The following is a 55073-nucleotide window of genomic DNA, read 5'->3' as shown; positions in this document are numbered from 1 at the left end:
CCCGCGGCCGCCTTCCGCCAGGCGGCCGACGAGGGGACGCAGGCCGCGACCCTCTCGGGCGACAGCGCCGCCGCCGCGTTCCGCCGCGCCCTGGAGGAGGCGGCGGTCGAACTCGACGGGCGCGCCGCACGGGCCGTCGAGGCCATCCGCGCCGCCGCCGACGCTGCGACGGGCGCGCTCGGGACCCGCACGGTCGAATCCGCGCACATCTTCCGCCGGACCCTGGAGGCGACCGGGACGGATCTCGGCACCCGCTCGGCGGAGGCCGCCGATCTTTTCCGGCAGGCCGCCGAGGCCGCGACCGGCGAGATCGGCGCGCGCGCCGCCGAGATGGCCGACGTGCTGCGCCGCGCGGCCGAGGCCGCCACCGGCGCGGTCGGCGCCCGCACCGCCGAGAGCGTCGAGCTCTTCCGGCAGAGCGCCGAGGAGGCCGGCGCGGCGCTCCAGGCCCGCAGCGACGAGGCGGCCCTGCGCTTCCTGGGCGCGGCCGACGAGAGCGTCCGCCTGATCGGCGAGCGGGTGGGTGGCACCGACGAGGCGCTGCGCACGCTGCTCACGGGCTTCGCGGCCCGGATCGAGGCGGCGACGAACACGGTGGCGCAGGTCGCCGAGGACGCGACGGGCGCCCTCGACGTGCGCACCGCCGGGGCGGCGGCGGCCTTCCTGGCGGCGACCGAGGAGGCCTGCTCCCGCATCGGCTCCCGCATGGGCGAGGCCGACGAGACGCTGCGCCTCGCGCTGGACTCCCTCGCCGCGCGGGCCGACGAGGCCTCGACGGCCATCGTGCGCTCGGCGGACACCGCGACCGGCACGCTCGACGGGCGTCTGGCGGGCCTCGCCTCCACCTTCGCGCAGGCCGCCGAGGCAGTCGCCGGCCGCATCGGGGACCAGACCGGCGCGGCCGACGAGGCGCTGCGCCGCTCGCTCGACGCCGTGGCGGCCCGGGCCGAGGCGGTGGCCGCGGCTATCGGCGAGGCCGCGGAGGCGGCGGCCGGCCGCATCGACCGGCACAGCGTCGAGGCCAGCACCGCGCTGCTCCACGCGGCCGAGGAGGCCGGCGAGCGGCTCGGTGCCCGCACGGGCGACGCGGACGCGGCCCTGCGCGCCTCCCTCGAAACCCTGGCGGCCCGGGCCGAGGAGGCATCCGCCATCCTGGCCCGCTCGGCGGAGGGCATCGAGGGGAACCTCGCCACTCGCCTGACCACGGTCGCGACCGCCTTCGAGGGGCACGGCCGCGAGCTGACCAGCCTGATCGACCAGCACGCCGACGACACCCGCACGCGCCTCGCCACGGTCGGCCGCGACATCGTCCTGGCGGTGGCCCACCAGGGCGCGCGGGTCAACGATGCCTTGATGCAGACGAGCGAGGGCCTGACCAGCGCCGCCGAGACCAGCGGCCGAACCATCGACGCGGTGCTGACGAACCGTCTCGCCGCGCTGCAGGACGCGATCGCCCGCGGCGACATCCTGGCCGAGCGGATCTCCCGCGACACCGGCGCGCTCACCGACACGGTGACGACGCAGCTCGAGGAGATCGACCGGGTCATCACGGTCCAGGGCCGCGCGGTGGCCGAGACCATCGCGGACCGCACCCGCGAGGCCCGCGAGGCGGTGGAGATCCAGCTCGGCGCCCTGGAGGACCATTCCGCCAAGCGCAGCGCCGAGATCACCGCGAGCTTCGGCACCCTGGTGGAGAGCATCGACCGCAACCTCGGCGCCCGCGCCACCGCCCTCAACGAGGCCCTGATCGTGCGCGCGGGCGAGATCGCCCGGGCCATGGCCGAGGGCGGACGCGAGGTGACGCAGGCCCTCGATGCCCGCGCCGACGAGCTCGGCCGGGCGCTCGGCGCCCAGGGCCTGGCGATGAGCGACGCGCTGACCGCCAAGGCCGGCGAGATCGGCAGCACCTTCGGCCGCCGCACCGACGAGCTCGCCGACCACCTCGACGCGAGCGCCGCCCGCTTCGACGAGCGCGTGCTGGTGCGCCTGGAGGGCGTCGCGGAGGCGCTCGCGGAGCGCAGCCGCCTGATCGAGGAGACCTTCGGGTCCCAGGCCCGGGAGATGCTCGTCCGGATCGAGGAGCGCACCCGCGCCATCGACGAGGAGCTGGCCGGCCGCACCCGCGAGCTCGTGAGCTTCGTGGAGACGCATGGCGAGGCGGCGACCCGCGACCTCGGCAGCCACGCCGAGGCGATCCGCGCCGCCTTCGAGGGCCGGGCCGACACCCTCGGCCGTCTCGTCGAGGAGCGCACCGCCGCGATGGCGGCCGAGCTCGATGCCCGCGGGCAGGCGATGTTCGTCACCGTGGGACAGCGCGTCACCGATCTCGCGCGCCTGCTCGACCGGGGCGGGACGTCCCTGGCCGAGCTCTTGGAGCGCCGGGGCGAGACCATCGTCGGGCGCCTGCAGGAGGCGACCGCGGAGGCGGACCGGGTGCTCGATGCCGGCACGGCCCGGCTCGCGGCCGGGGCCTCCGAGCGCACCACCGCCCTCACGACGCTCCTCGACGAGCGCACCGCCGCGGTCGACGGCGTGTTCGAGCAGCGGCTCAGGGCGCTCGCGGCCCTCGTGGACGAGCAGGCGGCGACGATCCACGCCCTCCTCGACGGGCAGGCCCAGACCCTGCGCGGCAGCTTCGACGACCGGGTGCAGGCGATGCACGCCCTGCTGGACGAGCGCGCCGCCGAGATGCGCGGCCTCCTCGACGGCCAGTCGACCGTGCTGCGCACGGTGCTGGACGAGCGCGTCGGCGCCCTGCAGGGCCTGCTCGCCGAGCGCGGGCGCGGCCTCGTGGAAGAGCTGGAGGCGCAGGTCGGCGGCCTCACCGGCGCGGTGGACGAGCGCACCCGCGCGCTCGGCTCGCTGTTCGACAAGCGCCTCGCCGCCCTCGACCTGCTGGTGGAGCGGCGCGGCACGGCCTTCGCCGAGATGGTGGAGGAGCGTGCGAACGCCCTCGCCGTCTTGGTGGACGGGCGCACCGACGCCTTCGCCCGCACGGTCGACGATCGGACCGAGGCGCTGGCGCAGCACCTCGCGGAGCGGATCGACGACCTCGGCACGGCGATCGAGCTGCGTGCCCAGGCCTTCGGCGGCCTCGTGGAAAATCATCGCGCGGCGCTCGTGCAGGCCCTCGACGGCGGCGCGACGCTGAAGGAGGTGCTGGAGCAGAACGAGCGGGCGATCACCGCCCTCCTCGATGCGCGCCAGACGGCGCTCGCCCGCGAGATGAGCGTGCGCACCACCGCACTCGCCGACCTCCTCGACGAGCGCACCCAGGTCCTCTCGGGCGCGCTCGACGCGCGCGGCGAGTCCCTGGCCGCCCTGCTCGCCAGCCGCGCTCAGGTGCTGGCCGACGTGATGGGCGAGGGCGATGCCGCCGCCCGGCAGATGCAGGACCGCGTCGCCGCGCTCTCGGACGCCGTCGCGCGCAGCACCGAGGCGCTGGCCGACCTGTTCGACGGCCGCGCCGCCGACTTCCTGCGCCTGATCGAGACCCGCGGCGGGGCGCTGGGCACCCAGCTCCAGGCCCGGATCGCCGAACTCGCGCAGGTGGTCGACCAGCGCAACGCCACCGTCACCGGCCTCATCGACGGCCGGATCGAGGAATTCGGTCGCACGCTCGACGCCCGCGGCCAGGATCTCGCCACGCGGCTGGAGGCGCAGATCGATGCGCTGGGCGGCACGGTCGAGGCGCGGGCGGAGGCCTTCGCGGCCCTGGTGGAGGATCGCGGCCAAGCGCTCGCGACGCTCATGCAGGAGCGCAGCGAGGCCCTGTCGGGCGCGGTGGACGAGCGAAGCGCCGCCTTCACGGCGCGGATCGACGGGCGCATGCGGGCCTTCGCGGCCCTGGTGGCGGCCCGCGGCGAAGCGCTGGCGGACGCCTTCGACGACCGCAGCGACGCCTATGCGGCGCTGGTGGATGCCCGCACCGCCGCGCTCACGGGCGCGCTCGACGAGCGCATGGCGGTGCTTCAGACCACGCTCGACGAGCGCAACGAGGTGCTCACCACCGGCTTCGACCGGCGGGCCGCCGCACTGGCCTCGGTGCTCGACCAGCGCAGCGCGACGCTGGCCCGCGACCTCGCCCAGACGGCGCGCTCGCTCGCCGGGGCGCTCGACGGGCCCGGCGCCGACCTCGCCCGCACCCTCGGGGAGCGCATGGGCGAACTGTCCCAGCTCATCGACGGACGCGGCCGCGACCTTGTCGGCTCGCTCGACGACACGGCGCGCCGCCTGAACGACGCGATCGACCAGCGTGGCACCGCCCTGGTCGCCAGCCTCGAATCCAGCGGCGGCACCGTGGTGGATGGGCTCGACCGGCAGGTGGCGTCCCTCCGGGCGGTGGTGGAGGGACCCGGCACCGCCCTCGTGACGACGCTCGGCGAGCGCTCGCAGGCCCTGGAGCAGGTCCTGAGCAACGGGGTCGGCCCGCTCATCGACGGGCTGCGCCGCAGCACCCAGGACCTCGCCGCCGTGGCGGCGCGGACCGCCGAGGAACTCGGCGCGGCGGCCGACCGGGGCGCCGCCCGGGCGGTGGCCGCCCTCACGCAGATCAACACCCAGCTCGGCGGCGACCTCGGCGTCCTGCTGGAGCGGGTCGAGCGCGCCTGCCACGGCCTGCAGGATCTGCTGGGCAGCACCGGCGACAACCTCGCGGCGATCGAGGAGGGGCTCGCGTCGCGCATCCAGCAGATCCAGGCGGCGATCGCCGAAGTGGCGGGCGAGACCGGCCGCGCCTCCGACCAGCTCGCCGGGCAGGTCGAGGCGCTGCAGGGCGCCGCGACGGGCGCGCTGCGGCAGGCCGCGAGCCTCGCCACCTCGCTCGATGCCCGCGGCCGGGCACTCTCCGACACGACGCGCCAGCACCTCGCGGTGCTGACCGATGCGGCCGGGACCCTGGAGGGCGCCGAGGGCCGGATGGCCGCCGCGCTCGCCGAGCGCCGCGGCGCGATCGAGGACCTGCTCGGGCGCATCGACGAGCGGTCCGCCGCGCTGTCGGCGGCGAGCGACGGGCTCGGCGGGCGCCTGGACGAGACCCTGCGGGGGATCGAGGCGCGTACGCAGGCGCTCAGCGGCGCGCTCGGCGAGAGCGCCCGGAAGGCCGGTGAAGCTCTGAACGAGGCCTTCGAGCGGCTGCGCGCCGGCGCCGACCAGGAGGGCGCCCGCGCCGCCGACACGGTCCGCACGGCCGTGACCGGGGCCTCGGGCGAGCTGAAGGGCGCGCTCGGCGATGCCACGGGCCGGTTCCAGGAGACGGTGGACTCGCTGCGCGGCATGGCCGCCGACATCCGCGGCACCCTCGAGGAGATCCGCGGCGACCTCCAGCGCGGGGTGGCGTCGATCCCGCAGGAGACCCAGGACGCGACCGGCGAGATGCGCCGCGTGGTGGCCGAGCAGATCAGCGCCCTCAACGAGCTGTCGGCCCTGGTGGCGCGCTCCGGCCGCAGCGTGGACGTCGCCGCCCCGAAGGCGGCGGCGGCCGGCGCGGGCGCATTCGTGGAGGCACGCCGGGCGGTTGCCCCGCCCGCGGAGGCCGCCCGGCCGGCGACTCCGGCCGCTCCGGCCGCCGCGGTGCCGCCCACGATCCCCAGCCGTCCGGCACCGCGTCCGGCCCCCGGTCCAGCGGAGCCGGCCAAGCCCGTCGCGGCGAAACCCGCCGCGCCGCGGCCCGCCATGCCGAAGGCTGGCGGGGCCGGCTGGCTGTCCGATCTCCTGAACCGCGCCTCGCAGGAGGAGCCGGGATCCGCCAGCGAGGCGGCCGACCCGCCCAGGGCGGCGCAGGCGGACGGCCTCGGGGCGATCGACACGATCACCGGCAACATCGCCCGGATGATCGATCACCCGGCGGCGGTGGAGCTGTGGGAGCGCTATCACCGCGGTGAGACCGGCGTGTTCAGCCGGCGGATCTACACGGCGCAGGGTCAGGTGACCTTCGACGAGATCCGCCGCCGCTATCAGACCGAGCCGGAGTTCCGGCGCACGGTGGACCGCTACGTGCGGGAGTTCGAGCGCCTGCTCGGGGACGTGTCGCGCGCCGACAAGGATCCCAAGCGCGCGAACGCCTACCTGACCTCGGAGACCGGCAAGGTCTACACGATGCTCGCCCACGCGAGCGGGCGGTTCGAGGGCGCGTGAGCCCAGGTTGAGGACGGCCCGGCGAGGGCTGTCCGCAGAAGCGCTCCGCTTCGCGGCCTCCCCGACCGGGGGCGGATGGCCCCGGCCGCTGCCCCGATCAGGGGCGCAGCGTCACCTCACCGGATGATGCGCGGGGAACCCCTTCCCCGTGCGACAGGCCTGTCCGGGGAAAAATCCCCGACCAGGATGGCGCGGGATCCCCTCTCCCGTGCGGGGAGGGGTAGGGGTGAGGGTCCAGGTGGTGCCGCAGTAAGAAACGGAATGTAGTGAGGGGAGCATAACGGGTCAGGCTCAAGCTCGGAGCGTGGTGCTGGTAGCGGCAGCGTCGCGTCATCTTGCGGCACCCTCCCGGGACCCTCACCCCTGCCCCTCTCCCGCACGGGAGAGGGGTTCCCGCGCCATCGATTTTCCCCGGACAGCCGTGCCCGTGCGGGCAGGGCTACGGCACAGGGGTTGGTGGATGGCTTGGCGGTGTAGCCGGAGCTCCGGAAGGGATCTGGTCGGCCTCCGGAGACCTGCCGATATCGGACTTCGCCACCCTGTTTGCGGTGCTGCCTGATCCCCGCGCCAGCAACGTCCGCCATCAGCTGACCGACGTGCAGCTGAACGCACGGGCCGCCAGCCTGTGCGGCGCGCAGGCGTGCAGCGACATGGCCGCGATCGCCCAGGACAAGTGGCGACGCTGCGCCAGATCCTGCCGCTGCACCACAGCCCGCCCAGTCCCGACACCGTCAGCCGTTCCCCTCACCCCGCGGAGGGCGGTCCTTCGCCCACGCGGGAAGCGTCGCCGGCGGTCCGGGCGGCGGCCTCGCGCCGCCGGTCACGGCGCAGGATCCAGAGCTGCCAGAAGCCGAGACCCAGCACCGCGCCGAAGAAGAGGGCAATGTCGAAGAAGGCGAACAGGGCCTCGCTCATGAGGGGGCCGGATCCCGCCAGCTCTCGCGCTCGCGCAGGATCTCGATGAGGTCGAGGAACCGTCCCGCGCGCGTGGACAGATCCCACCAGGGCAGGAGAGGTGCCGCGGCGGGAATCGGCAGGGCCGTGACGGCCTCGACGAGGAACGCCGCCTCGGGCAGCGGCGGCCAGGGCACCCCACCGGCGGCGAGAGGCAGGCCGGCGCGGGCGAGGAGTGCTGCCTTGCGGGACCCCGTGACCCGGGCGCGCTGCGACACGGGATCGAGGTCCTGGCGCGCCAGCGACCGGCCGATTTCGGCGTAGATCAGCCGCGCCGCCCGCACGGCCGGGCGGCAGCCGGCCGGCAGCAGGGCGATGCCGGGCTCCGAGCGCCGGTAGAGCATATCTGCCGCGCGCAGGAGCCGCGCCACCACGGCGGCGAGCGCCGGACTCGGACGGGGGTGGGCCAGGAACGCGTCGGGGTCGAGGCCCGCCTCGCGCATCCAGCTCTCGGGCAGGTAGAGGCGCCCGGCCCGCGCATCCTCGCCGACGTCCCGGGCGATGTTGGTGAGCTGCATCGCCATGCCGAGGTCGCAGGCCCGCGCCAGGGCCTCGGGCGAGCGCTGCCCCATCACGACCGTCATCATGGCGCCGACCGAGCCGGCGACGCGGGCCGCGTAGGCGAGCAGCGCCGGCAGGTCGGGGTAGCGCCGGCCCTCGGTGTCCCAGGCGAGGCCGTCGAGGAGGGCGGCCGGGAGGGCCAGGGGCAGGCCCACGCGGGCCACGACTTCGGCCAGCGCCCGGTCGGCGGGAGCGTCCCAGGGCCGGCCCGCATAGGCGCGGGCGAGCCGCTCGCGCAGGATCGGCACCGCGTCCGCCCGCCGGGCGCCGGTGTCCACCGCGTCGTCCGAGAGGCGGCAGAAGGCGTAGAGGGCGTAGGCGTCGCGCCGCACGGGCGCGGGCAGCAGCCAGGAGGCGGCGTAGAAACTGCGCGAGCCGGCCCGGATCGCCGCCCGGCAGGCGGCGTGGTCGGCGGCGTCGGCGAGCGGCAGGTCAGACGAAGAGCGCAGCATCCGGCACCACCCGATCGAGGATCTTCGAGGAGGAGAGCACGCCGGGCAGACCGGCCCCCGGATGGGTGCCGGCCCCGACGAGGTAGAGGTGGCGCACCGGGCTGCGGTTGTGCGGCCGGAAGTACGCGCTCTGGGTGAGAATCGGTTCGAGGCCGAACCCCGAACCGCGATAGGCGAGGAAGTCGTCGCGGAAGTCGTTGGGCGTGGTGACCCGCGAGGTCACGACCGCCTCGGACAGCCCCGGCAGCAGCGTCTCCTCCAGCGCCGCAGCGATCCGGCGTCGGTAGGGCTCGGCCAAGGCCGCCCAGTCCTGCCCGCCGTCGAGGTTCGGCACGGGGCTCAGCACGTAGAAGGCGTCGCAACCCGGCGGCGCGAGGCCCGGGTCGGTGGCAGTGGGGCGGTGAAGGTAGAGGCTGAAATCCTCGGACAGCACCTTGCGGCCGAAGATGTCGGCCAGCAGCCCGCGGTAGCGCGGGCCGAGCAGGATCGTGTGGTGCGCCACCGCCGGGTAGGTCCGGCGCGTGCCGAAGTACCAGACGAACAGGCCCATCGAGGAATGAGCCCGCCGCATCCGCCAGTCGCTCCAGGGCGGCTTCGCCTCGGGGGGCAGAAGATGCAGCGCCGTCCAGGCGGAATCGGCGTTCGAGACCACGATGTCGGCCGGGATGGACTCGCCGTCCGCCAGGACCACCCCGCGGGCGGTGCCGTTCGCGACCGTGATGCGCGCCACCTCGGCGTTCAATCGCAGGTGCCCGCCCTGCCCCTCGATCAGGTCCACCAGCCCGCGCACGAGTGCGCCGGTGCCGCCCATGGCGAAATGCACGCCCCAGCGCCGTTCGAGGGCGGCGATCAGGCAGTAGATCGCGCTCGCCCGAAAGGGCGAGCCGCCGATCAGCAGGGGATGGAAGCTGAAGGCCGTGCGCAGCCGCTCGTCGCAGAAGAAGCGCGAGACGAGCCCGTAGACGCTGCGATGGCCGCCGAGGCGCAGCAGGTCGGGGGCGATGCGCAGCATGTCGGAGGGGGCGCTGAACGGCACGTGGCCGAGCTGCTCGAAGCCGACGCGGCAGATCTCGGCCGAGGCGGCCATGAAGCGGCGGTAGCCCTCCACCTCGTCGGGCGCGATGCGGGCGACTTGCGCCAGCATGGCCGCCTCGTCGTCGCTCACGTCGAGGGTGGCGCCGTCGTGGAAGCGGATGCGGTAGAAGGGCCGCATCGGCACGAGCGCGACGTCGTCGGCGAGGCGCCGGCCGCAGAGGTCCCACAATTCCTCGAACAGGAACGGCGCGGTGACGATGGTCGGACCGGCATCGAAGGTGAAGCCGTCCTGCCGGTGCACCCGGGCGCGCCCGCCCGGCTGGTCGAGGCGTTCCAGCACCGTGACGCGGTAGCCCCGGGCGCCGAGCCGCACGGCCGCCGCGAGGCCGCCGAAGCCGCTGCCGATCACCACCGCGTGGGGCCTGCGGCGGGCCCGGGAGGTCCGAGGCCGCACATCGTCGAGTGTCAACATAAGTTGACACTATCATCGCAGACCCGCCGGGTGGCAAGGGGCGTCGGCAGGAGCCTTCAGACGGTTTCGTCCCGCAGCGCCCGGATCCGCTCGGCCGCGAAGGCCTCGATGGAGAAATCGTCGGTGGGCACCCGGGCCATGAAGCGCTCGGCGATCTCGAACAGGACGAGGTCCGGCCGCACCGCCTCGACATAGGCCCAGTCGATGTTGGCCGACCAGACGAAGTGCAGCTCGCGAAAGGTCTCGGCCAGCGCCCCGCTCAGCATGCCGTGGACGTGGCCCGAGCAGGAGGAGCCGAACAGCACCACCCGGCGCGGGTCGGCCTGCGGGCTCGGATTGCGAAAGACGACGTGCGCGCCAACATGCAGGTCGAGGCCCCGCCCGGCGGCCTCGTAGGCGCGCACCAGCGTGCCCGGCTCGCGCACCGCATCCTGCTGCAGGACGTGGCGCCGCGCCCGTTCGGGCTCCGGGAAGGGCAGCTTGGCTTCGATGTCCATCACCTCGGCCGAGAGGTAGGAGGGGCGCAGGGTGAAGTTTTCCCGCGCGGCGCCGCCGCAGGCCCGGCAGATCTCCCGGTAGGCGAGGAAGTAGCCCGGGAAGGCCCAGTGCGTGTCGGTGCGGTAGTAGAGGTCGGCCGCGTCGCGCTGCGCCCGCATCGGCGCGACGAGGTCGACCACGATGGCGCGGCCGGCCGGGGTCAGCGAGAGCAGGCGCGCGAGGCGCCGGGCGGGTGAGCGGCGGACGTCCACCCGCAGGCCCGCGAACTTGTGGTCGTAGACCGTGATCTTTTCCGGCACGACGACGTGCAGATAGCGCGCGCCCAGAGCCTCCGCCCGCGCCGCCCGGGCGAGGGCGAGGCGGCGCCACGCCAGGAGCCGCGCCCAGATCGCGCGGCCGTTGCCGTACTGGGCGACGACGTCGTTCGAGCCGCCGGTGAGAAAGAGCCAGCCGTCCTGGCCGATATGGAACATCGCGCGTCCGGCGGAGCTAGCGCGCGTCGCGCCGCGGGCCCGAGGCTTCCGGCCAGCTCGCGGCATGTGATCCGCGCGGGCGCCCTGCCCGCAGGCGCTCGGCGGCCCAGGTCCCGCCGCTGCGGGCCGGCGTGAGGGCGAGCGCCAGGGCGAGGCGGGCTTGCATCCGCGGATCGTAGAGCTCCGCGCGGCGCATCTCGCCGAGGAAGCGGCCCATCTCGCCGATCGTGCGCCAGGGCCAGCGGTGGCCGCGCCGGCCCTGCTTGACCTGCAGGTAGACCAGGGCGTTGCGGTCGATCTCGTCGCGGTAGTCGCCCGTCGCGGAGGCGTCGACCGCCAGATCGCTGCGCAGCAGGTAGAACAGCGGCGGCTCCGCGGCCCGGCCGCCGAACCCGGCCGCCAGCATCCGCTCGGAATGGTCGCAATGCTCGTAGCCGTAGCGGCCGAAGCGGGTGTCCATGTAGCCGACCGCCCGCAGCGCGGCCCGGCTGAAGGACACGCATTGCCCGGAGATGTCGGGGCTGAGCACCGGGTCTTCCGGCGTGCCCGTGCCCGAGACGAAGCGGTCCGCGAACCAGTCGCCCGCGAAGTTCGCGTGGCCCCAGCGCCGGGCGGCCTCGATCCAGGGCGCTTCCCAGCCGTCGCGGGCCGGCGCGGTGTCGTCCTCCAGCAGGACGGCGACGTCGCAGCGGGCGACCTCGTGCAGGTGGAAGAGCACCCGGTTCTTGTTCCAGGCCACGCCCCGGTTCGACGCGCTCACGTGCGGCACCCGGAGGCGGCGGAGGAGGTCCGCGGTGGCGTCGCGCGACCCGTCGTCGGCGACGAACAGCGCGTGGGGCGCGGCCGTGTGCCGGGCCACGCTCTCCAGCGTCCGCGCCAGCGACTCGGCGCGGTTGTAGGTCGTGATCCCGATTCCGAGACGCGGCAAACCGATCAGACTCCGGCGAGGATCACCGAACGGCCCGCCGGCCTCGCGGCGGCACCATAGGCGAAGGCGTCCCGGGCGCAAAGCGGGCCGGGCTCAGGCCGCCGTCACGCCCTCGCGGGCGGCCGCCGCCAGGATCAGGGCGGCGACGGTCTCGGGTTTCTCCTCGTGGGCGAGATGGCCGAGGCCGCGCAGCAGCTCCAGCCGCGCGCGCGCTCCCAGGCGCTCGGCCACGCGGAACGAGATCTCTGGCGCGATGGTTCGGTCCTCTCCGCCGACGACGAGCAGCACCGGGGCGGCGAGGCGCGGCAGGTCGCGGTCGAGGTCGACGAGGTCCCAGTTCGCCATCATGCCGAGCGCGCCGGCGATGTGGCCGGGCTTCTGAAACAGGCGCCGGTAGAGATCGAGCCCCTGGCGGTCGAGGGTGGAGCCGGTGCCGCGGATCAGCCGCTCGACGGCGCTGCGGTCGGCCGACCACGCGAAGACCCGGGGCGTGACCGGGTTGAGGAAGAGCGCCCGGGCCATCGCCGGAAAGATCAGCCCGGCCATGCCGGGAAAGGGCTTGAGCGCGGCGTTGAGGCCGACGAGGAGGCGGGGCGACAGCGTGCCGTCGAGGCAGAGCCGGACCAAGATCGCTGCCCCAGCGGAATGGCCGACGACGACCTGCGGGGCGGTGCCGAGGGCGCCGAGGAGGGCGGCCAGGGCGCTGGCTATGCGCGGCAGCGAGGGGGTCCGCAGCGGATCACTGAAGCCGTGGCCCGGCAGATCGGGGGCGATGACGCGGAAGCGCGCGGCGAGGTGCGGCAGCAGCCCGCGCCAGGAATGCGTCGCCGCACCGGTGCCGTGCACGAGCAGCAGCGCCGGCCCCTCGCCCGCCTCCTGCACGTGCCACGTCAGGCCGCCCGCCGCGACGAAGCGGCTGGCGGCGCGGTTCGGCCAGTCGCGGCCCTCGCGCTCGAAGGCGGGCCTGTCGTCTTGCAGGAACATCGGGTGGGCATCAGCCTCGCGCGGCGGTCTCGCGCCGCACCGCCCGGGAGAGCCGCGCGGCATCGGCCTGAGGCATCGGGAGGTAGTGCGCCGCCATCGCGGCGGCGAGACGGCCGGCCGCCTCCTGCGGCAGGAAGGCGGTGTCGATCAGGAGCGCGCGGGTGCCGCGCGCCGCCAGCGCCCAGGCGGCCTCCAGCGCGTCGGCGGCCGCCGCGGCCCGGCCCGGCGCGCCCGAACGCGCGATGTTCGCCCGCCCGTCGGTGAGCAGCACCACGACCGGCGTGCGCCCGCCGCGGCGGATGCCCTCCGCCAGGGCCGCCGCCGCGTCGATGCCGGCGGCGAGCGGCGTGCCCCCGCCCCCCGGCAGACCGGCGAGCGCGCGCTTGGCCCGCACCAGGGACCGGGTCGGCGGCAGGAGCAGGTCGGCCTCGCGCCCTCGGAAGGCGATCAGCGCCACGCGGTCGCGCCGCACGTAGCACTCGGCGAGGAGGAGTTCGACCGCGCCCTTGGCCTCCGCGAGGCGCTCCAGGGCGGCCGAGCCGGAGGCGTCCACCGCAAAGATGGTCGTGGTCTCGGTGCGCTGGACGAGGCGGCGGATACGCACGTCCTCGGGCCGCACCACCACCCGTCCGGCGGGGGAGCCGCGCAGCCGCTGCCAGGGCGCGGCGGCGCGCAGCGTCTCGACGAGGGCGAGGCGCCCGCGGCGGGGATCGCCCGGCCGCGCGCCGGCGGGCCGCCCGCGGCGCGGCTGCGCCGCCGCGGCCCCGGCCCGGCCGGCCGAGGGGGCGCGGGGGCGCGGACCCGCCCCGGTCAGCAGCCGGGCGAGGAGGCCCGGGGGGATCGCCGCCGCGGCGGCCGCGAGCACGCGGTCCTGCGCTGCGCTGCCCTCTCCCGCGGACGGCTCCGTCTCGGAGTCGGGCGGCGGTTCGGCCGGGTCGGAGTCAGGGATGTCGGGCTCGGCGGGCCGCTGCAGCGCGCGCGGCGCGAGCACCAGGGCGGCCGCGGCCGCGAGATCCTCTTGCGCGACCGCGTCGCGCCCGGCGAGCGCGGCATGCAGCCGCGCGACGCGCAGCGCGAGCAGCGGCGCGCGCAGGGAGGCGATGCCGAGCGCGAGCGCCGTCCGGCAGAGCAGGTCGACAGCCCCGGCCTCGCAGGCCACGCGGTCGAGGCGGACGCGCGCCGCAGCGGGATCGGCGGCGGGGAGCGCCGCCGTCAGGTCGGGCAGGCGCACCGCGTCGAGGTCGAGCCAGAGGGCGGCCCGGTCGGCGAGGGCGGCGGGCAGGGCCTCCTCGGCCTCCTCGCTCTCGTTGAGGAGCACGAGGCCGCAGCGCGCCGGCAGCCGGGCGGCGAGGCCGTCGCGGGCGATCCCGACCTCCCCGGTGTCGAGCGCCTGCGCGATCCGCGACGCCGTGCCGGGGGGCAGCCGCTCGGCCATCGGCACGATCACCGCGCCGCCATCCGCCTGCGCCAGCAGGCCCGGTCGCAGCACCGCCCGCCCGGTCCGCAGGGTCGCGGGCAGATCGAGGCCGCCGAGCAGGTTCTCGTCGCCGATGCCGGCGGGCAGGCGCGGCATCGGGGCGGCGGCGGGCCAGAGCGCGCGCAGCCGGGCGAGCCACGCGTCCCGGGCCGGGCCCGGCCGGGCGCGCACGACAACGCCGCCGCAGCCCGCCGGATCGAGGGCGAACAGGGCGGCGGCGAGGCAGGCGCGCGACCAGGCCGTCTCGGCCGCCGGCGCGCTCACCCCAGGATCTCATCGACGGCGCGCGCGACGCGGGCGGTGGACCCGGCCTCGTCGAGCGGGTTTCGGCGCAGGCGGTGGCGCAAGGCGGCGGGCGCGACGGCGCGCAGGTGCGCGGTGGTCACCCGCCGGTCGCCCTCCAGGCTCGCCAGCGCCCGGGCGGCGCGCATCAGGGTGAGTTCGCCCCGCAGGCCGTCGGTGCCCAGCGCGAGGCACAGGCGCGCGGCGGCCTCCAGTGCCGCATCCGGCACCGCGACGCTACCCAGCCGGTTCCGCGCCGCCAGGATCGTCTCGCGCAGGGACCGCTCCTCGCCCGCCCAGGTGCCGCCGAACCCGGCCGGGTCGCGCTCGTAGGCGTCGCGCCGGCGCACGATCTCGATCCGGGTCGGCAGATCGGTCGGCGTCGTCACCTCGACCGCGAGGCCGAACCGGTCGAGGAGCTGCGGCCGCAATTCTCCCTCCTCCGGGTTGCCGCTGCCGACGAGGACGAAGCGCGCCGGATGGCGCACGCTCAGGCCCTCGCGCTCCACCGTGTTGACGCCCGAGGCGGCGACGTCGAGCAGGAGGTCCACGAGGTGGTCCTCCAGCAGGTTGACCTCGTCGATGTAGAGGAAGCCGCGGTTGGCCCGTGCGAGCAGGCCCGGCTCGAACGCCTTCTCGCCCGCCGAGAGGGCGCGGCCGATATCTAGCGCCCCGACCACGCGGTCCTCGGTAGCGCCGAGCGGCAGGTCGACCACCGGCACCGGCACTGCCTGAACGGGCAGGCCGTGGGGCAGGCGCGCCTGGCAGGCAGCGCAGAGCCCGGCCGTCTCGGCCGGGTCGCAGGCGTAGGGGCAGCCCGCCACCGCCCGCATCGGCGGCAGCAGCGCCGCGAGCGCCCGCACGGCCGTGGACTTGCCGGTGCCGCGATCCCCGAAGACCAGCACGCCGCCCACCGACGGATCGATGGCCGCGATCAGCAAGGCGCGGCGCATCTCGTCCTGGCCGACGATGGCGGCGAACGGATACGGGCCGGCCGCGGCCAGGGGCCGGGTCTCGGGAAGCGGGTCCGGCTTCAGGGCCCGCCGGGACAGGGCCGATTGGGTGAGCGCCACGACGGGTCCTCAGCGAGCAGGGCCGGGCGTCCGGAACCGGATCACCATTCACCCGGAGGGTGGAAATGTCCAATAGAATTGACGATTGAAGTGTCCTTGTAGGCTGACATCATCGCAGGCGCAGCGGGCTGGGAATGATACGCGGACAGCACCCCCTCTCCCGTGCGGGAGAGGGGCGGGGGTGAGGGTCCAGGTGGTGCCGCAGTGAAGCTGAGGCCGTCATGTGGGGAGCGGAACGCGTCAGGTTCAGCAACCAACCTCAGAGCTGGTAGCGGGCACCATGCAGCTTTCTCCGGCTCCCTCCCGGAACCCTCACCCCTACCCCTCTCCCGCACGGGAGAGGGGATCCCACGCTTAGCAGTGCGACGTCCTTGGCGCGGCCTACGCCGCCTTCGCGAGCCCGATCCTCGCCCAGATCGCGCCCAACGCCGCCACCAGATGGTCGATGTCGGCATCGCTGTGCAGCGGCGATGGGGTGATGCGCAGGCGCTCGGTGCCGCGCGGCACGGTGGGGTAGTTGATCGGCTGGACGTAGATGCCGAACTCGTCGAGCAGCATGTCGCTGATCTGCTTGCACAGGACGGGATCGCCGACCATCACCGGGACGATGTGGCTCGGATTGTCGAGAAGCGGGATGCCGGCCGCGGCGAGACGGCGGCGGACCTGCGCGACGCGGTCTTGGTGGCGGTCGCGCTCGGCGCTGCTCTCCTTGAGATGGCGGATCGAGGCCGCCGCGCCCGCCGCCACCGCGGGCGGGAGCGAGGTGGTGAAGATGAAGCCCGACGCGAAGCTGCGCACGAAGTCGCACAGGGCCGACGAGGCCGCGATGTAGCCGCCGCAGACCGCGAAGGCCTTGCCGAGCGTGCCCTCGATCACGGTGAGGCGGTGCATCAGCCCCTCGCGCTCGGCGATGCCACCGCCGCGCGGCCCGTAGAGGCCGACCGCGTGGACCTCGTCGAGGTAGGTCATGGCGCCGTACGCCTCGGCGACGTCGCAGAGTTCGGCGATCGGCGCGATATCCCCGTCCATCGAGTAGACCGACTCGAAGGCGACGAGCTTGGGCAGCGCCGGATCGACCAGCCTCAGCTTGCGCTCCAGGTCCTCCGGATCGTTGTGGCGGAAGATGTGCCGCTCGGCGCGGCTGGCGCGGATGCCCTCGATCATCGAGGCGTGGTTGTCCTCGTCCGAAAACACCACGCAGCCCGGCAGTTTCGCGGCCAGCGTGCCCAGCGCCGCCCAGTTCGAGACGTAGCCGGAGGTGAAGAGCAGCGCCGCCTCCTTGTGGTGGAGATCGGCGAGCTCGCGCTCCAGCAGCACGTGGTAGTGGTTGGTGCCCGAGATGTTGCGGGTGCCGCCCGCCCCCGCTCCGCAGCGGTCGAGCGCCTCGTGCATCGCCCGCAGCACCGTCGGGTGCTGGCCCATGCCGAGATAGTCGTTCGAGCACCAGACCGTGACCTCGGTCCGGCCGCCGGGAGAATGGTGCGTGGCGTGGGGGAAGCGCCCGGCCTGCCGTTCGAGATCGGTGAAGACCCGGTAGCGTCCTTCGCGGTGAAGGCCCTGGAGCTGCGCGGCGAAGAACGATTCGTAGTCCATGGCGCGTCACCTTCCTGTGGTGGGGCGGGGCTCTGCGGCCCGCTCAGACGATGTCTCGGGCGGCGCAGGACGCCGCGCGGGTGGCGGTGTCGCCGGCGGGCCGGCGAGAGGGCAGACCCCAGCCCCAGAGGGCGGCGGAGGGCAGCGGCAGCATCAGGAACCCGTGTTCGAGGATGGCGAGCGCCATCAGCGTCGCCATCATGGTGTGGCCGGCGAGCGCGAAGGCGGAGGCGCTCTCGGTGACCGCCGGGTGCAGCAGCACCAGGAGCACCCCGGTCGCGAAAACCATCGCGACGGGAAAGAGCGCGTTCATCGGCGCGCGCCGGAAGAAGCTGCCGAGGTAGCGCAGGTGCTCGGGCAGGAACTCGGCGTTGAGGTTGCGCACGCCGAGGTAGAGGTTGAGCCGGGCGCTGAGGTTCATTCCCCAGAGCACGAGGTAGGTCCAGAGGGCGATCCGGTTCGGCCGCCCCTCGGTGAGCCACGCGACGGCGAGCGCCCCCAGGATGATCGCCGCCTCGTGCCAGAGGTTGGTGGCCGCCGCCTGCCCGAACCGGGCGAGGCCGCGAGCCGTGGGCAGGCCGGCGGTCCGGCGCGGGCCGGCGAGGTAGCCCATGTAGAAGGCCATCTCCTGCCAGCCCCAGACCACCAGCGCGGCCGTGAAGGCCGCGTAGGCCCCCGCCTCGCTGGGCTCCCCGGCGCTCCAGGCGATCGCCCACAGGGCGCCCCCGAGCGCGAGGCTCGTCGCCCCGAAGCTCCAGGCATGGGTGCGCCGCGGCCGGTGGTTCAGCCAGAGGATGACCCCGGTGAGGAACCACCACATCACGACGGCGTAGAGGATCGGCGCGGCGTAGTCCGACATGGGCGAGGGGCTACCAGGCGGGGCTGAGACGGATCTGAGCGGGCATCGGGTTGGCCTTGGCGGGCATCAGCATCAGCCGCCCGAAGGTCAGGGCCGCCCGCGCGGCATGGCCCGCATGGGCGAGCCGGCCCGCGAGGCCGCCGCGGGCCTTCGCCTCCTCGATGCCCCGGGCGCAGACCAGGAGCTGGTCGAGGGCGGCCTTGAAGGCCGGGTTGTCGAGATCGAGGGTGAGCGGGAAGACCTGCCGGGAGATCTCCGAGGTGATGTCGAAGACCGTGAAGTCGTAGGCGGTCGGATCGATCCCCAGTGCCTTGTGGAAGGCCGGCCGGCAATGGTCGCGCACGTACATGGTGCAAAAGACCGCGAGCAGGAAGAACTTGATCCAGTAATAATTGATCCCGGAGAGCAGCTTCGGGTTGGCGCGCATCAGGAGCGCGAACGCCTCACCGTGCCGGAACTCGTCGTTGCACCACTTCTCGAACCACTTGAAGATCGGGTGGAAGCGATTCTCGGGCTTGCGCTCCAGCTCGCGGTAGATGGTGATGTAGCGAGCGTAGCCGATCTTTTCCGACAGGTAGGTGGCGTAGAAGATGAACTTCGGCCGGAAGTAGGTGTACTTCTTGGCCTTGGTGAGGAAGCCGAGATCGACCCCGACCCCGAAATCCTTGAGCGTGTCGTTGATGAAGCCGGCGTGCCGGGCCTCGTCGCGGCTCATGAAGCCGAACAGCTCGCGGATGTCCTTGTTCTTGGCGCGCTTGCGCATCTCCGCGTAGAGCACGCAGCCCGAGAACTCGGCGGTGATCGAGGAGACGAGGAAGTCGAGGAATTCCTTGCGCAGCTCCGGGTCGAGGCCCGAGAGGTCGAGGTCGAATTCGTGGTTGCGCACGAAGTGGCGCTTGTTCGGGTCGGCGCGCATCTCGGCGATCAGCACGTCCCACTCGGCCCGCACCGGCTCGACGTTGGTGCGGTCGAGCTCGTCGAAATCGGTGGTGTAGAAGCGCGGGCTCAGGAAGGTGGTCTCCTGGGCGTAGCGGGTGCTCTCGTTCGGCGTGGGGAGGGCGGTCGCGCTCATAGCCTCGTCCTTTCCGAGAAGCTGACTTCGTAGAGTTCGGTGAGCTCGAAGTGGCCGGCGATGCGGGTCCACAGGCGCTCGACGGCGCCCGCCCGCACCACCGTGGCGGTGCGCCGGACCACGAGGCGCTCGCCGTAGGGCACCTCGGTCGGGGCATCGTGCACCGTCACCTCGTCGCCCGGCTCGATGGCGAGCCCGCCGTCGAGGGTGACGTGGGCGTGGAGCGACTCGGCGGTCTGCTCGATCTCCACCGTGCAGGGCACCTCGATGCGGCGTCGTCCGCCGAAGCTCAGGTTCCTCATGCACCCCTCCCCTGTTGGAGCAGCCGTGCGAAGGCGGCCGCGTTGGTTGGCCCGAAGGCTTCGAGGTTGATGCGCCGGCCCGACGCGAGGTCGTCGAGCGAGAGCGTGCCGTTGTCCCAGCGGGTGAGCCGGAAGGGCGGCTCGCGCGGCAGGCCCTCGCGCAGGCGCGCCTGGGCCATGACCCGCAGCGCGGCGCGCAGGAACCCGTCCTCGCCCGGCTGCACGGTGGCGACGAGGCGGCCGTCGCGGGCGTCGCTCAGCGCCACCGCGCCGTCGCTGCGGTCCTGCACCGTGAGGTCGAGCACCTGCACGGCCTGCGCCTCCGGCAGCCGGGTCGTCCCGACGTCGCTGACCCGGCCGATGGCGACGGCGACCACCGCGAACCCCGTGAGGAGCAGGATCCGGACGACCTGCGAGCGCGGCACCCTGGTGGTGTGGTCGAGCATGGCGCGTTCCTCACGATCCGGCGGCGGCGAGGTGCCCCGGCAGGGCGGCGGTCGCGGCGGCGGGCGACCATCCGGGGACCGGCTGGCCGTTGGCGGCGGCCAGCGCCGCGGCGATGCGGGCGGCGGCCTCGTCGGCGTCCGGCAGGGCCCGCAGCATCGGCTCGGGCCGCGTGAGCCGCCAGGGCCGGGCGTGGGGCCACAGGTGCAGGTAGGCGAGCCGCGTCCCGGCCTTGAGGAGCAGCGGGATCTCGCCGCTGCCATCGGCGAAGCGCCTCAGGCCGGCGGCCTCGATCTGATGCAGCGGCAGGTTCACGGTGATCGGCAGCGCGATGCCGATGCGCAGCATCAGCCGCCGGTCGGTGAGGCTGTAGTGGGTGGTGCGGGCCGAGCACCAGGCGAGCGCCAGCAGCACCGCGAGGCCGGCCGCGCCGAGGCCGAGGAGCGGCAGCGCTGCGGCGGCACGCCCGGCGCTCACCGCCTCGATGAGCGCCAGCAGCGCGAAGTAGGCCGCCACGAGGTCGAGGTGGAAGACGCGCCGGGCGAGGCCGAGCGTGCCCGGCCGCCCCTGCCAGATCAGCCGCTCGCCGGGCGGCAGCGGGGCGGGCAGGCCGCGGGGAAGGACGTCGTCGCTCACAGCAGCGGCTCCGTGCGCCCGGGCGTGGCATAGAGCGTGCCGGCGCCGTAATAGGCGATGATGCGCTCCTCTTCGAGCAGCGTGATGCTGTCGGCGTCGCGGTGCGTCGGCACGTCGGCGAATTGCCGGGCGAGCAGCGCCTCGCACACCACCGTGGCCTTGGCCCCAGAGACGTTGGCGAAGGTGACGGGCAGGAGGACGCTGCGGCCCGGCGTGCCGGCCAGCTCCAGCTCGTAGTAGCGGGGCAGGGACTCGCCCCGGTCGATCCAGATCTCCGTGACCGTGCCGGCCACCGCCCGGTCGGCGCCCACCACGCGGAAGCCGCGCGGGTCGGCATCCTGCTCGGCCACCGCGAACTCGGTGGCGACGCGCAGGGGCACGATGCGCTTGTGCCCTTCCCAGGTCAGGTCGGGCGTGTCGCTGCGCTGCGCGTAGCCGCCCGGCCCGACGCCGTCCCGCAGGCGCCCGTCATCCGGCGTGGTCGGCTGGAGCGGCGCGCCCGGCCAGGGTTCGAGCTTGGCGGCCTTCAGCTCGCCCACCGGGCCCTCGTCGGGCCGCGGCGCCAGGACGGTGCGGCCGTCCGCGAGCACGAAGGCCTTCGGCGTGGGCAGAAAGAGCCAGTCCCAGCCGGTGAGCCCGCCGCGGGTCTCGGATTCGAGGGGGTAGCCCTCCCGGCGGTCCTCCCGGCGCAGGTAGAAGATCAGCCCGGCGAAGAAGAGCCAGAACGCGTAGAGCACCAGCTGGGCGACGTCGATGTAACCGGTGATGGCACCCGTGGGCATGATAGGCCTCCCTCAGGATAGGGCCGGATGGGTGACGCGGCGGCGCGGGGAAGCGCCGCGGGACAGGGGTGTGGCCGGATCGGCGGGCCGCACCAGCGGGCCGATCGCCACCAGGGTGGCGAACAGGAGGCCGATCTCGACGTGGTAGACGATGAGGTAGCCGGTCGAGGCGTCGTTCAGCGCCTCGCCGAGATGGCCCGCGACGGCGAGCGCGGAGCCGACATCCCGCACGATGCCGCTCGCCGCGATGGCCGCCCCCGCGGCGCTCGCCTGCACGGCGCCCCAGGCGCCGAGGGCGAGGCCGGATTCCTGCGGGGCGGCGTCCTCCATCGAGGCGGTGAGCGTGCCGTGCGCGAAGAGGCCGCCGCCGAGCCCGATCAGCGCCACGCCGCCCGAGAAGAGCGGGCCGGAGGCGAGCGGCGCGGCGAAGACTACCGCCGAGAAGGCCGCGATGCCGACCACGGCGCCGCTCGCCGCAACCCGGAACGGATCGCCGCCGCGGTTGAGCCAGCGCGCGGCGGCTAGGAGCCCGAGGCCGCCGCCGAGCGCCAGCAGCGCGGTGAGCGCCGTGGTGGCGGCGACGGGCAGGTGCAGGATCTGCCCGCCATAGGGTTCGAGCAGGATGTCCTGCATGCTGAAAGCCGCGGTGCCGAGCCCGGTGGCGGCCAGCCGCCGGCGCGCCCGCGGCGCCCGCGCGTAGGCCGCCCAGGCCGTGCGGAAGTCGGGCCGGGCCTCGGCGGTGCGGGAGGGATCGCGCGCCTCCTGCTTCCACAGGGCGATGCTGTTGAGGATGAGCGTCGCCAGCGCCGCGCCCTGGATCACCTGGATCAGCCGGATCGCGGAAAAGTTCGCGAGCGCGAGCCCGAAGATCACGGCGCTGCCCATCATGCCGGCGAGCAGCATGGCGCAGAGCAGGGCCACCACCTTCGGGCGGGCATGGGCCGGCGCGAGATCGGTGGCGAGCGCGAGGCCGACCGTCTGCGTGGTGTGGAGCCCCGCGCCGACGAGCACGAAGGCGAGCGCCGCCGCCGCCTGCCCGATCACGATCGGCCCGGTCGTGTCCCCCGACAGGATCAGCAGCGCGAAGGGCATGATCGCGAGGCCGCCGAACTGCAGGAGCGTGCCGAACCACAGGTAGGGCACGCGGCGCCAGCCCAGCACCGAGCGGTGCGTGTCCGAGCGGAAGCCGATCACCGCCCGGAAGGGTGCGGCGAGCAGCGGCAGCGCGAGCATCACGGCGACGATCCAGGCCGGCACGCCGAGCTCGACGATCATCACCCGGTTGAGCGTGCCGATGAGCAGCACCGCCGCCATCCCGACCGTCACCTGAAACAGGGACAGGCGCAGGAGCCGCCCGAGCGGCAGCTCCGCCGTCGCGGCATCCGCGAAGGGGAGGAGGCGGGGCCCGAGCTGCGTCAGCGCCCGGGCGAGGCGGCTCGCATCGCTCATCGGCGCGCCAGTTCCAGGGCGTTGGAGAGGTAGAAGCCGCTGGTGATCCGGCGCGACCGCCGGAGGCCGAAGGTGGCCAGGGCCTCCTCGCGGGCGATGCGGCGGCGGAGCGTCCCCTCGGACACCGGCTCGATGGCGGGCGCCCGGTCGCCGCGCGGAAACAGCCGGCCGGCCGCGTGCATCAGCGTCAGCAGCGCGGTGCGGGGGGCGACCGTGAAGAGCAGCGAGCCGTCCGTGCGCCGGCCGAGCACCGCCAACGCCCGGACGATGTCGGCGCTGCGGTAATGGATCAGCGAGTCCATCGCCACCACGTGGTCGAAGCGGCCGAAGGAGTCGTCGAGCATGTCGCCGACCCGGAAATCGAGGCGGCCGGGCAGCGCCAGCGCGGCGCTGCGCTCGCGGGCGAGGCCGACCAGGGTCGGCGAGACGTCGATGGCCACCACGTGCGCGCCGCGTCGCGCGGCCTCCAGGCTGAGCGCGCCGGTGCCGCAGCCGGCATCGAGCAGGCGCCGCCCGGAGAGATCCGCGGGCAGCCAGGACAGGAGTTCGGCCCGCATCGCGTCGCGGCCCGCGCGCACGGTGGCGCGGATGCGGCTCACCGGCGCGTCGGAGGTGAGCCGCGCCCAGGCCTCGACGGCCGTGCGGTCGAAGTAGGTCTGGAGCTGCGAGCGGCGCTCGGCGTAGGTGGCGCTGGGCATCAGTCGAACCCCAGGAACTCGAACAGGTCGCGGTCCTTCATCGGCTGGGCCTCGAGCGGCTCGACGCCGGCCCACAGGGCTTCGGCGAGCTGCAGGTACTCGTTCTGCACCGCGAGCAGTTCCGGCGAGGGCTCCATCTCGAACAGCGTCGCCTTCTTCAGGCGCGAGCGGCGCACCACGTCGAGGTCGCGGAAATGCGCGAGGCGCTTGAGGCCGACCGCGGCGTTGAAGCGGTCGATCTCGTCGGTGTTCGCCGAGCGGTTGGCGATGACGCCGCCGAGCCGCACGCCGTAATTCTTCGACTTCGCGTGGATCGCCGCGACGATGCGGTTCATGGCGAAGATCGAGTCGAAGTCGTTCGCCGTGACGATGAGCGCCCGGTCGGCGTGCTGGAGCGGCGAGGCGAAGCCGCCGCAGACCACGTCGCCGAGCACGTCGAAGATCACGACGTCGGTGTCTTCGAGCAGGTGGTGCTCCTTGAGGAGCTTCACGGTCTGCCCGACGACGTAGCCGCCGCAGCCGGTGCCGGCCGGCGGTCCGCCCGCCTCCACGCACATCACCCCGTTGTAGCCCTCGGCCACGAAGTCCTCGACGCGCAGTTCCTCGGAATGGAACTGCACCGCCTCCAGGGCATCGATGACGGTGGGCGCGAGGCGCTTCGTCAGCGTGAAGGTCGAATCGTGCTTGGGGTCGCAGCCGATCTGCAGCACCCGCTTGCCGAGCTTCGAGAAGGCGACCGAGAGGTTCGACGAGGTGGTGCTCTTGCCGATGCCCCCCTTGCCGTAGACCGCGAAGACCTTGGCGGTCTCGATGCGGACGTCCGGGTCGAGGGCGACCTGGAGGCTGCCTTCCTCCCGTCTTGTCGGCACCGGGTTGCGAATCGCGATGTTCATGCGGCTGCCTCCGCGGTGATGCCTTCCAGCCGGTCCTCCAGGGCCTCTTCGGCCCGGTCGAGGGCGGCGCGCGTCTCGGGGTCGGGGGTCCAGAAGCCGCGCCGGTGCGCCTCGATCAGCCGATGGGCGACCTTGGCGGAGGCGGTGGGGTTCAGGGCCGCCATGCGCTCGCGCATGGCCTCGTCGAGCACGTAGGTCTCGGTGATGCGCTGGTAGATCCAGGGCGCGACCTGATCGGTGGTGGCCGACCAGCCCACCGTGTTGGTGAGGTGCTGGTCGATCTGGCGCACGCCCTCGTAGCCGTGCCCGAGCATGCCCTCGACCCATTTCGGGTTGAGCATGCGGGTGCGGGTCTCCAGCGCCACCTGCTCGGCGAGCGAGCGCACCCGGCCCTCGCCCCGCGTCTGGTCGCTGATGTAGACGGGCACGCTGGTCCCGCGCGCCTTGGCGACCGCGCGCGCCATGCCGCCGAGACCGTCGAAGTAGTGGTCGACGCTCGTGACGCCGACCTCGACGGAATCGAGGTTCTGGTAGGCGAAGTCGACCTTGGCCAGCACCGCCTGCATCAGCGTCCGCTGCGCCTGGGGGGCGCCCGAGCGGCCGTACGCGAAGCTCTTGCGCCGGGCGAAGGTCTCGCAGAGATCGGCCTCGCTCTCCCAGCGCCCGCTGTCGATCAGGTGGTTGAGGTTCGCCCCGTAGGCGCCCTCGGCGTTGCTGAACACGCGCAGGGCCGCGGTCTCGAGGTCGATGCCGTGCTCGGCCTGGTGCGCGAGGGCGTGCTTGCGCACGAAGTTGCGCTCAAGCGGCTCGTCCGCACTCGCCGCCAGGTAGGCGGCCTCGGCGAGCAGCTTCGTCTGGAGCGGCAGCAGATCGCGAAAGATGCCCGACAGCGTCGCCACCACGTCGATGCGCGGGCGGCCGAGGTCGTCGAGGGCGATGAGCTGGGCGCCGCAGAGCCGGCCGTAACCGTCGAAGCGGGGGGCCGCGCCCATCAGGGCGAGCGCCTGGGCGATGGGCGCGCCTTCGCTCTTGAGGTTGTCGCTGCCCCACAGCACCAGGGCGATGCTCTCCGGGCAGGGCGCGCCCTCGGCCGCGTGGCGGGCGAGCAGCCGCTCTACCTGGGCCCGCCCGTCCGCCAGCGCGAAGGCGCTCGGGATCCGGTAGGGGTCGAAGCCGTGCAGGTTGCGCCCGGTCGGCAGGATCGCTGGCGTGCGCAGCACGTCGCCGCCCGCGACCGGCGCGACGAAGCGGCCGTCGAGCGCCCGCAGCAGGGCCGGGATCTCGTGGTCCTCGGCGAGCAGCCGGTTGGTCTCGGCCAGCGCCCGGAAGGCGGCGCGCGTCGCCTCGTCCGCCGTCAGGTCGGACGCCGCCAGGGCCTCCTCGGCGGGCACGCCCGCCGCCAGCCGGTCGATGGCGGCGCGGGCCGGCGCCAGGCCGTGCACCGATTCGGCGAGCGCCATCAGCAGGTCGGCCCGCTCCGCTTCCGGCGTCCCCTCCCCCACCACGTGCAGCCCGTGCGGGATCAGGGTGTGTTCGAGTTCGACGAGCCGCACCGCGAGGTCGGCCACGCGGGTCTCCGCCGCCCCACCCCAGGCGGGCTCGGCCTCGGCGAGGTCGAGGCCGGCGGCCTGCCCCTGGATCAGGTCGGCGAGCCGGGCGCGCTCGGCCGCCTCCTCGGGCGCGAGCCCCCGCCAGCGCTCCACGGAGGCCTTGAGGTCGATGAGCCCCCGGTAGAGCCCGGCCTGGGCGAGGCTCGGCGTCAGGTAGCTCACTAGGGTCGCGGCCGCGCGGCGCTTGGCCAGCGTGCCCTCCGAGGGGTTGTTGGCGGCGTACAGGTAGACGTTCGGCATGGCGCCGATCAGCCGCTCGGGCCAGCAGGCGGCCGACAGCCCGGTCTGCTTGCCGGGCATGAATTCGAGCGCGCCGTGGGTGCCGAAATGCAGCAGGGCGTCGGCGCCGAAATCCTCGCGCAGGTAGCGGTAGAAGGCCGAGAAGGCGTGGGTCGGGCTGAACCCCCGCTCGAACAGCAGCCGCATCGGGTCGCCCTCGTAGCCGAAGGCGGGCTGCACCCCGACGAAGACGTTGCCGAACTCCGCGCCGAGCACGAGGAGCGCCGAGCCGTCGGTCTGGTGGCGGCCGGGAGCGGGTCCCCACTGCGCCTCGATCTCGGGGAGCCAGCGCTCGCGCCGCACGTGATCGTCGGCGGGCACCCGGTGGGCGACGTTGGCCGGGGTGCCGAAGCGGGCCGCGTTGCCCTCCTGCACCGCCTGCCGCAGCGCCTCGGGGCTGTCGGGCACCGCGACCGTGTAGCCGTCCGCCTTCAGGCCCGCGAGCACGCGGTGGAGCGAGTCCCACACCGACAGGAAGGCCGCGGTGCCGACCGCGCCGGCATTGGGCGGGAAGTTGAACAGCACGATGCCGACCCGGCGCTCGGCCTTCGGGCGTCCGCGCAGGCTCACGAGGCGCGCGACGCGCTCGCTCAGGCGCTCGGCACGCTCGGGGTGGACCGCCATGTCGCGGGCATGGTCGGTGCCGGCACGGCCGCCGAACACCATCGGGGCGGTGGCGCCGTCGAGTTCGGGGATCGCCACCATCATGGTGGCCTCGACCGGCGAGAGGCCGCGCTCGGAGGCCTCCCACTGAGCCAGGCTCTGGAACTCGACCGCGTGGGCCGCGAGGTAGGGCACGTCGAGGCGCGCCAGCACGGCCTGGGCGGCGGCCGCGTCGTTGTAGGCGGGACCGCCGACGAGGGAGAAGCCCGTGAGCGACACCAGCGCGTCGATGGCAGGACGCCCGTCGCGCAGGAAGAAGCGCTCGATCGCCGGGCGGTTGTCGAGGCCGCTCGCGAAGGCCGGCACCACGGTGAGGCCGCGCGCCTCCAGGGCGGCGATCACGCCGTCGTAATGGGCGGTGTTTCCGGCGAGCACGTAGGAGCGCATCAGCAGGAGGCCGACGCGCCCGCGCGCGCCGGGCCGCTGCGGCAGCGCCTCCATCCGCTCGCCGACCCGGCCCGGAAGACGCGGGTGGTAGAGGCCGGTCTCCGGATAGGAGAGCGGATCCTTCGGCGTCAGGCGGTCCCGCCAGCCGGCCCGCGGCCCGGCCGCGTAGCGCGAGCCGAGGAAGCGCACGAGGTTGACGACGTTCTCGTCCGACCCGGCGAGCCAGTATTGCAGGATCAGGAAGTAGGCCCGCACGTCCTGGGCCGAGCCCGGGATGAAGCGCAGGATGCGCGGGATCTGCCGGATCAGCGCCATCTGGCGCGCGCCGCTGCTGGACGACCCCCCGTCCCCGGGTCCCCTGCGCCCGCGCAGGCGCTTGAGGAAGTCGAGGGCGCCGCGCTGCGAGCCGTCCATCGCGAAGCGGTTCATCCGGGTGGTGCGCACCACCTCGGCCGCCGAGAGGCAGCCCACCATCGCGTCGCAGTCGGAGCGCCGGGCGAGGAGCGCCGGCAGGACGGCCCGCACGTGCTCGTCCATGAACAGCATCGCGGAGAGCACGATGTCGGCCCGGGCGATGTCGGCGCGGCAGGCGTCGAGCGCCGCCGGGTCGGTGTCCCATTCCGCCGCGGCATGGAAGCCGAGGGTGAGCCCCGGCGCGGTGCGGGCGAGCGTCTGGCGCGCTCGGTCCACCGCCCCGGCGAGGTGGTTGTCGAGGGTGACGATGACGACGCGCAGCTCCGGCAGCGCGCCCGCCCCCTCACCGACTGAAATGCGCCTTGGCATCGTAGAGGGTCTCGACGGTGATGAGGGGCAGCGCCCGCTCGCGGGCGAAGCGTTCGGTGTTGTGGCGGGCCTTGCCGCGCACGAAGAACGGCACCTTGCGCAGCTCGCGCTCGGCCTCGGCGGCCCAGGTGACGGCGGAGGCCGCGGCGGCGACGGGCGCCGCGACCGGGACGGCGGGCTCGGGCGCCGCATGCGGCCGGCCGCCGAGATGCGAGGGCGCGACGCCGTCGTGGAATTCCGGGTCTTCTCGGAACATCGAGAGCAGGTGTTCTTCCAGGCCCATCATCAGCGGGTGGACGAAGGTGTCGAACAGGACGTTGGCGCCCTCGAAGCCCATCTGCGGCGCGTGGCGGGCGGGCACGTCCTGCACGTGCATCGGGGCCGAGATCACCGCGCAGGGGACGCCCAGCCGCTTGGCGATGTGGCGCTCCATCTGAGTGCCCAGCACGAGTTCGGGCTGGGCCGCCGCGATCGCCGCCTCGACCTCCAGGTAATCGTCGCTGATCAGGGCCGGGATGCCGTGCGCCTCGGCCTCGGCCCGCACCTCGCGGGCGAAATCCCGCGCGTAGGTGCCGAGTCCCACGACGCAGAAGCCGAGTTCGGACTTCGCGACCCGGGCCGCCGCGATGGCGTGCGTGGCGTCCCCGAAGACGAAGACGCGCTTGCCCGTGAGATAGGTCGAGTCGACCGAACGGGAGTACCAAGGCAGCCGCGAGCCTTCCGCGTCGAGGACGGGCGCCGGATCGACGCCCGCGAGCCCCGCCACCTGCTCCACGAAGGCGCGCGTCGCGCCGACCCCGATCGGCACCACGTCGGTGAAGGGCTGGCCGTGCGCCTTCTGGAGCCAGAGCGCGGCGCTGCGCGCGACCTCGGGATAGAGCACGACGTTGAAATCGGCCTCGCCGAGCCGCGCGAGGTCGGCGGGCGTGGCGCCGAGCGGCGCCACGACGTTCACGTCGATGCCGAGGCGCTCGATCAGGCCCCGCACCTCGCGCAGGTCGTCGCGGTGGCGGAAGCCCAGCGCGGTCGGCCCGAGCAGGTTGCAGGAGGGCCGCGCCCGCGGCGCGCGCGGGGCCGGCGGCGCGCTGAGCGCCCGCACCAGCCGGTAGAAGGTCTCGGCGGCGCCCCAGTTCTCCTTCTTCTGGTAGGCCGGCAATTCGAGCGGGATGACCGGGATCGGCAGGTCGAGCGCCCGGGCGAGGCCCGCGGGATCGTCCTGCAGCAGCTCGGCGGTGCAGGAGGCGCCGACGATCATCGCCTGCGGGCGGAAGCGCGCGTAGGCGAGGCGGACCGCCTCCTTGAAGATCTCGGCGGTGTCGGCCCCGAGGTCGCGGGCCTGGAAGGTGGTGTAGGTCACCGGCGGGCGCGCGTCCCGCCGCTCGATCATCGTGAACAGCAGGTCCGCGTAGGTGTCGCCCTGCGGGGCGTGCAGCACGTAGTGCAGGCCGCGCATCGCGGTGGCGATCCGCATGGCGCCGATGTGGGGCGGTCCCTCGTAGGTCCAGAGCGTGAGCTGCATGCGCGTCAGACCTCCAGCCTGGAGCGGCGCACGAGCGGGCGCGCGAACAATTCGGCGAGGTCGCCGGCCTGCTCGTAGCCCTGGATCGGCGTGAACAGCAGTTCGATCGACCACTTGGTGGGCAGCGCCTCGGCTTCGAGCGGGTTGGCGAGGCCGAGCCCGCAGACCGTGAGGTCGGGGCTCGCCGCCCGGCAGCGGTCGAGCTGGTCGTCGAGGCTCTGCCCCTCCACCACCGGCGTGCCGGGGGGCAGCAGCGCCATGTCCTCGGCGAGGTGCTGGCGGTGGAGGTAGGGCGTGCCGACCTCGATCAGCTCCACCCCCATCTCCCGCGACAGGAAGCGGGCGAGCGGGATCTCCAGCTGCGAATCGGGGAAGAAGAACAGGCGCCGTCCCGCGAGCCGCTCCCGGTGCCGGTCGAGCGCCCGCCCGGCCCGCGCGAGGCCCGGCGCCGTGACCGCCGCGACGCGCGCCGGGGCCACCCCGAAGGCGTCGGCCGCGGCCTGCAGCCACAGGGTGGTGCCCTCGGCACCCAGCGGGAACGGCGCCGCGATCCGCCGCGCCCCGCGGGCGTCGAGCGCCCGGGCCGTGTCGGCGAGGAAGGGCTGCGCCAGGAGGTAGCGCGTGCCCCGCCCGACCGTCGCCTGCTCGGCCGCGCGGCGGCCCGGCAGGAAGCGGACCGGCGCGATGCCGAGATCGGCGAAGAGGCGCGCGAACTGATCCTCGACCACGTCCGCGAGGGTGCCGACCACGAGGAGCGAGGGCTCGTCCCCCGTTGCCAGGTTCCCTATCGGCATGTCCGGCACGAGCGCGGCGAGGCAGGCATCCTCTCCCTGCGTGAAGGTCGTCTCGATGCCGCTGCCCGAGTAGCTGAGCACCCGCACCGCCGGGGCGAATCGGCCCGAGAGGCGGGCCGCCGCGCGGCCGAGATCGAGCTTGATCACCTCGGACGGGCAGGAGCCGACGAGGAAGAGGAGCCGGATGTCCGGCCGCCGCTCCAAGAGGCGGCTCACCACGCGGTCGAGTTCCTCGTGCGCGTCGGCGAGGCCCGCGAGGTCCCGCTCCTCGATGATCGCGGTGGCGAAGCGCGGCTCGGCGAAGATCATCACGCCGGCCGCCGACTGGATCAGGTGCGCGCAGGTGCGCGAGCCGACCACGAGGAAGAAGGCGTCGCGGATCTTGCGGTGGAGCCAGACGATGCCGGTGAGCCCGCAGAAGACGGCGCGCTGGCCGCGCTCGTGGCTGACCTGAGGCCCGCAGGGGGTGAAGGGCGCGTTCATGGCGCCGCCCCCGTCAGGACGGGCATCCGGCGGGCCGGCGCGCTCGCGCGCGCCGCCCGGAGCTTCAGGAGGAACTGCGCGGCGTTGACCGCGTAGGCGGCGTAGGCGGCCAGCGCCAGGAGCATCAGGGGGCGCAGGTCGAGCGCGCCCGTCGCCAGGGCCGCGAGGTAGGCCGTGTGGAGCGCCAGCACCAGCATGCTGACCACGTCCTCCCAGTAGAAGGCCGGCGCGAAGAGGTAGCGCCCGAACACGGCCTTCTCCCAGAGGGAGCCGGTGATCATGATGGCGTAGAGCGCCAGCGTCTTGAGCACCACGGAGGCATTGGCCACGGCCGCCCCCTCGCCGGTCGCCAGGGTGCGAAGGACCAGCAGCAGGCTGACGAGGAAGATCGCGAACTGGATCGGCGCCAGGATGCCCTGGACCAGCGTCCAGGGCGTGGCGTCGCGGCGCCGCCGCTCCGCCTCGCTGTACAGAACCGGCCGGTCTTCGCGCCTCATGTCGCCTGCCCCGCCTCGCCCTGCCCGAGCCCCGCGTTGCGCCGCGGGGTTGTCGGTTCGGGCAGCCTGGACCGAGGCGCCGGGAGTGTCAACTCAAGTTGACAGTGTGTCCGCGTGACATTTGTCGGGAGGCGGAACGAAAGCCGCTTGCCTGAACAGGAAGGAAGCGTATCTTGGGTAAATGCCCGGACCCCACGGGACCTGTCGACAAAATACCCAAAAGAGAAAATTTCTTCAGGTACCAACACAACAGGCGGGGCCATTGTGCATCGGGGAGGTGCCGGTGGAGAACGCAAGGCATACCGGCGACACTGCGCGTGGCCCATCGCTCGAACGCGACGGGGACCCGGCGCGGCCGGCCAGGCGGCGATCCGCCCGTCCGCAACCGTGGCGCGATGATCTCGCGCGCGTCGTCGAGGCGGAGATCATTCCCCGCCTGATGCTGGCCCACCGCACGGGCCGACGGTCCTGTGTCTTCTCCCGCCCCCGGCCCGAGCCCGAGGAGATCGCCGGCTTCGCCGCCCGCATGCTGGCCGCCGCCGACGGCGACCCGATGGCCGACGTTCAATCGTTCCTCGATGGCGGCATGACCTTCGATGGGCTGCTGCTCGACCTTCTGGCGCCCACGGCCCGGCATATCGGACGGCTCTGGGAGGAGGATGCCTGCGATTTCGTTCAGGTGACGGTGGCGATGGCCCGCCTGCGCCAGCTCGTGCACGACCTCGAGATGCTGTTCGTGGAGCCGCCCCCCGTCGATCCGGCGGGCCGCCGCGTCCTCCTCGTGCCGGCGCCGGGCGAGACCCACACGTTCGGGCTGACCATGGTCAGCCACTTCTTCTCGGAGGCGGGCTGGGACGTGGCGTCGGAGGTGAGCTGGCACCAGACGGGCCCCTTCGAGCAGCTGCGCGACGAATGGTTCGACGTCGTCGGCATCTCCCTGTCCTGCGACGTCTTCCTGGAGGCGCTCGCGGACGTGGTGCCGGTCATCAGGCGCGCCTCCTGCAACCGCGACCTGCGGATCCTGGTCGGCGGCCCCGCTTTCGAGAACCGACCGGACCGGGTCCGGCGCGTCGGTGCGGACGCGGCCGCGCTGGATGCGCGCGACGCACCGGGAATCGCCGCGACCCTCCTTGATCTCCGGGTGAGAGCCTGCTGAAAGACCTGTTCGGTGCGGTCTAAGCGTCTGGTGGCCCTTGAACAGTCCTGTCAGCCTTACTGCGAAGGAAGCGTTCGCGGTGCTACGAGACGCCGTCGCCCATCTCGACGCGGACACGACGGGCATGCTCGTCGCCGCCGCGACCGACCTGTCGCTGGTCGTCGACCGCGACGGCGTGATCCGTGACGCGACGTTCGGTGCGGATGGACTGGCCGACGACGCGGGATCGCGCTGGCTCGGCCGCCGCTGGATCGACACCGTGACGGTCGAGAGCCGGCCGAAGATCGTGGAATTGCTGGACGGGGCGGCGCCCGGCATCGTGACGCGCTGGCGCCAGGTCAATCATCCCTCAGTCAGCGGCACCGATCTGCCGATCCGCTACTCGACCCTGCGCCTGCCCGGCGACGGCCAGATCCTCGCCATCGGGCGCGATCTGCGCGCCGTCGCGGCGCTTCAGCGCCGTCTCGCCGAATCGCAGCAGGCCCTGGAGCGCGATTACGCCCGCCTGCGCAGCGTCGAGACGCGCTACCGCGTGCTGTTCCAGCTCGCCGGCGAGGCGGTGCTGATCGTCGATGCCGCCAACCGCCGCGTCGCCGAGATCAATCCGGCCGCCGCGCGCCTGCTCGGCCGCTCCGCCAAGCGGATCGTCGGGCAGGACTTCATCGACCTGTTCGAGATCGAGGGAGGCAGGGCCGTGCAGGCCCTCCTGGTGGGTCTTCGCCTGACCGGGCAGGCCGAGGACCTGACCGCCCGTCTCGCCCACCGCCGCGGCGAGGCCCGGGTCGCCGCGGCCTTGTTCCGACAGGATGCCGGCACGAGCATCCTGGTGCGGCTCAACCTCGTCGCGCCCGTGGCAGCCCTGCCCTCCGCGGCGCGCACCGGCGCCCTCGACGTCATCGAGGCCATGCCCGAGGGCTTCGTCGTCACCGACCGGGACCGGCGCATCCTCGGGGCGAACGCCGCCTTCCTCGATCTCGCCCAGCTCGCCGCCGAGCAGCAGGCCAAGGGCGAACTCATCGACCGCTGGCTCGGGCGCGAGGGCAGCGAGATCGGCGCGCTGTTCGCGACCCTCGTGGAGCACGGCTCGGTGCGCCACTTCACCACCGTGATGCGCGGCGAGTTCGGCGTCGTCGAGGAGGTCGAGGTCGCGGGCGTGTCGGTGCCGGGCGGCGAAAAGCCCTGCCTGGGCCTCACCATCCGCACCCTGCCGCGCCGGATCGCGCCGGCCCCCGCAGGGGGGCGCGAGCTGCCGCGCTCCGTCGAGCAGATGACCGAACTCGTCGGCCGCGTGTCGATGAAGACCCTGGTGCGCGAGACGACCGACCTGATCGAGCGCCTCTGCATCGAGGCGGCTTTGCGGATCACCCAGGACAATCGCGCCTCCGCGGCCGAGATGCTGGGCCTCAGCCGCCAGGGTTTCTACGCCAAGTTGCGCCGCTACGGCCTCGGCGACCTCGACGGCAACGAGGGGCCCGACGACCGCGACGACTGACGCGGGACGGCTCCGATCGATCCCTGTCCGCAAGTGTAAAGTTTACTTGACACTCGTGGCGCCATGTCACTAGCGTCGGACCGAGACAGGCGAGCGCGAGGCAGCGCATGGCAGTCCCGGCTCCGAGCGCATTGGTCGAGCTTCTCAAGCCCATCACGTGGTTCGCGCCCATGTGGGCCTTCGCCTGCGGGGTGGTCTCGTCGGGATCGGGCCTGCAGGGACGCTGGCCGGTGGTGCTCGCCGGCATCGTGCTCGCCGGGCCGCTGGTCTGCGCCACGAGCCAGGCGGTGAACGACTGGTTCGACCGGCACGTCGACGCCATCAACGAGCCGCAGCGCCCGATCCCCTCCGGCCGCATGCCGGGCCGCTGGGGCCTCTACGTGGCGGCGGGCTGGACGCTGCTGTCGCTCCTCGTCGCGGCGGCGCTGGGCCCGTGGATCCTCGGCGCGGCGCTGTTCGGGCTCCTCCTGGCGTGGCTTTACAGCGCGCCGCCCCTGCGCCTGAAGCGCAACGGCTGGTGGGGCAATACCGCCGTCGGCCTCTGCTACGAGGGACTGCCCTGGTTCACAGGCGCGGCCGTGATGGCCGCCGCGGTGCCGGACGGGCGCGTGCTGATGCTGGCGCTCCTCTACAGCATCGGCGCGCACGGCATCATGACCCTGAATGACTTCAAGTCGGTGGAGGGCGACCAGCGCACCGGGATCCGCTCGCTGCCGGTCCAGCTCGGCACCGACCGCGCCGCGCGCCTCGCCTGCCTCGTCATGGCGCTGCCGCAGGCGGCCGTGGTGGCGCTCCTCCTCGCCTGGGATCGGCCCTGGCACGCGGGCCTCGTGGCGGCGCTGCTCGCCGGGCAGGGCCTGCTGATGCGCCGCCTCCTCGCCGATCCGCGGGGCCGAGCCGCCTGGTACAACGGCACCGGCACGCTGCTCTACGTGCTCGGCATGCTGGCCGCCGCCTTCGCGCTGCGTCAGGGAGGCGCCGCATGACCGCGCCGGCCGCCTTCGGCTGGGGCACCATCGTGCGGCTGGGCCTCGTCCAGACCGCGCTCGGCGCCATCGTCGTCCTCATCACCTCGACCATCAACCGGGTGATGGTGGTCGAACTGGCGCTGCCGGCCGCGGTGCCGGGCGCGCTCGTGGCGCTGCACTATGCGGTGCAACTCGCCCGCCCGCGCTGGGGCTACGGCTCGGACATCGGCGGGCGGCGCACGCCCTGGATCGTCGGCGGCATGGCGGCGCTGGCGCTGGGCGGCCTCGGCGCCGCAATCGCCACCGCGGTGATCGGCGCGCACCCGGTCGCGGGCTTCGCGTTGGCGATCCTCGCCTTTCTGGTGGTCGGCATCGGGGTCGGCGCGGCCGGCACCTCGCTCCTCGTCCTGCTCTCCACCGGCGTCGCGCCCCAGCGCCGGGGGGCCGCGGCCACCATCGTCTGGGTGATGATGATCGCGGGCTTCGTGGTCACGGCGCCGCTCGCCGGACGCTTCCTCGATCCGTTCTCGCCCGCCCGCCTGATCGCCGTGTCGGCGACGGTCTCGGGCCTCGCCTTCTTGGTGGGGCTGGCGGCGGTCTGGGGCGTCGAGCCGCGCGCGGGGACGCGGCCGGCGCGGGCCGAGGCCCGGCCGTCCTTCGGGCAGGTGCTGACCGAGGTCTGGGCCGAGCCCGCCTCGCGCCGCTTCACGGTCTTCGTCTTCCTGGCGATGCTGGCCTACAGCGCGCAGGAGCTCATCCTGGAGCCCTTCGCCGGGCTCGTCTTCGCGATGTCGCCGGGCGCCACGACGGCGCTGGCAGGGCTGCAGAATGGCGGCGTCCTCGCCGGCATGGTGCTGGTCGCCCTCGTGACGAGCCTCGCCCCGGGGCCGCGGCTCGGCTCGCTGCGGCTCTGGACGGTCCTGGGCTGTCTCGGCTCGGCGCTGGCGCTCGCCGGGATCGCGGCCTGCGGGGTGATGGGCCCGGGGGCGCCGCTGCGCGCGCTCGTCGCGGGTCTCGGCCTGTTCAACGGCATCTTCGCGGTCTCGGCGATCGGCTCGATGATGGCGCTGGCGGGGTCGGGCGGCACGCCCGAGGGCGAGGGCCGGCACGGGACCCGCATGGGCGTCTGGGGCGCCGCGCAGGGCGTGGCCTTCGGGCTCGGCGGTTTCCTCGGCGCCGCCGCGGTCGATCTCGCCCGGGCGCTGACCGGCGCGGTGGTGCCGGCCTACGCGGCGGTCTTTACGGCCGAGGCGCTGCTGTTCCTGCTGGCGGCCGGGCTGGCCCTGCGCATCGATGCCCCGGCGCGGCGGCGCGAGGCCCGGACCGGAATCTTTCCCGTGTCGCACGGGTGGAGGGAGGCACGCCCATGACCGACGGCGAGATCTTCGATGTCGTGGTGGTCGGGGGCGGTCCGGCGGGAGCCACGGCCGCCACCGACCTCGCCCGGTGCGGGCGTCGCGTGCTCCTCCTCGACCGGGAGGGGCGCATCAAGCCCTGCGGCGGCGCCATCCCGCCGCGCCTGATCCGCGACTTCGCGATTCCCGACGACCTCCTGGTGGCGCGCATCCGGGCCGCCCGCATGGTCTCGCCCAAGGACCGGGCCGTGGACATGCCGGTGGGCGACGGCTTCGTCGGCATGGTCGACCGCGAGGTCTTCGATCCCTGGCTGCGCGACCGCGCCGCGCTCGCGGGGGCGAGCCGGCGCACCGGCACCTTCCTGCGCATCAGCCGCCCCGGCGACGGCCTCGCCACCCTCCATGTCCGCAGCAAGTCCGGCGAGGAGGAGCACGTCCGCGCGCGCCTCGTCATCGGGGCGGACGGGGCGAACTCGGCGGTGGGCCGCCAGGAGATCCCGGCGCATGCCCGGATGCGGCAGGTCTTCGCCTATCACGAGGTGGTCCGCACGCCCCCGGCCGGCGCCTTCGCGGCGGCGCGCTGCGACGTCTACTACCAGGGCGTCCTCTCCCCCGACTTCTACGCCTGGGTCTTCCCGCACGGAGACACGCTCAGCATCGGCACCGGCAGCGCCCGCAAGGGTTTTTCGCTGCGCGGCGCGGTCGGCCGCCTGCGGGCCGCGACGGGGCTCGACAGCGGCGAGACCCTGCGCCGGGAGGGCGCGCCGATCCCCCTCAAGCCCCTGCGGCGATTCGACAACGGGCGCGACGTGCTCCTCACCGGCGACGCCGCGGGCCTCGTCGCTCCCGCTTCTGGCGAGGGCATCTACTACGCAATGCTGGGCGGACGCCTCGCCGCGGAGGCCGCCGACACCTTCCTGGCCACTGGCGACGCCCGCGCGCTGCGCCAGGTGCGCCGCCGGTTCCTGGCCGCGCACGGGCGCGTGTTCTGGGTCCTGCGGCTGATGCAGAATGTCTGGTACCGCAACGATGCCCTGCGGGAGCGCTTCGTGAGCATCTGCCGCGATCCGGACGTCCAGAGCCTCACCTGGGAGGCCTACATGAACAAGGAGCTGGTGCGCGCCAAGCCCGCCGCCCACGCCCGGATCTTCTTCAAGGACCTCGCCCACCTGTTCGGCTGGGTCTCTCCGTGAGCGGGGAATTCGGCGCGCGCTGGGGGCCGATCCTCGTCGCGGCCCTGGCGGCCCTGGTGGTGGCGGGAGCCGGCGCGGCGCTGACCGCGCTCGGTCCCTGGTACGCGAGCCTGCGGGTGCCGGCCTGGAAGCCGCCCGACTGGGCCTTCGGGCCGGTCTGGACCGTCATCTTCACCCTCACGGCCATCGCCGGGGTGCTGGCCTGGAACGCCGCGCCCGCCGGGCTGGAGCGGACATGGCTCCTCGTGGCCTTCGGCGTGAACGGCATCCTCAACATCGCCTGGAGCGGCCTGTTCTTCCGCCTCCAGCGGCCGGATTGGGCGCTCGCCGAGGTGCTGCTGCTGTGGCTCTCCGTCGCGGTGCTGATGGTGGCGGCCGGGCGCCACTCGGGCACCGCGGCGCTGCTCCTCGTCCCCTACATCGCCTGGGTCGGGCTCGCGGGCATTCTCAACTGGTCGATCGTGCGGCTCAACGGTCCGCTCTGATCCGGGCGTCGAACGCCGGGCCGGTGCGACAAAACGAACCGCGAACCTTCGGGTGTGAACCGAACGGCAGCCCGCCTCGTTACAGCGACGTTGCCCGATCTGCAGGTCGAACTCTGCGTCAGAACGGAAGCACTGCCGGGTCCGCTGGGTGGTCCCGGGCGGGAGGACATTGCACGTGTCGGACCTGTTCGCGAGCGGTCGCATCGTCGACGCGGTGCTGTTGCTGGTGGCCGCCGAGGCTTTCGTCATCCTGGTGTGGCGCCGCCGCGCCAAGCCGGGCGCGGGCGCGCTGCTCATCAACCTCGCCTCGGGGGCCTGCCTGATGCTGGCGCTGCGCGCGGCCCTCGTCGGCGCCCACTGGACGTGGCTGGCGCTCGCGCTCCTGGGCGCGCTCGCCGCCCATCTCGCCGACCTCTGGCTGCGGCTGCGCCCGCACGCGGCCCTGCGGCACGAACGATCGGCCCCTTGAGCGAACCCCGCGCGCGCCGCGGCAACCGGAGGATGGCAAGCATGCGTGGCATCTCGGCCCTGGTTCTCGGCTCCCTGGCGCTCGCCACCCCGGCCGCGGCCCAGCCGCAGGCCGCCGGGCAGGACCTGATCCGCAAGGGAGAGGCCCTCGTCACCGCGGGCGATTGCGTCGCCTGCCACACGGCGCCGGGCGGCAAGCCCTTCGCGGGGGGACTCTACCTCAACTTTCCGCACGGGATCGGCCGGATCGCCACCCCGAACATCACGCCCGACCGCGAGACGGGCATCGGGACGTGGAGCGACGCGGATCTCCGCCGCGCCCTGCACGAGGGCATCGGCAAGGACGGCAGCTATCTCTACCCCGCCTTTCCGTTCCCCTGGTACACCAAGATCTCCGACGAGGACGTGGCGGCGATCAAGGCCTACCTGTTCTCCCTCGAACCCGTGCGGGCGCCGCGCAAGCCCGCCGACATCGCCTTCCCGTTCAGCATCCGCGAAGCGCTGCTCGCGTGGCGCGTCGCCTTCTTCACCCCCGGGCGCTTCCAGCCCGACCCGAAGGCGAGCGCCCAGGTCAACCGCGGCGCCTATCTGGTGGAGGGCCTGGGCCATTGCGGCGCCTGCCACAACGGCAGCAAGCTCGTCGGCGCCTCGCAGTGGAGCGGCTACCTCGAAGGCGGCACGGTCGACGGATGGTACGCGCCGAACCTGTCGGGCGACGACAAGGAGGGTCTGGGCGCCTGGAGCGAGGATCAGCTCTTCACCTACCTCAAGACCGGGGCCGCCCCCGGACGGGCGGGCGTCGTCGCCGGTCCGATGCGGCAGGTGATCGAGGAAAGCCTGAGCCGGCTCTCGGATGACGACGTGCGCGCCATCGCGGTCTACCTCAAGACGCTGCCGGCCAAGCCCACCTACACACCCCAGCATCCGTCCGACTTCTCGCAGGCCTCGGCGGCGCCGGGCGCGGACGTCTACGTCACCCATTGCGTCTCCTGCCACCGTCCGGACGGCAGGGGCGTGCCCGGGGCGATCCCGGCGCTCGCCGGCAACGGCGCTGTTCTGGCCAAGGGGCCCGAGACGGTCATCCGCGTCGTGCTCGGCGGCCTCTCGGCGAAGGGCGACTACGCCACGATGCCGGCGGTGGGCGCCCTCATGAGCGATGCCGACGTGGCGGCCGTGACGAACTACGTGCGTCAGAGCTTCGGCAACGAATCGCCGCCGACCGCCGATGCCGGGCAGGTGGCCGCCATCCGCCAGGACACCCGCACCATGCTGGCCGGGACGGCGTCGTGCTCGACAGTGTCGGACCCGGCCTTCGCCAAGGCCCTGCAGGACGTCGGCGCGGATGCGCAGCTCAAGGGCGTCAAGGCCGAGGACATGTTGCCGCGGGTGAACACCCTGCTCCCTGCCCTCAAGGCCGCAGCCCCGAAGGCCAGCCAAGCCGATCTGATCAACGGCCTCACGGCGAGTTTTTGCCAGAACGCCGACCGGGCGACGTTCGGCCAGCCCTGGCCGGCGGCGATCGGCAACTTCGCGGGCCTCGTGTTCAGCCAGCTGCGCCACCCGGAGCGTGCCGCGAAGGAGTGAGCCCGCTCCGCCGGGGCAGCCACAGCCTCGGCAGACGACGCACCGCCCGGCAGTACGGTCGGGTGGTGCGGTTGCGGCGGAGCGCGGTGAGCGCCATACCGCGGCCATGCGCCCGCCCGCCTTCCGGATCGCGCCCGTGCGCGACGCTGCCGACCTCGACGCGACGGTCGCGCTGTTTCGCGCCTACGCCGCCGCGCTGCCCATCGACCTCGCCTATCAGGGCTTCGAGGCCGAACTCGCCGCGATGCCCGGCCCCTACGCGGCTCCGACCGGGGCGCTGCTCATCGCCCGCGGCGCCTCCGGCGCGGCTCTGGGGTGCGTCGGGCTGCGCGGGCTCGCCCCGCCCGACACCTGCGAGATGAAGCGCCTCTACGTCGATCCCGGCGCGCGCGGGAGCGGGCTCGGCGAAGCCCTGGTGGCCGCAATCATCGCGGCGGGTGAGCGCCTGGGCTACCGCGAGATGCGGCTCGACACCCTGCCGTCGATGGTCGGCGCGCTGGCGCTCTACCGCCGGGCGGGCTTCACGCCCACGGGGCCGTACTACGACACGCCGATCGCCGGCACCCTCTTCCTGCGCCGGGACCTCGCGCCGCGCCCCTGAAACAGCTGAAACGCGCCGCCGGGCCGCGCAGCACCTCCGAGAATCCGCCGCGCTGGGCCGTTCCGACCCGTGATCGTACGAAGGTCCGGGCCACACGGGCGTTCCGCGGCTGCGGATGCGACGCCAGTGCCGTTGCACTCGTCACGGCATTGTGGTGTGAGACGCCCACCGAGAGGTCGGCGGGAGGGCGACCGGCCCGTCGCGGCTGCCCCGCTCCCGCCTCGCGGGACGGGCGGCTCGATTCGGCTGCATCAACGGGAGCATCGAGGGCGATATGGGGATGGCGTGGGCGCAGGATCGGCGGTTCGGCCGATCGTTCGTGAGGGGCGCCGCGGTCGCAGCGACTCTCCTGACCGGAGGCGCCGCGCTCGCGGCCGAGGCTGGGAAACCCGTGCCGTGGCAGATGGACCTGCAGACCCCCGTCACCGAGGTGGCGACGGAGATCTACAACTTCCATCACCTGCTCAACGTCATCATGGCGGCCATCGTGCTGCTGGTGCTGGTGCTGCTGCTGATCGTCATCTTCCGCTTCAACGAGCGGTCGCAGCCGACCCCGTCGCGCACGACGCACAACACGATGCTGGAGGTGGCCTGGACGATCGTCCCGGTGCTGATCCTGGTGGCGATCGCGATCCCGTCCTTCCGGGTGCTGCGCACGCAGCTCTCCGACCCGAAGGCCGACCTTATGGTCAAGGTGATCGGCCACGCCTGGTACTGGTCCTACGAGTACCCGCAAGAGGTCGGCGGCTTCAAGTTCGACGCCAACCTGCTGGAGGGCGAGGACCAGGAAAAATCGGGCCAGCCGAAGCTGCTCGCCACCGACAACGAGATGGTCGTGCCGGTGAACAAGATCGTGAAGGTCCAGGTCACCGCCGCGGACGTGCTGCATTCCTGGGCGCTGCCGTCCTTCGGCTTCAAGATCGACGCGATTCCGGGCCGCCTGAACCAGTTCTGGTTCAAGGCCGACCGCGAGGGCACCTATCACGGCCAGTGCTCGGAGCTGTGCGGCCAGCGCCACGCCTACATGCCCATCACCGTCAAGGTGGTGAGCGACGCGGCGTTCCAGGCCTGGACCGCCGAGGCCAAGACCAAGTTCGCCCGCGTCGAGGGCGCCGGCAAGTTCGCGGACGCGCGCTGACGGCGATCCCGAGGACGACGAGAGAATTCTGCGAGAGGCTCTGAATCATGGCAGTTGCCGCATCAGCCGGGCACGCTGACGCCCACGAGCACACCCCACCGTTCTTTCAGCGCTGGTTCAATTCCACGAACCACAAGGACATCGGCACGCTCTACCTGCTGTTCGCCTTCTCGGCGGGCATCGTGGGCGCCTTCCTGTCCTTCGGCATCCGGATGGAGATGGAGCAGCCCGGGCTGCAGTACTTCTCCAACCCGCAGACCTACAACGTCTTCGTGACCGGCCACGGCCTCATCATGGTGTTCTTCATGGTGATGCCGGCGCTGATCGGCGGCTTCGGCAACTGGTTCGTGCCGCTGATGATCGGGGCGCCCGACATGGCGTTCCCGCGCATGAACAACATCTCGTTCTGGCTGACCGTCGCGGGCTTCATGAGCCTCGTCTGCTCGCTCTTCGTCGAGGGCGCGCCGGGTGCGGTCGGGGCGGGCACGGGCTGGACCGTCTATCCGCCGCTCTCGACCGACGGCCATCCGGGCGCCGCGGTGGACTTCGCGATCTTCTCGCTGCACCTCGCGGGCGCGGGCTCGATCCTGGGCGCCATCAACTTCATCACCACGATCCTGAACATGCGCGCGCCGGGCATGACCCTGCACAAGATGCCGCTGTTCGCGTGGTCGATGCTGGTCACCGCCTTCCTGCTGCTGCTGTCGCTGCCGGTCCTCGCCGGCGCGATCACCATGCTGCTCACCGACCGCAACTTCGGCACCACCTTCTTCAGCCCGAGCGGCGGCGGCGACCCGATCCTGTACCAGCACCTGTTCTGGTTCTTCGGCCACCCCGAAGTCTACATCATGATCCTGCCGGCCTTCGGCATCGTCTCGCACATCATCGCCACCTTCTCGCGCAAGCCCGTCTTCGGCTATCTCGCGATGGCCTACGCGATGGTGGCGATCGGCGTCGTCGGCTTCGTGGTCTGGGCGCACCACATGTACACGGTGGGCCTGACGCTGCAGACGCAGTCCTACTTCGTCTTCGCCACCATGGTCATCGCGGTACCCACGGGCGTGAAGATCTTCTCGTGGATCGCCACGATGTGGGGCGGCTCGATCCGCTTCACCGCCGCCATGCACTGGGCCGTCGGCTTCGTCTTCCTGTTCACGGTGGGCGGCGTCACCGGCGTGATCCTGGCCAACGCGGCCGTCGACCGCTACCTGCACGACACGTACTACGTGGTGGCGCACTTCCACTACGTGCTGTCGCTCGGCGCCGTGTTCATCATCTTCGCGGGCATCTACTACTGGTTCCCGAAGATGTCGGGCCGGATCATCCCCGAATGGGCCGGCAAGCTGCACTTCTGGCTCGCCTTCATCGGTGCCAACGTGCTGTTCTTCCCGATGCACTTCCTCGGGCTCGCCGGCATGCCGCGCCGCTACGCCGACTACCCGGAGGCCTTCGCGGGCTGGCACTACGTGGCCACCATGGGCGGGCACATCTTCGCGCTGGGCATGGTGGTGTTCGTAATCGGCGTGGTCATGGCCTTCCGCTCCAAGGAGCGCGCGGCGGACAACCCGTGGGGCGAGGGTGCCACCACCCTGGAATGGACCCTCTCCTCTCCCCCGCCCTTCCACCAGTACGAGACCCTGCCGGTGATCGTCGACGAGCCGTCGCACGCCCACTAGCCGACACCCGAGCAGGGCCGCCGCCGAGGCGGCCCTCGCTCTTCCCCCGAGTTCCGGACGACCGGGACTCCGGCGAGGAGCGGTCCATGAATTCGCCTCATGCGACCTTCGCACCACCCGAGCCCGAACCGGTGGCCATGACGAGCCTGTCGAACAGCCTTTCCCCCGCCCAGGGCCTCGCGCCCGCCGCGAACGGCGACGTCGCGGATTTCTTCGCGCTGCTGAAGCCGCGGGTGATGGCGCTCGTCATCTTCACCGCGCTCGTTGGCATGACGGTGTCGCACGCCTCGGTGAACCCGGTGATCGGCGCGATCTCGCTCCTGATGATCGCGGTGGGCGCCGGGGCCTCGGGCTGCCTCAACATGTGGTGGGACGCCGACGTCGACGCGGTGATGACCCGCACCCGCACCCGCCCGATTCCCGCCGGCCGCATCCAGCCCGGCGAGGCGCTGGCCTTCGGGCTCGTGCTCTCGGTGGGCTCGGTGCTGGTGCTGGGGCTCGCCGCGAACTGGCTCGCGGCGGGGCTGCTGGCCTTCACCATCGTGTTCTACGCGGTGATCTACTCGATGTGGCTGAAGCGGGCGACCGCGCAGAACATCGTCATCGGCGGCGCCGCCGGCGCCCTGCCCCCGATGATCGGACAGGCGGTGGTGACGGGCGGCGTCGGGGTCGAGGGCCTCGTCCTGTTCCTCATCATCTTCATCTGGACCCCGCCGCATTTCTGGGCGCTGGCCCTGGTGAAGTCGGGCGAGTACGCGCGCGCCGGCATCCCGATGATGCCTAACGTGGCCGGCCCCGATTCGACCCGCCGCCAGATCGTCGCCTACTCGGCCCTGCTCGCGCCCCTCGGCCTCAGCCCCGTCTTCCTCGGCTTCGGCGGCCTGATCTACGCCGTCGTGGCGCTGCTGGGCGGCCTCGGCATGCTGGCGCTGAGCCTACAGGTGCAGCGCGTCCGCGAGGGCGAGAGCGCGAACCGCACCGCCATGAGCCTGTTCGCCTTCTCGATCCTCTACCTGTTCCTGCTCTTCTCGGCGCTGCTCGCCGAGCAGGGCCTGGGCCTGTTCCGGCCCCTGCCGCTGTTCGCATGATGATGGATCCCCACCCCCTCACGCCCGATGAGGTGCGGCGGCGGCGCAAGCGCTCCGTCGCCATCGCCCTCGTGCTCGCCGCGCTGGTCGCGATCTTCTACGCGCTGACCATCGCCAAGCTCGGGCCGCAGGTCCTCAACCGGCCGCTCTGACGGCGAGGTGCCCCGCATGACCGACCGCCGACCGACACCGGCCCAGACCCGCGGCGTGCGCCTGACGCTGATCGCCTGCCTGGGCCTCGTGGCCGGCATGACCGCGCTCGCCTTCGCGTTCGTCCCGCTCTACGACCTCTTCTGCAAGGTCACCGGCTACGACGGCACGCCGATCGTCGGGCGCGGCCCCTCCGCCGCCCGGGGCGAGGGCACCATGACGGTGCATTTCGACACCAACGTCGCGCCGGGCCTGCCCTGGCGCTTCGGCGCCGAGGCGCCGCGGGTCGAGGCGAAGCTCGGCGAGACCCAGACGGTCTTCTTCCGGGTCACCAACACGGCGAGCCAGCCCACCACCGGCACCGCCACCTTCAACGTCCAGCCCGGCCTGCTGGGCGGCTACTTCGTCAAGATCCAGTGCTTCTGCTTCAACGAGCAGACCCTGCAGCCGGGCGAGACGATGGACTTCCCGGTGGTGTTCTACGTCGACCCGGCGGCGCGGACCGACGCCAACACCCGCGACTACGCGGAGATCACGCTGTCCTACACCTACTTCGCGTCGCGCAACGGCCAGCCCACGGCCGCGCTTGCGACAACCGGCGCGGGGGCGAGACAGCCGAATTGACCAATGGACCCGGTGACAGATCCGGGCTTCGCACACTAAAGGGACCCCGGGGCCTCGCTCGGGAGCCGGGGTCCGGACCGACACATCGCCACGAGGACCAGCGCCGGGCGCGCCGGGGGCGGAGACGAGAGGCAGGAGACCCGACACGATGGCCGAGGCGCACCCGAAGCACCACGATTACCACCTCGTCAATCCGAGCCCCTGGCCGCTGATCGGCGCCCTCAGCGGCTTCGTGTTGACGACCGGCGCCGTCTTCTGGATGAAGAGCCTGACGCTGGCGGGTCTCGCGATCGGCCCGTACCTGTTCTTCGCCGGCGTGATCGGCGTGCTCTACACCATGCTGTCGTGGTGGCGGGACGTCATCCACGAGGCCAACAGCGGCGACCACACCCGGGTGGTGCAGATCCACCACCGCTACGGCATGATGATGTTCATCGCCTCCGAGGTGATGTTCTTCGTCGCGTGGTTCTGGGCCTATTTCGAGGCCGCCCTCTACACCGCCGACCCGATCCAGGCCTCGCGCGTCGAGTTCACCGGCGGGATGTGGCCGCCCAAGGGCGTCGAGGCCTTCGATCCCTGGCACCTGCCGCTTCTCAACACGCTGATCCTGCTGACCTCCGGCACCACCGTGACCTGGGCGCACCACGCGCTGCTCAACAACGACCGCAAGGGCCTCAAGTACGGCCTCTGGCTCACCATCGCCCTCGGCGCGCTGTTCAGCATCGTCCAGGCCTACGAGTACAGCCACGCCCATTTCGGCTTCTCGGGCAGCATCTACTCGGCGACCTTCTTCATGTCGACCGGGTTCCACGGCGCCCACGTGCTCATCGGCACCATCTTCCTGGCGGTCTGCCTGTACCGGGCCTATCTCGGCCAGTTCACGCCCCGGCAGCACCTCGGCTTCGAGTTCGCGGCCTGGTACTGGCACTTCGTCGACGTGGTCTGGCTGTTCCTGTTCGCGGCCGTCTACATCTGGGGCTCGGGCGTCGGCCAAGCGGCGCACTGACGCGGACCTCCCCGAACGATCGATCAAGGGCGGCGCGAGCCGCCCTTTTTCGTGGTGCGGGCCGGCCGCGACCCCATATCCGGCCCACGGGCCGCGCGGCCCGCCCCCGTTCCGCGCGAGGAGGCTTTCGGTGGAATCCACCCGCTCGACCCCGTCACCGGCCCTCGCCGGCCTGCGCGGACGCTGCCCCCGCTGCGGCGAGGGCCACCTGTTCAAGGGCTTCCTCGCCTTCCGCCCGACCTGCGAGGTCTGCGGCCTCGACTTCAAGTTCATCGATTCGGCGGACGGCCCGGCCTTTTTCGTGATGTCGTTCGTCGGTCTCGTGGTGGTGGCGCTGGCGATGTGGGTCGAGTTCGCCTACGAGCCGCCGATGTGGCTGCACGCGGCCCTGTGGGTGCCCCTGTCGATCGTCCTCAGCCTGATCCTGGTGCGGCCCCTGAAGGGGCTGATGGCAGCGCTGCAATTCGCCAACCGCGCCGAGCAGGGGCGCTTCCGCTGATGGAGGCGGCGGTCCGGCCGGTGGGCTGGCGCTCGCTCGTGGGCGCGGGCCTCGCCACGCTGGTGTGCCTCGCGATCCTGCTCGGCCTCGGCACGTGGCAATTGCAGCGCAAGGCCTGGAAGGAAGGGGTGATCCGCCAGATCGTCGAGCGCTCGCGCATCGAGCCTCCCCTCGCTCCCCCTGCGCCCGGGGCCTGGAACCCGGCGAGCGACGAGTTCAAGCACGTGCGGGCGACCGGCCGGTTCCAGCACGAGCGCGAGACCCTGGTGCACGGGCTCGCCCCCGGCGAGGTGCCCGGCCGCGCGCTGCAGGGCTACTACGTGATCACCCCGCTCGCGCGCGACGACGGGCCGACCATCCTGGTCAACCGCGGCTTCGTGCCCACCGAGCTGCGGGATCCCGCCGCCCGGGCGGCCGGCCAAGTGACCGGCCCTGTGACGGTGACGGGCATGCTGCGCGCCAGCGAGCCGCGCGGCCTGTTCGTGCCTGCGCCGAACCCTGAGAAGGGCGAGTGGTACAACCGGGACATCCCGGGCATCGCCCAGGCGCTCGCCCTCGCCGAGGTCACCCCCTACCTGATCGAGGCCGACGCGACGCCCAATCCCGGCGGCTGGCCGCGCGGGGGGCAGCTGCGGGTCGACCTGCCGAACAACCACCTGCAATACGCCTTCACGTGGTACGGCATCGCGCTCTGCCTCGTGGGCGTCTTCGGGGCCTTCGCCTGGACGCGGCTGCGTCCGCAGGCCGGACCTTGAGGGCACGACCGGTGCTCACGGCCGATCTCATATGTGGTGCGGGATCCCCTCTCCCGTGCGGGAGAGGGGCAGGGGTGAGGGTTCCGGGAGGGTGCAGGAGGCGGACGCGACGCTGCCGCTACCAGCACCGACGCTGGTTGCCGAACCTGACCCGTCCCGCTCCCCTCACCACACTCTGAGTTCTGCTGCGGCTCTCTCCCGGGACCCTCATCCCTGCCCTTCTCCCGCACGGGAGAAGGGTTCCCCGCGCTCCCTCATCGGCGTGAGAGGTCATCGGCAGGCGCAAGCCGCTGCCTCGTTCCGAACGCGTGCCCCCGGCAACGAAGCCCGGGGTGACGGCCTGCCGCGGCCGCCCGGCTGACGCGGCGGCGCAATTCGTGTAGGGCGTCCGCAGCTTCAGGACGCTTCCCGTGCTTCATGTCTCGACCCGCGGCGCCGCCGCGCCGCTCAGCTTCACCGATGCGCTGCTGGCCGGGCTCGCCCGCGACGGCGGCCTCTACCTGCCCGAGCGCTGGCCCGCCCTCTCGCCCGCCATCATCGCGGGCCTCGCCGGCCGGCCCTACGCGGAGGCCGCCAAGACGGTGCTGTCGCCGCTCGTCGACGGCGAGATCCCTCAGGGCGATCTCGACCGGATGATTGAGGCGGCCTACGCGGTCTTCCGGCACCCGGCGGTCTGCCCGCTGGTGCAGCTCGACGACAACCTCTTCCTGCTCGAACTCCACCACGGCCCGACGCTCGCCTTCAAGGACGTGGCGATGCAGCTCCTCGGTCGGCTGATGGACCATGTGCTGAAGGCGCGGGGGACGCGGGCCACCATCGTGGGCGCGACCTCGGGCGACACGGGAAGCGCCGCCGTCGAGGCGTTTCGCGGCCTCGATCAGGTCGACGTCTTCATCCTCTTCCCGCACGGCCGGGTCTCGGAGGTGCAGCGGCGCCAGATGACGAGTGTGGACTCGCCCAACGTCCACGCGCTCGCGGTCGAGGGCACCTTCGACGATTGCCAGGCCATCGTGAAGGCGCTGTTCCAGCACGCGCGCTTCGCCGAGGAGGTGCGGCTGTCGGGCGTCAACTCGATCAACTGGGCGCGGGTGGCCGCGCAGGCCGTCTACTACTTCACCAGCGCGGTGGCGCTGGGCTCGCCCCACCGCCCGGTGTCCTTCTCGGTCCCCACCGGCAATTTCGGCGACATCCTGGCGGGCTACGTCGCCAAGCGGATGGGGCTGCCGGTCGGACGGCTGATGGTCGCCACCAACGCCAACGACATCCTGGCGCGCACCCTCGCGACGGGCACCTACGAGGTCCGCGGCGTCCAGCCCACCACCTCGCCCTCGATGGACATCCAGGTCTCCTCGAACTTCGAGCGCCTGCTGTTCGAGGCCCTCGACCGCGAGCCCGAGGAGTTGACCCGGCTGATGGCCGGCCTGAAGCAGTCGGGCGCCTTCACGCTGCCCCCCGCGGTGCTGGCGCGGGTGCGGGCGGAGTTCGACGCCGAGGCCGTGCCTGAGCCCGCGGTCGCGGCCGAGATCCGCGACACCCATGCCCGCACCGGGCAGGTGCTCGATCCCCACAGCGCCATCGGCGTGCGGGCGGCCCGGCGCCTGCTGGCGGCCGACCCGGCCACCCCCGTCGTGGCGCTCGCCACCGCGCACGCGGCGAAGTTTCCGGACGCGGTCGAGGCGGCGACGGGCCTGCGCCCGCGGCTGCCGCCGCATCTGGCCGAGCTGATGGAGCGCCGTGAGCGCTTCACGGTGCTGCCCAACGAGGAGGCGGCGGTGGAGCGCTTCATCCGCGAGCGCGCCCGCATCCTGGGAGCGGCGGCGTGAACGAGCATTTCGCGACCTTCGGGGCCTCGCCGTCGCTGCGCCTCACGCACCTGCCGAACGGCCTCACCGTCGCCACCGAGCCGATGCCCGGCGTGGCGACCGCGACGCTCGGCGTCTGGGTCGGGGCGGGCTCGCGCCACGAGCAGGCGCACGAGCACGGCCTGAGCCACCTCATCGAGCACATGGCCTTCAAGGGCACGGGCCGGCGCAGCGCTCGGGCCATCGCGGAGGACATCGAGAACGTGGGCGGCGACATCAACGCCGCCACCAGCGCCGAGCAGACGAGCTACACCGCCCGGGTGCTTGGCGAGGACATCGCGGTCGCCCTCGACGTGATCGGCGACATCCTGACGAACTCGGTGTTCGAGGCGGGAGAACTGGCCCGCGAGAAGGGCGTGATCCTGCAGGAATACGCCGCCGTCGAGGACACCCCGGACGACGTGGTCTACGATGCCTTCACGGAGGCGGCCTTCCCCGACCAGCCGATCGGCCGCCCGATCCTCGGCCGGCCCGAGACGATCCAGAGCTTCGACCGCGCCGCCATCGAATCCTACCTCGCGCGCGAGTACACGCCGGACCGCATGGTGCTGGCCGCCGCCGGCGCGGTGGAGCACGAGGCGATCGTGGCGGCCGCCGAGCGCCATTTCGGCGGCCTGCCGGCCCGCACCCCGCCGGACGCGGTGCTCGGCCGCTACCGTGGCGGCGAGCGCCGGATGGCGCGCAAGCTCGAACAGGCCAACCTCGTGCTCGGCCTGCCCGGCCTCTCGTTCCGGGACGACGGCTACTACGCGCTGCATCTCTTCGCCCAGGTGCTGGGCGGCGGGCTGACCTCGCGCCTCTGGCACGAGGTACGCGAGACCCGCGGCCTCGCCTACGAGATCCACGCCTTCCACTGGCCGTTCTCGGATTGCGGCCTGTTCGGCATCGGTGCCGGCACGGCCGGGCCCGACCTGCCGGCCCTCGTCGACGTGACGGTGGGCTGCCTCGCCGATGCCGCCCGCACGCTCGACGCGGGCGAACTCGCCCGCGCCAAGGCGCAGCTCAAGGTCTCGCTGCTCTCGGCGCTCGAGACCCCCGGCGGGCGCATCGAGCGCATCGCCCGCCAACTCCTGGCCTGGGGCCGGGTGATCCCGGCCGATGAGATCATCGCCAAGGTCGATGCCGTGACGACCGAGGAGGTGCGGGAGGCCGGCCGCGTCCTGATGGGCGGCCCGCCGACGCTCGCGGCGATCGGCCCGATCCGCCGCCTGCAGAGCCTGGATGCGGTCGGGAGCGCGCTCAGGTCCGCCTGAGCGCCGCCGCGCCGGCCTGGCGTGGGCCGAAATTTCGCGGTCGTCCCAGGCACCTGCGGCTGCGGGGCCGGCCGCGCCCCAACTTGATTTGGCCGCAAAGCGGGACCATCGAAGCTCACCGGGCTGGCGGAGCCGGGCAGGCGGTGGGGGAGATCGGGTCTCCGCGCCTTGCTCCCGAGCTTGGGCGTCACTACGGTCCGCTCTGTTCCATGACCTGTCGTCATCCCGTCCCGGAAGATCGTTCCGCGTTGCGCCACGTCCCCATCGCCCTCGTCCTCCTGCTCGCGCTCGTGGCCGTGTGGCTGCCCGCGCCGGCGCGTGCCCTGGAGGCCGTGCGGGTCGGGCTCGACACCCAGGCCATCGATCTCACGCCCGCCATCGAGCGCAACCGCTCGGACGGCGACCTGATCCAGATCTCCACCGCGCCGGGCAAGGACGGCATCGTGCGCCGCATCGCCGTGAAGGCGCGCGAGGCCGGGGCGCGGCCGGACTGGATCGTTTTCGCGCTCACCAACGACACCGACGAGCAGATCGACCGGTTGCTGATCGCGCCGCATTTCCGGTTGGTCGGCTCCGGCGTGGTCTGGCCCGACCTCGGCGGCTCGCGCATCGCCGCCATCACGGCGAGCCAGGGCAACCGGCCCGAGCGCGACGAGAACCCCGAGGCCGACCAGTTCACCGTCACGCTCGACCCCGGCTCCACCGTGACCTTCGTGGCGGAGCTGCGCACGCCCCACGTGCCCCAGCTCTACCTCTGGGAGCCGGACGCCTACCGCAAGAAGATCACCGGGCTCACCCTGTACAAGGGCATCATCATCGGCATCGCGGGCCTGCTCGCGCTCTTCCTCACCATCGTGTTCGTGGTGAAGGGCGCGATCATCTTCCCGGCCGCGGCGGCGCTGGCGTGGTCGGTGCTGGCCTATACGGGCATTGATTTCGGTTTCTTCCAGCGGGTTTTTCCAGTGACGGAGGCGGCCGAGCGGATCTACCGCGCCTCCGCCGAGGCGGTGCTCGGCGCGACCCTCGTGGTCTTCCTGTTCGCCTATCTCAACCTCGCCCGCTGGCACGTGCGCTACAGCCACGTGGCGCTGCTCTGGCTGCTCCTGCTCGGCGGCCTCGTCGCGGTGGCGGTGGTCGATCCGCCGGTGGCGGCGGGCGTGGCGCGCATCTCGGTGGCGACCGTCGCCGGTGTGGGCCTCCTCCTGGTGGTCTACCTCGCGGCCCATAACGGCTACGACCGGGCGATCCTGCTGATCCCGACCTGGCTTCTCCTCACCGCCTGGGTGGTGGCCGCGGGCTTCGCCATCACGGGCCAGCTGCGCGGCGAGCTCGTGCAGCCGGCGCTGATCGGCGGCCTCGTGCTGATCGTGATGCTGATCGGCTTCACGGTGCTCCAGCACGCCTTCGCGGGCAGCGGCATCGGCCCGTCCCTGGTCTCCGACACCGAGCGCCGCGCGCTCGCGCTGACGGGCGCGGGCGACGTGGTGTTCGACTGGGACGTGCCGGGCGACCGGGTCTTCGCCGGCCCGGAGATCGAGGCGCAGCTCGGCCTCAAGCGCGGCGCCCTCGAAGGCCCGGTGGCGAACTGGCTGGCGCTGCTGCATCCCTTCGACGTCGACCGCTACTCGGCCTCCCTCGACACGGTGATCGAGGAGCGCCGCGGGCGCATCTGCCAGGATTTCCGCCTGCGCGCCGCCGCCGGGCCCTATCACTGGTTCCGGCTCAAGGCCCGGCCGGTGATCGGCGCCGACGGGGAGGTGATCCGGGTCGTGGGCACGCTCGCCGACGTCACCGAGGTGAAGATCGCCGAGGAGCGCCTGCTGCACGACGCGGTGCACGACAACCTCACGGGCCTGCCCAACCGCGAGTTGCTGCACGACCGGCTCGAGGCGGCCCGCAGCCTCGCCTCGCAGGATCCGCGCCTCAAGCCGACGCTCTTCCTCCTCGACATCGACCGCTTCAAGCAGATCAACGACGCCATCGGCCTCTCGGCGGGGGACTCGATCCTGCTCACCCTGTCGCGCCGCCTCGGCCGGCTCCTGCGCCCGCAGGACACGCTGGCGCGGGTGGCGGGCGACGAGTTCGCGGTGATCCTGCTCTCGGAGCGCGAGCCCGACCGCATCATCGCCTTCGCGGACATGATCCGGCGGACCGTCACCACCCCGATCACCTACGCGGACCGCGAGATCTTCCTCACCACCTCCATCGGCGTCGTGCTGCACGAGCCGGGCTCGACGCAGAAGCGCGAGGAGGTGGTCAAGAAGGCCGAGCTCGCGATGATCCAGGCCAAGCGCCAGGGTGGGGACCGCATCGAGGTCTACCGTCCGACCATGCGCACCGACCGCGGCGAGCGGCCGGTGCTGGAGACCGACCTGCGCCGGGCGCTGGAGCGCAACGAGATCAAGGTGGTCTTCCAGCCGATCGTGCGCCTGCAGGACCGGCTGGTCGCCGGCTTCGAGACGCAGCTGCGCTGGGACCATCCCAAGCACGGCCGCATCCCGCCCCAGACCTTCATGCCGATCGCCGAGGAATCCGGGCTCGTGGTCGATCTCGGGGTCTTCGCCCTGGAGCGCACGGCGGCCGAACTCGCCGCGTGGCAGCAGGCGCTGGTGGTGGAGCCGCCGCTCTTCGCCACCGTCAACGTCTCGTCGCGCCAGCTCCTGCGCCACGACCTCCTGCACGACGTGAAGACGGTGCTCGCGCGCACCGGCGTCGCGCCGGGTTCGCTCAAGCTCGAACTCGCCGAGAGTCTCGTGATGGAGAATCCGGAATACGCCGCCCAGATGCTGGCGCGGATCGCCGAACTCGGCGCGGGCCTGATGCTGGACGATTTCGGCACCGGCTACTCGGCGCTGGCCTACCTGCAGCGCTTCCCCTTCGACACGATCAAGATCGACCAGTCCTTCGTGCGGCAGATGGCGAGCGGGCGCACCGGCATCCTGCGCTCGATCGTCAAGATGGCGCAGGAACTCGGACTCGAGATCGTGGCCGAGGGGGCCGAGACCGAGGCCGACGCGCAGGCCCTGGCCGAGATCGGCTGCGACTACGCGCAGGGCTACGCCTTCGGCGAGCCCATGACGGTGCTCCAGGCCCGCCAGCTCGTCGGGGCCGCGCCGGAAGCGGCCTGACGCACCGTCACGGAGTCGCGGGCCGGTCCGCGCACAGGTCCGCCAGGGCGCGGATCAGGTCCTCGCCCCGCACCGGCTTGTGGTGCACGGGCAGGTGCGGCCACAGGCTGCGCATGGCGCGGGGCATGACGCCGCCGGTGCAGATCAGCACCGGCACGCCGATGCCCATCAGCCGCTCGGCGGTGGGGGTCGCCTCGCCGTCCGCGAGGTTGAGATCGAGCACCGCGACGTCGATCCGCTCGCGGTCGAGGAGGGCCAGGGCCTCCCGGTTGGTGCGCGCGGGACCGACCGGCACGCCCTCCGCATCGGCCACGAGGTCGCTCAGCTCGAACGCGATCAGAACCTCATCCTCGACGATCAGGACGTGCCGGCCTGTCAGCATCGGGCTCTCCGCCGATCCTCGCCGCCGATCCTCGCGAAGCCGGACGCCGCCGCCCGGGTTGCGCCGCCGTCGAACCGGCCGGTCCAGTCTCGGGCCGCGCAGCGGACGGGTCAATCCGCGACGGGTCGAGGGTTCATTTAAGTGCTCCTTAACCATGCGGGCCTACGGTTCAGGGGCAGGCGGGGCCGTCGCGGATCGGCCGCCCCGGGGATCGGTTGGAGGCGGGAGATGGCCGACGCGGCAAGGGATTACGCGCAGGATGCGCGGCGCGACGGCTCCCCGCTGCTGCATCGGCTCCTGACGCGGCCGGTGCTCCGCGCCGTCCCCTCCACGCCTGTGCCCTCCGCCCTCTTGGACGAGGAGCCCGAGGAGGAGTCGGCCGACGAGCTCCTGGAGCGCCTCGAAGCCGAGAACCAGATCATGAAGGCGGTCCTCCGCTCCGAACGAGAGGAGGCCGCCTCGCTGCGCGCCCGCATCGCCGAACTGAGCGCGAGCGCGGACGTGGAGACGATCCGCACCGACCGCGACCGCTGGGCGAGCCTCGTGCAGCGCCTACTCTTCGCGGCGGGCTGACGCTCCCCTCACCCGTCGCGCGGATCCCCGTGCGCCGCGCCCCGGCGCCCCCGGATCATGCACTGAAGGTCGCCGCCGACATGGCCATCGGTCCGCGCTGCTCCCTCGTCGTCAACGGCAAGCCCGTGCGCATCGCCACCGGCGACACCTCCTTCGAGGCGGCGCTGCCCGGTGGCGTCGCGGCAGGGCGCGACGGCATCATGCAGGACGCGGTGCCGCGCCTCGCCCATACCAGCCGCGCCCGTCCGCGCCTCGGCGACGGCGCCGCGCGGCAGGCGCCGGCCCCCTCCCCGCTCTCCGTGCTGCGGGCCGCCAAGCGGGGCGGCACGGTGCTGAGCGTCACGGCCCTTTCGGATTCGGTTTGCGAGGTGGTCGTCACGGTCTCGCGGCCCCTCGATCTGCGGCCTGGCCAGACCGTCGAGGCGACCTTCGCGGGCTTTCCCGCCCGCCCGCTCTGCCCGACCCAGCGGCTCGACGGCGCCACCGAGCTGAACGAACTCGTCTTCCACCTGCGCCGCGACGGCCGCGCGCTCGGCCCCGCCCTCGGCGAGGCGATCGGCCCGGACCACG

At 73.0% G+C, this 55073-nt stretch carries 46 protein-coding genes (1 of these 46 running past the window's edge); 23 read left to right on the top strand and 23 right to left on the bottom strand.

The annotated features are described in order from the left end of the window. Window positions 1-6135 (top strand): apolipoprotein A-IV repeat region-like domain-containing protein (locus ACKUB9_RS13220; protein WP_407522642.1); only part of this gene is annotated, 6135 nt, incomplete at its 5' end. A 744-nt stretch (window positions 6136-6879) separates the two neighbouring features. Here ACKUB9_RS13220 and ACKUB9_RS13215 read toward each other — a convergent pair. From ACKUB9_RS13215 to bchF, 22 genes are all read right to left on the bottom strand, one after another. Further along, complete coding sequence (locus ACKUB9_RS13215; RefSeq protein ID WP_407522640.1) at window positions 6880-7050, bottom strand: hypothetical protein; 171 nt, start codon at window positions 7048-7050, stop codon at window positions 6880-6882. After that, window positions 7047-8102: a phytoene/squalene synthase family protein gene (locus ACKUB9_RS13210; protein ID WP_407522638.1), complete on the bottom strand. Its 1056-nt coding sequence runs from the start codon at window positions 8100-8102 to the stop codon at window positions 7047-7049. The genes ACKUB9_RS13215 and ACKUB9_RS13210 overlap by 4 nt, the downstream gene beginning before the upstream one ends. Then, complete coding sequence (locus ACKUB9_RS13205; protein WP_407522636.1) at window positions 8083-9609, bottom strand: phytoene desaturase; 1527 nt, start codon at window positions 9607-9609, stop codon at window positions 8083-8085. Before ACKUB9_RS13205 ends, ACKUB9_RS13210 begins: the two co-directional genes overlap by 20 nt. A gap of 56 nt (window positions 9610-9665) precedes the next feature. Further along, entirely contained in the window at window positions 9666-10580 is a 915-nt protein-coding gene (locus ACKUB9_RS13200) for an alginate O-acetyltransferase AlgX-related protein (protein WP_407522634.1), read from the bottom strand. Window positions 10581-10596: 16 nt separating this feature from the next. Next, window positions 10597-11508 (bottom strand): glycosyltransferase family 2 protein, encoded by a 912-nt coding sequence (locus tag ACKUB9_RS13195; protein WP_407522632.1) that lies wholly within the window; start codon window positions 11506-11508, stop codon window positions 10597-10599. A 93-nt stretch (window positions 11509-11601) separates the two neighbouring features. After that, window positions 11602-12492, bottom strand: coding sequence for an alpha/beta fold hydrolase BchO (gene bchO / locus ACKUB9_RS13190; protein WP_407522630.1), 891 nt, complete (start codon window positions 12490-12492; stop codon window positions 11602-11604). Between the two features lie 10 nt (window positions 12493-12502). Beyond that, the gene (locus ACKUB9_RS13185) at window positions 12503-14233 is read right to left on the bottom strand and encodes a magnesium chelatase subunit D (RefSeq protein WP_407522628.1); all 1731 of its coding nucleotides are present in this window, start codon (window positions 14231-14233) and stop codon (window positions 12503-12505) included. Then, window positions 14230-15204, bottom strand: a complete 975-nt coding sequence (bchI, locus tag ACKUB9_RS13180; protein ID WP_407522757.1) for a magnesium chelatase ATPase subunit I — start codon at window positions 15202-15204, stop codon at window positions 14230-14232. Before bchI ends, ACKUB9_RS13185 begins: the two co-directional genes overlap by 4 nt. Window positions 15205-15705: 501 nt before the next feature. After that, window positions 15706-16917, bottom strand: coding sequence for a 5-aminolevulinate synthase (hemA, locus tag ACKUB9_RS13175; protein ID WP_407522626.1), 1212 nt, complete (start codon window positions 16915-16917; stop codon window positions 15706-15708). Window positions 16918-16960: 43 nt separating this feature from the next. Beyond that, window positions 16961-17776 carry a putative photosynthetic complex assembly protein PuhE gene (gene puhE / locus ACKUB9_RS13170; RefSeq protein ID WP_407522624.1) on the bottom strand — a complete coding sequence of 272 codons (816 nt, stop codon included), beginning with the start codon at window positions 17774-17776 and terminating at the stop codon, window positions 16961-16963. A gap of 10 nt (window positions 17777-17786) precedes the next feature. Then, a complete protein-coding gene (gene acsF / locus ACKUB9_RS13165; protein WP_407522622.1) occupies window positions 17787-18848 on the bottom strand; it encodes a magnesium-protoporphyrin IX monomethyl ester (oxidative) cyclase in 1062 nt (353 codons plus the stop codon). Then, window positions 18845-19150: a hypothetical protein gene (locus ACKUB9_RS13160; RefSeq protein ID WP_407522620.1), complete on the bottom strand. Its 306-nt coding sequence runs from the start codon at window positions 19148-19150 to the stop codon at window positions 18845-18847. The genes acsF and ACKUB9_RS13160 overlap by 4 nt, the downstream gene beginning before the upstream one ends. Then, window positions 19147-19596, bottom strand: coding sequence for a photosynthetic complex assembly protein PuhC (gene puhC, locus ACKUB9_RS13155; protein ID WP_407522617.1), 450 nt, complete (start codon window positions 19594-19596; stop codon window positions 19147-19149). Before puhC ends, ACKUB9_RS13160 begins: the two co-directional genes overlap by 4 nt. 10 nt (window positions 19597-19606) lie before the next feature. After that, window positions 19607-20230, bottom strand: a complete 624-nt coding sequence (gene puhB / locus ACKUB9_RS13150; protein ID WP_407522615.1) for a photosynthetic complex putative assembly protein PuhB — start codon at window positions 20228-20230, stop codon at window positions 19607-19609. Beyond that, window positions 20227-21012, bottom strand: a complete 786-nt coding sequence (gene puhA / locus ACKUB9_RS13145; protein WP_407522613.1) for a photosynthetic reaction center subunit H — start codon at window positions 21010-21012, stop codon at window positions 20227-20229. The genes puhB and puhA overlap by 4 nt, the downstream gene beginning before the upstream one ends. 12 nt (window positions 21013-21024) lie before the next feature. Then, complete coding sequence (locus tag ACKUB9_RS13140; RefSeq protein ID WP_407522611.1) at window positions 21025-22461, bottom strand: MFS transporter; 1437 nt, start codon at window positions 22459-22461, stop codon at window positions 21025-21027. Then, on the bottom strand, window positions 22458-23159 hold the full coding sequence (gene bchM / locus ACKUB9_RS13135; RefSeq protein ID WP_407522609.1) for a magnesium protoporphyrin IX methyltransferase: 702 nt from the start codon (window positions 23157-23159) through the stop codon (window positions 22458-22460). Before bchM ends, ACKUB9_RS13140 begins: the two co-directional genes overlap by 4 nt. Next, the gene (bchL, locus tag ACKUB9_RS13130; RefSeq protein WP_407522607.1) at window positions 23159-24052 is read right to left on the bottom strand and encodes a ferredoxin:protochlorophyllide reductase (ATP-dependent) iron-sulfur ATP-binding protein; all 894 of its coding nucleotides are present in this window, start codon (window positions 24050-24052) and stop codon (window positions 23159-23161) included. Before bchL ends, bchM begins: the two co-directional genes overlap by 1 nt. Further along, window positions 24049-27774 (bottom strand): magnesium chelatase subunit H, encoded by a 3726-nt coding sequence (locus ACKUB9_RS13125; RefSeq protein ID WP_407522605.1) that lies wholly within the window; start codon window positions 27772-27774, stop codon window positions 24049-24051. Before ACKUB9_RS13125 ends, bchL begins: the two co-directional genes overlap by 4 nt. After that, window positions 27749-29293 carry a ferredoxin:protochlorophyllide reductase (ATP-dependent) subunit B gene (gene bchB / locus ACKUB9_RS13120; RefSeq protein WP_407522603.1) on the bottom strand — a complete coding sequence of 515 codons (1545 nt, stop codon included), beginning with the start codon at window positions 29291-29293 and terminating at the stop codon, window positions 27749-27751. The genes ACKUB9_RS13125 and bchB overlap by 26 nt, the downstream gene beginning before the upstream one ends. Window positions 29294-29298: 5 nt before the next feature. Next, window positions 29299-30570: a ferredoxin:protochlorophyllide reductase (ATP-dependent) subunit N gene (locus tag ACKUB9_RS13115; RefSeq protein WP_407522601.1), complete on the bottom strand. Its 1272-nt coding sequence runs from the start codon at window positions 30568-30570 to the stop codon at window positions 29299-29301. Further along, window positions 30567-31067 (bottom strand): 2-vinyl bacteriochlorophyllide hydratase, encoded by a 501-nt coding sequence (bchF, locus tag ACKUB9_RS13110; RefSeq protein ID WP_407522599.1) that lies wholly within the window; start codon window positions 31065-31067, stop codon window positions 30567-30569. Before bchF ends, ACKUB9_RS13115 begins: the two co-directional genes overlap by 4 nt. A 439-nt stretch (window positions 31068-31506) precedes the next feature. Here bchF and ACKUB9_RS13105 point away from each other — a divergent pair, with 439 nt between their 5' ends. The 20 genes from ACKUB9_RS13105 (at window position 31507) to ACKUB9_RS13010 (ending at window position 53548) form a co-directional block, all read left to right on the top strand. Beyond that, complete coding sequence (locus tag ACKUB9_RS13105) at window positions 31507-32223, top strand: cobalamin B12-binding domain-containing protein (RefSeq protein ID WP_407522597.1); 717 nt, start codon at window positions 31507-31509, stop codon at window positions 32221-32223. 79 nt (window positions 32224-32302) lie between these two features. Continuing rightward, window positions 32303-33715, top strand: a complete 1413-nt coding sequence (gene ppsR, locus ACKUB9_RS13100; protein ID WP_407522595.1) for a transcriptional regulator PpsR — start codon at window positions 32303-32305, stop codon at window positions 33713-33715. A 107-nt stretch (window positions 33716-33822) separates the two neighbouring features. Next, window positions 33823-34701, top strand: a complete 879-nt coding sequence (chlG, locus tag ACKUB9_RS13095) for a chlorophyll synthase ChlG (protein WP_407522593.1) — start codon at window positions 33823-33825, stop codon at window positions 34699-34701. Further along, on the top strand, window positions 34698-36053 hold the full coding sequence (locus tag ACKUB9_RS13090; RefSeq protein WP_407522591.1) for a BCD family MFS transporter: 1356 nt from the start codon (window positions 34698-34700) through the stop codon (window positions 36051-36053). Before chlG ends, ACKUB9_RS13090 begins: the two co-directional genes overlap by 4 nt. Next, window positions 36050-37231 carry a geranylgeranyl diphosphate reductase gene (locus ACKUB9_RS13085; RefSeq protein WP_407522588.1) on the top strand — a complete coding sequence of 394 codons (1182 nt, stop codon included), beginning with the start codon at window positions 36050-36052 and terminating at the stop codon, window positions 37229-37231. The genes ACKUB9_RS13090 and ACKUB9_RS13085 overlap by 4 nt, the downstream gene beginning before the upstream one ends. Next, a complete protein-coding gene (locus ACKUB9_RS13080; protein ID WP_407522586.1) occupies window positions 37228-37716 on the top strand; it encodes a TspO/MBR family protein in 489 nt (162 codons plus the stop codon). Before ACKUB9_RS13085 ends, ACKUB9_RS13080 begins: the two co-directional genes overlap by 4 nt. Window positions 37717-37891: 175 nt before the next feature. After that, window positions 37892-38185 carry a hypothetical protein gene (locus ACKUB9_RS13075; protein ID WP_407522584.1) on the top strand — a complete coding sequence of 98 codons (294 nt, stop codon included), beginning with the start codon at window positions 37892-37894 and terminating at the stop codon, window positions 38183-38185. Window positions 38186-38226: 41 nt separating this feature from the next. Then, complete coding sequence (locus tag ACKUB9_RS13070) at window positions 38227-39768, top strand: c-type cytochrome (protein ID WP_407522582.1); 1542 nt, start codon at window positions 38227-38229, stop codon at window positions 39766-39768. Between the two features lie 136 nt (window positions 39769-39904). Further along, a complete protein-coding gene (locus tag ACKUB9_RS13065) occupies window positions 39905-40369 on the top strand; it encodes a GNAT family N-acetyltransferase (RefSeq protein ID WP_407522580.1) in 465 nt (154 codons plus the stop codon). A 274-nt stretch (window positions 40370-40643) separates the two neighbouring features. Further along, window positions 40644-41507 carry a cytochrome c oxidase subunit II gene (gene coxB, locus ACKUB9_RS13060; RefSeq protein ID WP_407522578.1) on the top strand — a complete coding sequence of 288 codons (864 nt, stop codon included), beginning with the start codon at window positions 40644-40646 and terminating at the stop codon, window positions 41505-41507. A 47-nt stretch (window positions 41508-41554) separates the two neighbouring features. Beyond that, window positions 41555-43183, top strand: a complete 1629-nt coding sequence (gene ctaD / locus ACKUB9_RS13055; protein WP_407522576.1) for a cytochrome c oxidase subunit I — start codon at window positions 41555-41557, stop codon at window positions 43181-43183. 137 nt (window positions 43184-43320) lie between these two features. Beyond that, complete coding sequence (locus ACKUB9_RS13050; protein ID WP_407522755.1) at window positions 43321-44271, top strand: heme o synthase; 951 nt, start codon at window positions 43321-43323, stop codon at window positions 44269-44271. Next, window positions 44271-44423 carry a cytochrome c oxidase system small membrane protein gene (locus tag ACKUB9_RS13045; RefSeq protein WP_490390950.1) on the top strand — a complete coding sequence of 51 codons (153 nt, stop codon included), beginning with the start codon at window positions 44271-44273 and terminating at the stop codon, window positions 44421-44423. Before ACKUB9_RS13050 ends, ACKUB9_RS13045 begins: the two co-directional genes overlap by 1 nt. Window positions 44424-44439: 16 nt before the next feature. Further along, window positions 44440-45045 (top strand): cytochrome c oxidase assembly protein, encoded by a 606-nt coding sequence (locus tag ACKUB9_RS13040; protein WP_407522574.1) that lies wholly within the window; start codon window positions 44440-44442, stop codon window positions 45043-45045. 148 nt (window positions 45046-45193) lie between these two features. Further along, on the top strand, window positions 45194-46051 hold the full coding sequence (locus ACKUB9_RS13035; protein WP_407522572.1) for a cytochrome c oxidase subunit 3: 858 nt from the start codon (window positions 45194-45196) through the stop codon (window positions 46049-46051). Window positions 46052-46181: 130 nt separating this feature from the next. Next, window positions 46182-46550, top strand: a complete 369-nt coding sequence (locus ACKUB9_RS13030; protein ID WP_407522570.1) for a DUF983 domain-containing protein — start codon at window positions 46182-46184, stop codon at window positions 46548-46550. Further along, window positions 46550-47305, top strand: a complete 756-nt coding sequence (locus tag ACKUB9_RS13025) for an SURF1 family protein (RefSeq protein WP_407522568.1) — start codon at window positions 46550-46552, stop codon at window positions 47303-47305. The genes ACKUB9_RS13030 and ACKUB9_RS13025 overlap by 1 nt, the downstream gene beginning before the upstream one ends. 410 nt (window positions 47306-47715) lie before the next feature. Beyond that, a complete protein-coding gene (gene thrC / locus ACKUB9_RS13020) occupies window positions 47716-49128 on the top strand; it encodes a threonine synthase (RefSeq protein ID WP_407522566.1) in 1413 nt (470 codons plus the stop codon). Then, on the top strand, window positions 49125-50420 hold the full coding sequence (locus ACKUB9_RS13015; protein ID WP_407522564.1) for a M16 family metallopeptidase: 1296 nt from the start codon (window positions 49125-49127) through the stop codon (window positions 50418-50420). Before thrC ends, ACKUB9_RS13015 begins: the two co-directional genes overlap by 4 nt. Before the next feature lie 248 nt (window positions 50421-50668). Then, window positions 50669-53548 carry an EAL domain-containing protein gene (locus ACKUB9_RS13010; protein WP_407522562.1) on the top strand — a complete coding sequence of 960 codons (2880 nt, stop codon included), beginning with the start codon at window positions 50669-50671 and terminating at the stop codon, window positions 53546-53548. Between the two features lie 7 nt (window positions 53549-53555). On the opposite strand, the gene ACKUB9_RS13005 is transcribed toward ACKUB9_RS13010, so the two are convergent. Then, entirely contained in the window at window positions 53556-53930 is a 375-nt protein-coding gene (locus ACKUB9_RS13005; RefSeq protein ID WP_407522560.1) for a response regulator, read from the bottom strand. Window positions 53931-54158: 228 nt separating this feature from the next. Here ACKUB9_RS13005 and ACKUB9_RS13000 point away from each other — a divergent pair, with 228 nt between their 5' ends. Next, window positions 54159-54503: a hypothetical protein gene (locus tag ACKUB9_RS13000; RefSeq protein WP_407522558.1), complete on the top strand. Its 345-nt coding sequence runs from the start codon at window positions 54159-54161 to the stop codon at window positions 54501-54503. An 80-nt stretch (window positions 54504-54583) separates the two neighbouring features. Beyond that, window positions 54584-55073, top strand: partial view of a ferredoxin reductase domain-containing protein gene (locus ACKUB9_RS12995; protein WP_407522556.1) — the 5' portion only. 458 nt of this gene lie beyond the right edge of the window; the window shows 490 of its 948 coding nt (coding positions 1-490); it begins with the start codon at window positions 54584-54586; its stop codon lies off the right edge, out of view.

Origin of the sequence: Methylobacterium oryzisoli (assembly GCF_046557895.1) — a bacterium.
GTDB lineage: Bacteria > Pseudomonadota > Alphaproteobacteria > Rhizobiales > Beijerinckiaceae > Methylobacterium > Methylobacterium oryzisoli.
This window is presented reverse-complemented; position numbering and strand designations above follow the sequence as displayed.

Excerpts from the sequence above, each read along its gene's own strand:
- ACKUB9_RS13215 (WP_407522640.1), bottom strand. The coding sequence starts at position 7,050 with ATGAGCGAGGCCCTGTTCGCCTTCTTCGACATTGCCCTCTTCTTCGGC.
- ACKUB9_RS13210 (WP_407522638.1), bottom strand. The coding sequence starts at position 8,102 with ATGCTGCGCTCTTCGTCTGACCTGCCGCTCGCCGACGCCGCCGACCAC.
- ACKUB9_RS13205 (WP_407522636.1), bottom strand. The coding sequence starts at position 9,609 with ATGTTGACACTCGACGATGTGCGGCCTCGGACCTCCCGGGCCCGCCGC.
- ACKUB9_RS13200 (WP_407522634.1), bottom strand. The coding sequence starts at position 10,580 with ATGTTCCATATCGGCCAGGACGGCTGGCTCTTTCTCACCGGCGGCTCG.
- bchO (WP_407522630.1), bottom strand. The coding sequence starts at position 12,492 with ATGTTCCTGCAAGACGACAGGCCCGCCTTCGAGCGCGAGGGCCGCGAC.
- bchI (WP_407522757.1), bottom strand. The coding sequence starts at position 15,204 with ATGCGCCGCGCCTTGCTGATCGCGGCCATCGATCCGTCGGTGGGCGGC.
- hemA (WP_407522626.1), bottom strand. The coding sequence starts at position 16,917 with ATGGACTACGAATCGTTCTTCGCCGCGCAGCTCCAGGGCCTTCACCGC.
- puhE (WP_407522624.1), bottom strand. The coding sequence starts at position 17,776 with ATGTCGGACTACGCCGCGCCGATCCTCTACGCCGTCGTGATGTGGTGG.
- acsF (WP_407522622.1), bottom strand. The coding sequence starts at position 18,848 with ATGAGCGCGACCGCCCTCCCCACGCCGAACGAGAGCACCCGCTACGCC.
- ACKUB9_RS13160 (WP_407522620.1), bottom strand. The coding sequence starts at position 19,150 with ATGAGGAACCTGAGCTTCGGCGGACGACGCCGCATCGAGGTGCCCTGC.
- puhC (WP_407522617.1), bottom strand. The coding sequence starts at position 19,596 with ATGCTCGACCACACCACCAGGGTGCCGCGCTCGCAGGTCGTCCGGATC.
- puhA (WP_407522613.1), bottom strand. The coding sequence starts at position 21,012 with ATGCCCACGGGTGCCATCACCGGTTACATCGACGTCGCCCAGCTGGTG.
- ACKUB9_RS13140 (WP_407522611.1), bottom strand. The coding sequence starts at position 22,461 with ATGAGCGATGCGAGCCGCCTCGCCCGGGCGCTGACGCAGCTCGGGCCC.
- bchM (WP_407522609.1), bottom strand. The coding sequence starts at position 23,159 with ATGCCCAGCGCCACCTACGCCGAGCGCCGCTCGCAGCTCCAGACCTAC.
- bchL (WP_407522607.1), bottom strand. The coding sequence starts at position 24,052 with ATGAACATCGCGATTCGCAACCCGGTGCCGACAAGACGGGAGGAAGGC.
- ACKUB9_RS13125 (WP_407522605.1), bottom strand. The coding sequence starts at position 27,774 with ATGCCAAGGCGCATTTCAGTCGGTGAGGGGGCGGGCGCGCTGCCGGAG.
- bchB (WP_407522603.1), bottom strand. The coding sequence starts at position 29,293 with ATGCAGCTCACGCTCTGGACCTACGAGGGACCGCCCCACATCGGCGCC.
- ACKUB9_RS13115 (WP_407522601.1), bottom strand. The coding sequence starts at position 30,570 with ATGAACGCGCCCTTCACCCCCTGCGGGCCTCAGGTCAGCCACGAGCGC.
- bchF (WP_407522599.1), bottom strand. The coding sequence starts at position 31,067 with ATGAGGCGCGAAGACCGGCCGGTTCTGTACAGCGAGGCGGAGCGGCGG.
- ACKUB9_RS13105 (WP_407522597.1), top strand. The coding sequence starts at position 31,507 with ATGCTGGCCCACCGCACGGGCCGACGGTCCTGTGTCTTCTCCCGCCCC.
- chlG (WP_407522593.1), top strand. The coding sequence starts at position 33,823 with ATGGCAGTCCCGGCTCCGAGCGCATTGGTCGAGCTTCTCAAGCCCATC.
- ACKUB9_RS13090 (WP_407522591.1), top strand. The coding sequence starts at position 34,698 with ATGACCGCGCCGGCCGCCTTCGGCTGGGGCACCATCGTGCGGCTGGGC.
- ACKUB9_RS13085 (WP_407522588.1), top strand. The coding sequence starts at position 36,050 with ATGACCGACGGCGAGATCTTCGATGTCGTGGTGGTCGGGGGCGGTCCG.
- ACKUB9_RS13070 (WP_407522582.1), top strand. The coding sequence starts at position 38,227 with ATGCGTGGCATCTCGGCCCTGGTTCTCGGCTCCCTGGCGCTCGCCACC.
- coxB (WP_407522578.1), top strand. The coding sequence starts at position 40,644 with ATGGGGATGGCGTGGGCGCAGGATCGGCGGTTCGGCCGATCGTTCGTG.
- ctaD (WP_407522576.1), top strand. The coding sequence starts at position 41,555 with ATGGCAGTTGCCGCATCAGCCGGGCACGCTGACGCCCACGAGCACACC.
- ACKUB9_RS13050 (WP_407522755.1), top strand. The coding sequence starts at position 43,321 with ATGACGAGCCTGTCGAACAGCCTTTCCCCCGCCCAGGGCCTCGCGCCC.
- ACKUB9_RS13045 (WP_490390950.1), top strand. The coding sequence starts at position 44,271 with ATGATGGATCCCCACCCCCTCACGCCCGATGAGGTGCGGCGGCGGCGC.
- ACKUB9_RS13040 (WP_407522574.1), top strand. The coding sequence starts at position 44,440 with ATGACCGACCGCCGACCGACACCGGCCCAGACCCGCGGCGTGCGCCTG.
- ACKUB9_RS13035 (WP_407522572.1), top strand. The coding sequence starts at position 45,194 with ATGGCCGAGGCGCACCCGAAGCACCACGATTACCACCTCGTCAATCCG.
- ACKUB9_RS13025 (WP_407522568.1), top strand. The coding sequence starts at position 46,550 with ATGGAGGCGGCGGTCCGGCCGGTGGGCTGGCGCTCGCTCGTGGGCGCG.
- ACKUB9_RS13005 (WP_407522560.1), bottom strand. The coding sequence starts at position 53,930 with ATGCTGACAGGCCGGCACGTCCTGATCGTCGAGGATGAGGTTCTGATC.
- ACKUB9_RS13000 (WP_407522558.1), top strand. The coding sequence starts at position 54,159 with ATGGCCGACGCGGCAAGGGATTACGCGCAGGATGCGCGGCGCGACGGC.